Below are 56,699 nucleotides of genomic sequence, written 5' to 3' on the forward strand. Positions count from 1 at the left end.
GTGGATCTCCAGGGCCTGCTCGGGGTCCTTCGACAGCTGCATCGCGACCTCGCGGGCGAGGGCGGGCTCGACACCGCGGGAGACGTAGAGCGCGGCCAGCTCCTCCATCTCGTCGATCGGGTGCTTGCGCAACTGACGGCGCTCGACGTCCAGTTCCGCCTGCACGAGCTCGCGCTGCGAGGCGACGGAGGTGTACTCGCCGGCGGCCATCGAGAAGGCGCCGGCCGCGAGGCCCGCGAGTCCGGTGACGACGACGGTCTGGGTGGAGACCGAGCCGCCCGCGACACCGGTCATCAGGGCGAGGTTGGAGACGAGTCCGTCCATCGCGCCGAAGACCGCCGGACGCAGCCAACCGCCGTTGACGTCACGGTGGGTGTGGTTGTCGCGGTGGGCCTCGTGCAGTGGCGCCTGAGCTTCGATGATGGACATGGCTCTCCCCTCGTTCCGGCGGGCCGGGTTGCACCCGCCGCCCCCAACACCCTCGAAAATACGCGCGATGTAAGGGGTCCGCCAGCAAGGCAGGCCGTACTTACTAAGGCCCCCCTCACCTGAGCGCGCGGATCCTGGCGGGGTGTCAGCCGGGTGACAGAGACGTTTCTTCGGCGAGTTCCCGCCGCGCGGTGGCACAGATCCAGGCATCGGGGGCGCCATCGGTGCGCCCCACCCGAGGAAGGGGCCGCGACATGGTGACCACCACGGCACGCGACACGCGTGAACGGGCGAGAGGGGCGCTCCTCGGCCTCGCCGTCGGCGACGCGCTCGGCGCGCCCGCCGAGAACATGCGGCCCTCCGAGATCCGCCGCCGCTGGGGCCGCATCGAGGGCTTCGTGACGGACAGCCCGGCGGGCACGGACGACACCGAGTACGCCGTCTTCTCCGCCCTCCTCCTCGCCCGGCACGGCTCGGCCCTCACGGTGGGGGACGTGGAGCGGGCCTGGCACCACTGGATCGCCGACCTCGACGAAGGGCCGTTCCGCGGCGCCGGGTTCTCCGAGCGCGGCACCCTGGAGAACCTCCGCCGCGGTCTCGCCGCCCCCATCTCCGCCCAGCACCGCCACGCCTGGAGCGACGGCCTGGCCATGCGGGCCGCCCCGTTCGGCGTCTTCGCCGCGGGCCGACCGGCCGAGGCCGCCCGGCTGGTGGCGATCGACGGCAGCGTCAGCCACGACGGCGAGGGCATCTACGGCGGCCAGGCGGTCGCGGCCGGCGTCGCCGCGGCGATGGGCGGCGCGGGCGTCACCTCGGTCATCGCGGCCGCCCTCTCCGTCGTCCCGATGGACTCCTGGACCGCGCGCTCCCTGCGCCGCGCGGTCGTCGCCGCCCAGCGCGTCCAACCCGACCCGCTGACCCGCGAACGCCAGGTCCGCTCCGCCGTGGTCATCGGCGGCTACCCCTGGACGGACCTCGCCCCCGAAGCCGTCGGCCTCGCCTTCGGCGCCTTCGCCGCCGCCCGCGGCGACTTCCGGACGGCCGTCCTCACCGCCGTCAACATGGGCCGCGACGCCGACACCACCGCCGCCGTGGCCGGTGCCCTCGCCGGCGCGATGTCCGGCGTCTCCGCCATCCCGGAGGAGTGGGCCACCGCCATCTCCCCCGTGACGGGCAGCTGCCTCCCCTCGATGCGCGGCTACCACGTCCTCGACATCGCCGACCTGCTCACCCCGGAGGAGAACGCCACATGACCGCCAACCCCACACCCACGGCGGCCGGCGCCTCCACGCCCGCCCACCCCACACCCACCGCCGCCGGCGCCTCCATGCCCGCCGCCCCCGACGCGCCGGTGGTGGACGCCCGCCCCACCGTGCGGGACGGCCGGCCACGGCGCCCGGCGCCGGAGACCGGCCGCGTCCTCCTCGACGCGCCGCAGGACCCGCCACCGCTTCCGGTGCCCGGCGGGCCCGAGCCCGTCCGCGGCACCGGGTCCTGGGGCGGCGAGGCCCCGGAGTCGGACACGGCGGACGCACCCCGCAGGGCCGGGCGGGACGCGGTCGAGGGGCTGCTCCTCGGCCTCGCGGCGGGCGACGCCGCGGGGTGGCCGGCGGCCCGGCACCGCGCTGCCCGGATGCCGGAGTGGACCCGCCGCCTGACGCGGGAGCTGGACACGTTCGCGGAGCAGAACGCGACCACGACGCTGCCCGTCCCCATCGCGCTCAACCAGCCGCCCGAGCCGCTGCGCCTCGGGCCCTCCGACGACGCGGAGTGGGCGGTGTTCACGGCGGAGGCGGTGCTCGCGGCGTCCGGTCCGGTGTTCGCCGGGCTTCCCCCGGAGCGGCGGCTGCGCGCGGCCGTCGACCTCGCCTGGAACGCCCTCGCGGGCCAGGTGGCCGCCGCGGCCGACCGTGCGCCCGAGGTCGAGTCGGCGGTGCTGCCCCTGCGCGCCCGGATCTCCGTACGGGCCGGTCTGGGCAATCTGGCCACCGGTCTGCGCCCGCCCGCCACGGGGCACGACAACCCGCACTTCTTCGACGACGCCGCCTGTGTGCGGGCCGCCGTCCTCGCGGTGGTCCACCCGGGCGACCCGCGCGCCGCCGCCGAACTCGCCGAGTTCGACGCGCGGTACACGCAGGACGGCGACGGGGTGCACGGCGCACGCGCCATGGCGGCGGCGGTCGCCGCGGCGCTCGGCGGGGCCACGGTGGACGAGGCGGTGGGGGCGGCGCTCGCCGAACTCCCGCCGGCCACGGAGATCGGCCGCAACGCGCGGTACGCGGTGGAGCTGGCGCGGACGGCCGGTTCGGCGTTCGAGCTGGTCCCGCTCCTGGAGCACCGGATCGTGGACCACGTGTACAGCTACGGCATCGCCGCCGCCGAGACCGTCCCCGTCGCGCTGGCCCTCGCGACGGCCGCGCGGGGCGAGATGGCGGCCGCGGTGCCGGCCGCCGCCTGCCTCTCCCGGGTCGCCGACTCGGCGCCGGCGCTGGCGGGCGCACTCACCGGCGCGCTCGGCGGCGGGCGTTCGGTGCCGGAGAGCTGGCGGGACGCCTGCCGGACGCTGGCGGGGTGCGCGCTGCCCCGGCTCGCGGGGACGGATCTGGTGGAACTCGCCGGGCTGCTGGGAGCCACGGAACCGGCCACCCCAGGTGGACAATTCAGACATGACTCCCACACTGGACGTCCCCACGGCGCCGCTGCCCCCGCTGGACGCACCCACGCTGGATGACCGGATCACCGGAAGCCTCCTCGGGGCCGCCGTCGGCGACGCGCTCGGCGGCCCCGTCGAGGGCTACACCCCCGAACAGATCCTGGAGCGCCACGGCGGCCGGGTCACCGGTGTCGTCGGCCCCTGGAACGGCGGCGACTGGCGCACCGCCCGCCCCATCGCGCCGTACCACAAGGGCGACGGGCACGTCACCGACGACACCTTGATGACCCACGCCCTGATCCGGGTGTACGAGAAGGTCCGCGGCCACCTCGACGCGTACGCCGTCGCGGACCACCTCGTGCCCGAACTCATGGGCTCCCCCGTCTGGATCCCGGAGCTGGAGGCCGAGGCGCTCCCCCTCCAGCGCGTCTTCCTCGCCGAGAAGTGGATCGTGGCCCGGCTCCACTACGGCCACGTGGACCCCCGCGAGGCGGGCGCCGGCAACATCGTCAACTGCGGTGCGGCGATGTACATGGCGCCGGTCGGCCTGGTCAACGCCGCGCATCCGGCGGCCGCCTACGCCGAGGCGGTCGACCTCGCGGGCGCCCACCAGTCCTCGTACGGCAGGGAGGCCGCGGGCGTCTTCGCGGCGGCGGTCGCGGCGGCCTGCGCGCCGGGGGCGACACCGGAGTCGGTGGTCGGCGCGGCCCTGGCCCTGGCGAAGGACGGGACACGGGCGGCGATCGAGGCGGTGACCGAAGTCGCGGCCCGGCACACCGACTTCGAGTCCGCGCTCGCCCCCCTGCGGCGGGCGGTCGCCCCCTTCGACTCGGTCGGCCCCGACTACCGCTCCCCGTCCCTCGGCGCCCGCAGGCCCTCCCGGCTGCACGCGATCGAGGAGCTGCCGATCGCCCTGGGCATGCTGCTCGTCGGCGGCGGCGACTTCCGCCGCACGGTCCTCGGCGCCGTCAACTACGGCCGGGACTGCGACTCGATCGCGACCATGGCCGGGGCGATCGTGGGCGCCCTGCACGGCGAGGCCGCCGTCCCCGCCGACTGGGCGGAGCAGGTGGCGGAGGCCAGCCGCCTCGACCTGCGCGCCCCGGCCGCGGCCCTGGCCGCGGTCGCCCGGGAGGTCTTCGCCCACGACACCGCGCTGCGCCGGACGCACGAGTCGGCCTTCGCGACCCTGACGGGCACGGACCGGTGACCCTCCGCCTCACCTGGGTCCAGCCGGAGGACCTCGTGGGCCACGAACTCCGCCAGGCCGCGGAGGACGGCCGCGACGCCCGTGCCCTCGCGGCCCGGTGGTCGGCGGCGGGCGGCCCGCCCGCCCCGGCGGCGGCGGGTGCCTCCGGGACCCCCCGCCCGGAGCTGCGCCCGCTGGCGGAGGAGCTCCTGGACGCCCTGGCCGCCCTCCCCTCTCCGCTGACGGAGCGGGAACCGGACGCCCTCGCCGACATCCGGGCCCTGACCGCGACCGGCCGCACCGCGGCGCCGGAGGTCCGACCGGCGGGACGGGACACCGGGCTCTTCGACCGGCTGCACGCCGCCTGGCTGGGCCGGGCCGCCGGGTGCCTGCTCGGCAAGCCCGTCGAGAAGCTGCCCCTGCCGGCGATCCGGGCGCTCGCCCGCGCCTCCGGCAACTGGCCGCTCTCCGGCTGGTTCACCGCGCGCGGCGTCCCCCGGCAGCTGCTGGACGCGCACCCCTGGAACCGCCGCTCGGCCGCCACCTCCCTCGCCGAGAACATCGACGGGATGCCCGAGGACGACGACCTCAACTACCCCCTCCTCAACCTGCTGCTGCTCCGGCGGTACGGCCGCGGCTTCACCACCGCCGACGTGGCCCGCCTCTGGCTGGACGAGCTCCCGGCCGGACGGACGTTCACGGCCGAGCGCGTCGCCTACCGCAACCTCCTCGACGGCGTCGAACCGCCGCTGACCGCCCTGCGCCGCAACCCGTTCCGGGAGTGGATCGGCGCCCAGATCAGGGCCGACGTGCACGGCTGGACCCACCCGGGCGACCCGGACGGCGCGGCCGCGCAGGCGTACCGGGACGCGGCCCTCACCCACACGGCCAACGGGGTCTACGGCGCCATGTTCGTCGCCGCCGTGGTGGCCGCGGCGGCGGCCGGCACCGCCGACGTCCACCGGGCGCTCGCCGCCGGCCTGGCCGTGATCCCCCCGCGCTCGCGCCTGGCCGAGGCCGTCCGGCTGGGGGTGACGGCCGCCCGGGCCACCCCCGACTTCGACGCCGTCGTCGACCGGCTGCACGCCGAACTCGGCGGGTACCACTGGGTGCATGCCGTCCCCAACACCGCCCTGCTCGCCGCCGCCCTCACCCACGCCGACGGCGACTTCTCCCGCTCGGTGTGCGCGGCGGTGTCGGGCGGCTGGGACACCGACTCCAACGGGGCCACCGCCGGCTCGGTCGCCGGGCTGCTCGCCGGGCACCCCGACCGGCTGCCCGAACACTGGACCGCACCGCTCAAGAACCGCCTGGCGACGTCGGTCCCGTCCTTCGACGGCATCGGCTTCGACACCCTGGCCGAACTGACACACACGGAGGCAGTACGCCCATGACCAGCATCGTCGTGCTCGGCAGCACGAACATGGACCTCGTGGCCTACGTGCCGAGGGCCCCCGCCCTCGGCGAGACGGTCACCGGCCGCTCGTTCCGCACCATCCCCGGCGGCAAGGGCGCCAACCAGGCCGTCGCCGCCGCCCGCGCCGGCGGCGAGGTGGCGATGATCGGCGCGGTCGGCGCGGACGACTTCGGCGGCCGGCTCCGGGCCACCCTGGAGCACTGCGCGGTCGACACCGACCTGCTGCGCACCTCCGAGGGCTCCTCCGGCACCGCCCACATCGTCGTCGACGACGAGGGCGGCAACGCCATCGTCGTCGTCCCCGGCGCCAACGGCACCGTCACCTCCCTCACCCACGGCGACGAGGCCCTCATCGGCACCGCCGACACCCTGCTCCTCCAGCTTGAACTCCCCCTCTCCGTCGTCGTCGAGGGCGCCGCGACCGCCCGCCGGCTCGGCGTCCGCACGATCCTCACCCCCGCCCCCGCCCGGCCCCTGCCGCCCGAACTCCTCGCCGCCACCGACCTGCTGGTGCCCAACGAGCACGAGGCCGCCGCCCTGACCGGCCTCACCGACCCCCACGAGGCGGCCCGGGCCCTCCTCCGCGACGTCCCCGAGGTGGTCATCACCCTCGGCGCCGCGGGCAGCCTGTACGCGGCGCGGGGCGCCGACCCGGTCGCCGTGCCCGCCCCCCGCGTCCGGGCCGTGGACACCACCGGGGCCGGCGACACCCTGGTGGGCGCCCTCGCGGTCGCCCTCGGCGACGGCCGGCCCGCCCCGGAGGCCCTCGCCTGGGCGCACACCGCCGCCGCGCTCTCCGTCCAGCGGGAGGGCGCGTCGACCTCGATGCCGTACCGCGTCGAGATCGAGGCGGCCTTCCACTCCCCCCACACCCTGGAGGCCGACGCCGTATGACCGCCCACGCCCCGGCTCCCGCGCCCGTCACCCCCGCTCCGCCGCTCGACGGGCTGCGCGTCCTGGATCTCGCCACCCTGTTCGCCGGCCCGCTCGCGGCCATGATGCTGGGCGACTTCGGCGCCGACGTCGTCAAGGTCGAGCACCCCCGCAAGCCCGACCCGTCCAGGGGCCACGGGCCCGCCAAGGACGGCGTCGGCCTCTGGTGGAAGGTCCTCGGCCGCAACAAGCGGACGATCACCCTCGACCTGTCCTCGCCGGGCGGCCGCGACACCCTGCTCGCGCTCGCCGCCGAGGCCGACGTGATCGTGGAGAACTTCCGCCCCGGCACCCTCGAACGCTGGGGTCTGGGCTGGGAGGAGCTCTCCGCCGTCAACCCGCGGCTGGTCCTCGCCCGCGTCACCGGCTTCGGCCAGTTCGGCCCGTACGCCCACCGTCCCGGCTTCGGCACCCTCGCCGAGGCGATGAGCGGGTTCGCCGCCATCACCGGCGAACCCGACGGTCCGCCCACGCTGCCCCCCTTCGGCCTGGCCGACTCGATCGCCGCGCTCGCCACCGCGTACGCGGTGATGACCGCGCTGACCGCCAGGACCACGACCGGCCGCGGCCAGGTCGTCGACATGGCGATCATCGAGCCGATGCTCTCCGTCATCGGACCCCACGCCCTCTGGTACGACCAGCTCGGCTACGTCCAGCCCCGGACCGGCAACCGCTCCCGCAACAACGCCCCGCGCAACACCTACCGGACGGCGGACGGCTCGTGGGTCGCCGTCTCCACCTCCGCCCAGTCGATCGCCGAGCGGGTGCTGCGGCTGGTCGGCCGCCCGGAGCTGATCGACGAGCCGTGGTTCGCCGACGGAGCGGGCCGGGCCGCGCACGCGGACGAACTGGACGAGGCCGTCGGCACCTGGATCGCCCGCCACACCCGCGACGACGCGATGGCCGCCTTCGAGAAGGCGGAGGCGGCGATCGCCCCGGTGTACGACGTCCGGGACGTCGTCGCCGATCCGCAGTACCAGGCCCTGGGCACCGTCACCGAGGTGCAGGACCCCGAACTCGGCCCGATCAGGATGCAGAACGTCCTCTTCCGGCTCTCCGAGACCCCCGGCGCCATCCGCTGGCCCGGCCGCCCGCACGGCGCCGACACCACCGCCGTCCTCACCGAACTCGGCCTCACCCCCGCCGAGATCGACGGCCTCCGCGAGCGGGGCGCGGTATGAGCACCCTGACCGGGGCGCCGGGCTCCGTCGGTCTCGGCCCGGCCCGCACCCCCCTCACCTGGCTGTACGCGCCCGGCGACCGGCCCGCGGTCGTCGCCAAGGCCCTGTCCTCCGGCGCCGACGTCGTCATCGTCGACCTGGAGGACGCGGTCGCCCCGCACCGCAAGGCGTACGCCCTCGACGCCACGGCCGATCTGCTCACCGACGTCCACCCCGTCCCGGTGCACGTCCGCGTCCACTCCCCGCACGACATCCCCGTGCTCGCCCTCCTTCCCGGCCTCCGCGGGCTGCGGGTGCCGAAGGTGACGTGCGCCTCCGACATCCACCGGATCTCCGCGATCGCCCCGGGTCTCCCCCTCTACCCGCTCCTGGAGAACGCCCTCGCGGTGGAGCACGCCTTCGCCATCGCCACCGCCGACCCCGCCGTGCGCGGCCTCGCGCTCGGCGAGGCGGACCTCCGCGCCGACCTGGGCGTTCGGGACGACAGGGCACTCGACTGGCCGCGCAGCCGCGTGGTGGTCGCGGCCCGCGCGGCCGCCCTGCCGCCCCCGGCCCAGTCGGTCCACCCCGACATCGGCGACCTGGAGGCCCTGGCCGCGGGCTGCGCCCGGGGCCGGGCGCTGGGGTTCCTCGGCCGGGCGGCGATCCACCCCCGCCAGCTCCCGGTCATCGAGCGGGCCTATCTGCCCACGTCCGAGGAGGTCGACGCGGCGCGGGAGGTCGTGGAGGCGGCCGCGGGCGAGCCCGGCGCCCTGGCCCTGCCCGACGGCCGTTTCGTCGACGCCGCCGTGGTGGCGGTCGCCCACCGGGTCCTCTCCCTCGCCTCCCGTTCGGCCTGAGCCGGACGCGCGGGAGGGGCGGGCATACGAAGGGGCCGCCGGCACCTCTCGGTCCCGGCGGCCCCTCGACGGCGGACGGATCAGCTCTTGGCGGCCGATCCCGCGCCGTTGTCGGCGTCGTGTTCCTTCTTCCCGGCGTCCTCCGGGGTGGCGTCCTCGGCCGCGTCGGCCGGCGGCTCGTCCCCGTCGGCTGCGTCCTCCTCGGACGCGTCGTCCGGCGCGGCCTCGCCGTCCTCGTCCGACTTCTCCGCCGTCTTCTGCGACTTCGGCTCGACGATCTCCTCGCGACCGGGCCGCACCCGCGACGAGACCACGATGTAGACCACCGCGAGCAGGAAGACGACGATCGCCGTCCAGACGTTCAGCCGCAGGCCGAGCACGTGGTGGGCCTCGTCGACCCGCATGTACTCGATCCAGGCGCGGCCGGTGCAGTAGGCGGCGACGTACAGCGCGAAGGCCCGCCCGTGGCCGAGCTTGAAGCGGCGGTCGGCCCAGATGACGAGGAAGCCGACGCCGACGCACCAGAGCGACTCGTAGAGGAAGGTCGGGTGGTACAGCCCGGCCTCGCGGTTGGCGCTCTCGGTGATCTTCAGGGCCCAGGGCAGGTCGGTCGGGCGGCCGTAGAGCTCCTGGTTGAACCAGTTGCCCCAGCGGCCGATGGCCTGGGCGAAGGCGATGCCGGGCGCGATGGCGTCCGCGTACGCCGGGAGCGGGATGCCCCGGCGGCGGCAGCCGATCCAGGCACCGACCGCGCCGAGCGCGATGGCGCCCCAGATGCCGAGGCCGCCCTCCCAGATCTTGAAGGCGTCGACCCAGTTCTCACCCTCGCTGAAGTACAGCTGGTAGTCGGTGATCACGTGGTACAGGCGTCCGCCGACGAGGCCGAAGGGCACCGCCCAGACGGCGATGTCGGCCACGGTGCCGGCGGTGCCGCCCCGGGCGATCCAGCGCTTGTTGCCGTACCAGACGGCGACGAAGACACCGATGATGATGCAGAAGGCATAGCCGCGCAGCGGGATCGGTCCGAGGTTGATCACGCCGGTCGACGGGCTGGGAATGTAGGCAAGGTCCATGGCAGGACCGACGCTACCCTGCCGGGCGGGCGCGACGGCAGCCCGCCCGGCAACGTATGGGTAACTAACCCGCCCGGGAGCGGCTCAGCCGGCCGAGGGCGAGGCCGTGCCGGCCTTCTTGCCCTTGTTGGCCTCGGCCACCCACTTCTTCAGGTTCTCCGGGGAGATCTGCTCGTTCCCCTTGGTCGGGAAGATCGACTCGCCGTTGAGGAGGACCGTGGGCGTGCCGCGGAAGCCGCCGTTCTGGAATGCCTCGTTCGACTTCACGACCCAGCTGTCGTGCGTGCCGTCCTGGACGCAGCTGCGGAACGTCGGCGTGTCGAGCCCGGGCACCTTGGCCGCCAGCTCGATCAGCTTGTCGTTCTTCCCGAAGGCGTCGTCCGTCTCCGGGGGCTGGTTGGTGTAGAGCGTGTCGTGGTGCGCGGTGAACTTCCCCGCGTCCTGGGCGCACGCGGCCGCGTTCGCCGCGCGCAGCGAGCCGCTGCCGCCCATGTTCCCGTCGATGAGGGTGGCGAGGTGGTACTCGGCCTTGAGCGCGCCGGACGCCTCCAGCTCGTGGATGCTGTCCCGCATGACGTTCTCGAACTGGGCGCACGCCGGGCAGCGGAAGTCCTCCCAGATCGCCAGCGTCGACGGGGCGTCCGTCCGGCCCGTCGGGATCGCGGGCTTGTCGCCCTCGATCGACCCGGTCGGCGCGACCACCGGGCCGGCCTTGTCGGACCCGCCGTCCTTGTCGCCGCTCGCGGCGATCACCCCGACGACCGCGGCGAGGCCGAGGACCCCGACCACCGCCGCAGACACGATCAGGACGCGCCGCTGCTTCTCGCGGGCCTTGTCGCGCTCGCGCTGCTGCTGGAGGCGCTCCCGCGCGCTCCGGTTACCGTCACCGCTGTTCTTCTCGCTCACGCCTCAGGAACGAACCGGGGAGGCACGTGCGTGCCTCCCCGGTCGCAGATCCACCCCAATGGGTTACGGGACGCGGCGGACACCCTGCGCGAGTTCGCCCGCCAGTTCCCTTACGGCGGCGAGTCCGGCGGCCTCGTCGCCGTCGGCGTCGAGGATGCGCTTCACGAAGGCGGAGCCGACGATGACGCCGTCGGCGAAGCTGGCGACCTCCTTGGCCTGGGCGGCGTCGGAGACGCCGAGGCCGACGCAGACCGGCAGCTCGGAGGTGGCCCGGGTGCGGCGGACCAGGTCGGCGGCCTGCTCGCCGACGGAGGCGCGGGTGCCGGTGACGCCCATGAGCGAGGCCGCGTAGACGAAGCCGGAGCCGACCGACGTGATGGTCGCCAGCCGCTCGTCCTTGCTGCTGGGGGCGACGACGAAGACGGTGGCGAGACCGCGCTTGTCGGCGTGCTCCCGCCAGACCGCCGACTCCTGGACCGGCAGGTCGGGCAGGATGCAGCCCGCGCCGCCGGCCGCGGCGAGCTCCTCGGTGAAGCGCTCGATGCCGTAGCGGTCGATCGGGTTCCAGTAGGTCATGACCAGGACCGGCTTACCGGTGGCCTCGTGGGCCTCGCGGACCGTCCGCATGACGTCGGCGATCTTGACGCCGCCACGCAGGGCGATGTCGTCGGCGGTCTGGATGACCGGCCCGTCGAGCACCGGGTCGCTGTGCGGGAGACCGACCTCGACCACGTCGGCGCCGCCGTCGAAGACGGCCTTGATCGCCGCGATGCCGCCGTCGACCGTCGGGAACCCGGCCGGCAGATAGGCGATCAGCGCGGCGCGGTCCTCGGCCTTCGCCTTGGCGAGGGTGTCACCGAGCAGCTGGATGTTTCCGGTCGTCACTTCGAGCCCTCCCCGTCGTACAGCCCGAAGTAGCGGGCGGCCGTGTCCATGTCCTTGTCCCCGCGTCCCGAGAGGTTGACGAGCAGCAGGGCGTCCTTGCCCAGCTCCTTGCCGACCTCCAGGGCCCCCGCGAGGGCGTGCGCCGACTCGATGGCCGGGATGATGCCCTCGGTACGGGAGAGCAGCCGCAGCGCCTGCATGGCGGCGTCGTCGGTGACGGCCCGGTACTCGCCGCGCCCGCTGTCCTTGAGGTAGGCGTGCTCGGGGCCGATGCCCGGGTAGTCGAGGCCGGCCGAGATCGAGTACGGCTCGGTGATCTGGCCCTCCTCGTCCTGGAGGACGTAGCTGCGTGAGCCGTGCAGGATGCCGGGCTCGCCCGCGGTCAGGGTGGCCGCGTGCTCGCCGGTCTCGACGCCGTGGCCGGCGGGCTCGCAGCCGATCAGGCGGACGCCCGCGTCGGGGACGAAGGCGTGGAAGAGGCCGATGGCGTTGGAGCCGCCGCCGACGCAGGCGATCGCCGCGTCGGGCAGCCGTCCGGCGCGCTCCAGGAGCTGGCGGCGGGCCTCGACGCCGATGACCCGGTGGAAGTCGCGGACCATCGCCGGGAAGGGGTGCGGGCCGGCCACGGTGCCGAACAGGTAGTGCGTCCGGTCGACGTTCGCGACCCAGTCGCGGAACGCCTCGTTGATGGCGTCCTTGAGGGTGCGGCTGCCGGACTTCACGGCGACGACCTCGGCGCCGAGCATCCGCATCCGGGCCACGTTCAGGGCCTGGCGCTGGGTGTCGACCTCGCCCATGTAGATGGTGCACTCGAGGCCGAAGAGGGCGCAGGCGGTGGCCGTGGCCACGCCGTGCTGGCCGGCGCCGGTCTCGGCGATGACCCGCGTCTTGCCCATGCGCCTGGTCAGCAGGGCCTGACCCAGCACGTTGTTGATCTTGTGCGAGCCGGTGTGGTTCAGGTCCTCGCGCTTGAGGAAGATCCGGGCGCCGCCCGCGTGCTCGGCGAACCGCGGCACCTCGGTCAGGGCGCTCGGACGGCCCGTGTAGTTGACCATCAGGTCGTTGAGCTCGCGCGCGAACTCGGGGTCGGCCTTGGCCTTGTCGTACTCGACGGCGACCTCGTCCACGGCGGCGACGAGCGCCTCCGGGATGAACTTGCCGCCGAAATCGCCGAAGTAGCCCTCGACGTCGGGGACCTGGCCCTCCAGGTCCGGAATGAAGAACTCGCTGGACATGCGGATGCTCCTCGCGGGGCGGGTGCCCCGGGTGACGTGTGGTTGATGGTCACGTTATGCGCGCGCCACGCCGACTCACCGCGACACGGACGCCCGTGGCCCCACCCGTTGTGGGCAATCGTCCGCCAGGGGCGGAACGGGTGGGCACAACGGACGGCGCCCCTTGCCGGGCCCAGGCTTCCGGGCCGGGACCCGAACCCTGTGCGCGGCACTGCGTCGGTGCGGGTCGGGGCACGGGGGCGGAGGCGCCGCCGAGGGCGCCGTCCCGCGTGCCCACCCGTCCCGCCCCAGCGGGACGATTGCCCCCACGGGGCCCTGCGCGCGACAGGGGTCAGGCGTCGTGTGTGAAGGTGCGCGGCGCGCGCGGGCGCCATCGCATGCCGTTGACCTGCCCCGGCTCGGAGCCGATGACGTACCGGACCCGGCGGCCGTGGACACGGCGGGCGGGCGCGCGGCAGCCGCGCGGACGGCAGCCGCGGGCGAGGGGTGCGTGCTTGGAGACGGGGGCGGCGGCGGTACGGAGCCGGCCGCGGCGCCCCGAGGCGTCCGCGGGCACGGCCGAGCCGCCCGGGGCGGTGCCCAGGGCGGTCGGCGTGGCGCGGACGGGGGTCACGGTGGGGTCAGCTCCGGCCGTGCCGCAGGGCGGGGTGGGCGCCCGCGGCGACCAGGTCGGCGACGGCGGCCTTGGGGTCGCGGCCGGTGACCAGGGACTCGCCGACCAGGACCGCGTCGGCGCCGGCGTTGGCGTACGCGATGAGGTCGTGCGGGCCGCGGACACCGGACTCGGCGACCTTGACGATGTGCGCCGGGATCTCCGGGGCGACGCGCTCGAAGGTGGAGCGGTCGACCTTGAGGGTCTTGAGGTTGCGCGCGTTGACGCCGATGATCCGGGCGCCCGCCTCGACGGCGCGCTCGGCCTCCTCCTCGTCGTGGACCTCCACCAGCGGGGTCAGCCCGATGGACTCGGCCCGCTCGATGAGGGAGACCAGCGCCTCCTGCTCCAGGGCCGCGACGATGAGGAGCGCGAGATCCGCTCCGTACGCCCGTGCCTCCCAGAGCTGGTACGCGGTGACGATGAAGTCCTTGCGCAGCACGGGGATGTCGACCCGGGCCCGGACGGCCTCCAGGTCGGCGAGCGAGCCGCCGAAGCGGCGCTGCTCGGTGAGGACGGAGATGACGGCGGCGCCGCCCGCCTCGTAGTCGGCGGCGAGAGCGGCCGGATCGGCGATCGCGGCGAGTGCGCCCTTGGACGGGCTGGAGCGCTTGACCTCGCAGATCACCTTGACGCCGTCGCCGCGCAGTGCGGCGACGCCGTCCTTGGCCTGCGGGGCCTTGGCGGCGCGCTCCTTGAGCTCGTCGAGGGTGACCCGCGCCTGTCGCTCTGCGAGGTCGGCGCGCACGCCTTCGATGATCTCGTCGAGCACACTCACGCGAGGGGCCCCCTTCCGGGACGGTGATGGTGGTGATGAAACAGGTTCAGCCACTTCGATCCTATCCGCAGGACGGCCCCGGACCCGCATCGGCCGGAGCGGCGTCCCATCTGCTGGGACTCCCGTCGGGGTCCCCGGGGGCCCTCACCGGGCCCTCAGGGGGCCAGTGCGGAGCCGAAGGGAAGGTTCCGGACCAGGGTGAAGAGGGCGAGGACGGCCCCGATCCCCCACCACCAGGCCGGGGAGACCGCGAGGCGCATGGGCGTCCCGCGGGCGGCGCGAACCAGCCAGAGGACGATGACGACGGCGAAGACGCCGTAGCCGACGACGGCCAGTGCGTTGGCGCCCAGGGCGGCCGGCAGGTCGCCGGTGACGAAGGCGTGGGCGCTGCGCAGACCGCCGCAGCCCGGGCAGTACAGGCCGGTGAAGCGCAGCAGCGGGCAGACGGGGTAGTGCCCGGGTTCGTTGGGGTCGACGGCGCCCACGTAGGCGAACGCGGCGCAGACCCCGGCGAGCGTCGCGACGGGCGCGAGCAGCCGTCGCGGCAGGGACCGGGGCGGCGGCGGGAGGTGTCCCGGCCGCGGACCCCGGCCCGGCGTGTCGTGGGCGGCCGGGAGCGTCCCCGGCGGCCCGTGCCCCGGCGGGGCGGGTTCACCCGGACGGGTGGGGGGATCGTCGGTCGCGGCTCCGGCCGTCGGGTGCGTGTCCACCCGGTGATTCTCGCCCGTGACGCGCGAGGGCGCAGCCCGGCGTCGCCGGACCGCGCCCTCGGGTGCGTCGTGTCGCGTCAGGAACGGGCCAGCGCGGTCCGGGTCGCGGCGTCGCGGGCGGCGACGACGGCGGCCGACTCCTTCGGCATGCCGAGGCCCGCGGCCTTCATCGCGCCGCCGACGATGCCGCCGAGGACGACGACACCCATGCCGGCCCAGAAGCCGGGCCCGTTGGAGGCCACCATGAAGACGCCGGCGATGCAGAAGCCGATGAAGGAGATGATGACACCGGTCCAGGCGGCCGGGGTGTGTCCGTGGGCGCTGCCCGCCATGAGTTGCTCCTCGTTGCAGTTGCTCGATGGTGAGGTCTCGCGTGCGCGGACACTCTGCGCTCATTGTCCCGCACGCGGGCGCGCGAGGATGAATCGGGGGTACCCGGACGATCACGCGTCGCGGGCGGCCCCTCGGCTCAGCCGCCGTGCGTGGGGTCCTCGCCGCGGTCCAGGGCCTTCCAGAGGTCCTCGGGCCGGTCGGGGTCGGTGGTGGCGGCCTTGCGGCCGGCGCGCGGGGTCCCGGACCGCTCGTAGCGGCCGCCCATCGCGGGCCAGTTCTTGCCGAAGCGGAGGGCGAAGAGGCCGGCGAGCAGGATGAGGACGGCGCCGGCGGCGGTCACGTACGGCCAGGCGGTGTGGGTGAGGCCGGCCACGGCGGCGGCCGTGTCGCCGCTGATGCGGGCGGCCTCGGCGTCGAGGGCGGCGCTGTCGGAGGCGCCGAGGACCGCGGCCAGCGCGGCGCCGGCGCCGCTGAGCGCGAGGAGCGCGGCGACGAGGGTGCGGCCGGTGCGGCGGACGGCGAAGACCGCGAAGAGCGCGGCGAGTCCGACGATCGCGAGGGCGGTCGGCACTCCGGTGACGGCGCCGCCGTCGGCCTCCACGGGGACGCTTCCCCCGCCGACCGACGCGGTGCCCTCGGCCCAGATCTGGCCGGCGGAGAGCAGGACGACGGTGGCGCCGAGGGCGCCGAGGAGGAGGGCCGCGGCCAGGCTGCGGCGGCCGCCGGTGGGGACGGCCGCGCGGGCGGCCCGGGGCTGGGGTACGGGTACGGCACTCACGTACCCCACTATCCCCTACGTGCTCACGTGACGTTCATCCGGTTGGCGGTGTGGACGGCGCGCAGGACGGCCGCGGCCTTGTTCCGGCACTCGTTGTCCTCGCCGACGGGGTCGGAGTCGGCGACGACACCCGCTCCGGCCTGCACGTACGCGGTGCCGTCGCGGAGCAGGGCGGTGCGGATGGCGATGGCGGTGTCGGCGTCGCCGGCGAAATCGAGATAACCGACACATCCGCCGTACAGGCCGCGCCGGGAGGGTTCGAGCTCCTCGATGATCTGCATCGCACGGGGCTTGGGGGCGCCGGAGAGCGTGCCCGCGGGGAAGCAGGCGGTGAGGACGTCGAAGGCGGTCCGGTCGTCGGCGACGCGGCCGGTGACGGTGGAGACGATGTGCATGACGTGCGAGTACCGCTCGATCGACATGAAGTCGACGACCTCCACCGAGCCGGGCGCGCAGACCCGGCCGAGGTCGTTGCGGCCGAGGTCGACGAGCATGAGGTGCTCGGCGCGCTCCTTGGGGTCGGCGAGCAGCTCCTCGGCGAGGTCGTTGTCCTCCTGCGGGGTGGCGCCGCGGTGCCGGGTGCCGGCGATGGGGTGCACCATCGCCCGGCCGTCCTCGACCTTGACGAGGGCCTCGGGGCTGGATCCGACGACGTCGAAGCCGTTCTCGAAGCGGAAGAGGTACATGTACGGCGACGGGTTGGTGGCCCGCAGGACCCGGTAGACGTCGAGCGCGGAGGCGGCGCAGGCGGTCTCGAAGCGCTGCGAGGGCACGACCTGGAACGCCTCGCCGGCGCGGATGCGCTCCTTGATGTCCTCGACGGCGTCCTGGTAGGCCGGGCCGCCCCAGAGGGCGGAGAACTCGGGCAGCTCGGAGGCCGGGAGGGCGGTGGGGGCGGTGGCGACGGGGCGGGCCAGGTCGGCCTGCATCGCGTCGAGGCGGGCGACGGCGTCCGCGTACGCCTCGTCGACGCCGGTCTCCAGGTCGTTGTGGTTGATCGCGTTGGCGATCAGCAGGACCGAGCCGTCCCAGTGGTCCAGGACCGCGAGGTCGCTGGTGAGGAGCATGGTGAGCTCGGGGAGCTCCAGGTCGTCCCGGCCGTGCTCGCCGATCCGCTCCAGGCGGCGCACGATGTCGTAGCCGAGGTAGCCGACCATGCCGCCGGTGAAGGGGGGCATCCCGGACGCGAGGTCGCGGGGGGTGTGGAGGGTCTCGACGGTGGCGCGCAGGGCCTGGAGGGGGTCGCCGTCCGTGGGGACGCCGACGGGCGGGGTGCCGAGCCAGTGGGCCTCGCCGTCCCGCACCGTGAGGGTGGCGTCGCTGCGGACCCCGATGAAGGAGTAGCGCGACCAGGAGCGGCCGTTCTCCGCGGATTCGAGGAGGAAGGTGCCGGGGCGTTCGTCGGCGAGCTTGCGGTAGAGCCCGACCGGAGTGTCGCCGTCCGCGAGGAGCCTGCGGCTGACGGGGATGACGCGGCGGTCGGCCGCCAGCTTGCGGAACGTCTCGAGATCCATGGCGCCAGACCTTACTGGGATACGGGGAGCACGTCGGTGTCGAAGCAGGTGCGGGTGCCGGTGTGGCAGGCCGCTCCGACCTGGTCGACCTTGACGAGGACGGTGTCGGCGTCGCAGTCGAGGGCGACGGCCTTGACGTGCTGGACGTGGCCGGAGGTGTCGCCCTTGACCCAGTACTCCCGGCGGCTGCGGGACCAGTAGGTGGCGCGGCCGGTGGTGAGGGTGCGGTGCAGGGCCTCGTCGTCCATCCAGCCGAGCATCAGCACCTCGCCGGTGTCGTACTGCTGGGCGATGGCGGGGACGAGCCCGTCGGGGCTGCGCTTGAGCCGGGCGGAGACGGCCGGGTCGAGATTGCTGCTCATGGCGCCATTGTGCCGTGGTCCGGGGCGGTGTCCGGCGGGGCGTCCACTGGGCGGACCGCGTGCGGCGGTCGTACGCTGGCGAGCATGTCGACCCATGCGAAACGTGAACGGCTTCTGCTCGCCGATCTGTTGGAGGCGGCGGGCCCGGACGCGCCGACGCTCTGCGAGGGCTGGCGCACCCGGGACCTGGCCGCCCACGTGGTGGTGCGCGAGCGGCGGCCGGACGCCGCGGCCGGTTCGCTCGTCCCCCTGCTGCGGGAGCGGCAGGACCGGGTGCAGGCGGAGTTCGCCGACAAGCCGTACGAGGAGCTGATCCGACTCGTGCGGACGGGCCCGCCGCGGTTCTCGCCGTTCACGATCAAGCAGGTGGACGAGGGGGCGAACGTCGTCGAGTTCTACGTGCACGCGGAGGACGTGCGCCGGGCGCAGCCCGACTGGTCGGCGCGGGAGCTCGACCCGGTGTTCGCCGACGCCCTGTGGTCGCGCCTGGAGCGGATGGCCCGGCTGCTGGGCCGGAAGGCCCCGGTCGGCCTGGTGCTGCGCCGTCCGGACGGCCAGACGGCGGTGGCTCACCGCGGCACCCCGGTGGTGACGGCCTCCGGGGAGCCGGGCGAGCTGGTGATGTACCTGTACGGGCGCCAGGACGCGGCGAAGGTGGCCCTGGAGGGGGACCCGGACGCGATCGAGCGGCTGCGGGAGACCAGGCAGCTGGGGATCTGAGCGTCAGCGGGGCAGCTCGGCGCGCCGGACCGCGGTGGCCGCGAGGCCGTACAGGCCCGCGAGGCCGCAGACGGCCGCGCTGACGGCGTACACCGGCCCGAGGCCCCACAGCTCGATCGCGGCGCCCGTGATCGGGAACCCGAGCGGTGCGATGCCGAAGGAGAGCAGGGCGGCGACGGCGCTGACGCGGCCGAGGTAGGCGGGGTCGCACGCGGTCTGGATCAGGGCGTTGCACAGGGCCCCGGAGAGTCCGGCGAGCAGGCCGGTCGCGAGGGCCGCGGCGACCGCGAGGGGCAGGTGCGGGGCGGCGGCGAGCAGGCCGACGGCGACGGCGCCCGCCGTCATCGTCCAGCCGCTGACGGCGCCCGCGCGCGGGACGCGGCCCCGGACGGTCAGGAACAGGGAGGCGGCTCCCGCTCCCGTGCCGAAGCCGGCGAGGATCCAGCCGATGCCGGTGGCGCCCCAGCCCCGCTGGTCGGCGAGGACCGCCAGGCCGACGTTGAAGGGGCCGACGAAACCGAGGTCGCTGAGCAGGACGACGATCATCAGCGGGCCCAGGACGCGGTGCCCGCGCAGGTAGCGCAGTCCGTCGGCGAGGTCGCGCAGGGCGGTGCCGTCGCGGCCCTCGTCCGAGGCGGGCAGCGGCCGGAGGCGGAGCCCGTACAGCAGGGGTATCGAGAGCGCGAAGAGCAGTCCGGCGGCGCCGAACGCCGCGGCCGGACCGCCCAGGGCGACGGCGAGGCCGCCGAGCGGGGCGCCGAGGACGGCGCCGAGGCGGTGCGAGAGGCCGCGCATCCCCTGGACGCGGGCGAGCTGGTCCCGGGCGGCGATGCGCGGCGGCAGGGCTCCGACGGCGGGCAGGAAGAGGGCGTCGACGACACCGAAGACGAGGGCGACGGCGGCGAGCGCCCCCAGTCCCGGCGAGGCCAGGAACAGGGTCGCGGCCAGGCCGAGGACGACCAGGGCGCGGACGGTGTCGGAGGCGATGACGACCCGGCGCGGGCCGAGGCGGTCGGCGATGACTCCGCCGCCGAGCATCAGCAGCGCCCGGGGGACGGCGGAGACGGCCAGGACGAGTCCTGCCTGGGCGGGGGTACCGCCGCTGACCGCGGCCCAGGAGAGGGACACGTAGTAGACGCTGTCGCCGAGCGTGGAGGCGGTGTAGGCGCCGAGCCAGCGCAGCACCCGGGGGTCGCGGTGGGCGGGCCGCGGCGAGGCGAGGAGGGCGGCGGTCATGCGCGGTAGGGGAAGCCGCGGAGGTGGACGGCGACGTTCTCGCGGCCCTCGGTGTCGCCCGCGGCCTCGGCCGCGCGGGCCCGCTGGTCGTACTTCCGCAGGACGGCGTCCAGTTCGGCGCCGAGCGCGGCGAGCTCCTCGGCGGTGAGGCGGGGCAGCCACTCGGAGCTGACGGAGGCGGAGCGCCAGGCGTCGGACCAGGTGTGCCGCTCGTCGAGGAAGCGGGCGGCCATCTCGTTGCGCTGCGCGTCGACCGTGCGGCCGAAGGCGGCGCTCGCGGCGGCGAGCTCGGGTGCGTCGCGGACGTCCTCGTCGTGGATGCCGAAGCCGTAGGAGCCGGGCTGCCACCACCGCTCGCGTCCGTCGGCCGACTGGGTCTCGGCCTCCTCGACGAGGCCGTGGTCGGCCAGCTTGCGCAGGTGGTAGCTGACGAGCGAGACGGCCTCGTCGACCTGGTCGGCGAGCTGGGACGCGGTGGCCGTGCGGGCCGTGAACAGGGCCCGGTAGAGGCGCATGCGCAGGGGGTGCGCGATGGCCTTCAGGGTGCCGAGGTCGTCGATGCGGCGCTGCTCCGGGGAGGTCATGTCCACGACCATAGATACGAAGGGAAAGTTGCGCAATGGAATCTGCGCAAATAATCCTGTGCATCTCACGAAGAAGAAGGGCCCCCGAGGGGGCCCTTCTCGCAAGCGGAGCCTCCGGTCAGCGGACCGGGTGACCCGCCTCCCTCAGTGCTTCCTTGACCTGCGGGATCCGCAGGTCGCCGAAGTGGAAGACGGAGGCCGCGAGCACCGCGTCCGCTCCCGACGCCACCGCCGGCGCGAAGTCGGCGAGCTTGCCGGCACCGCCGGAGGCGATCACCGGCACCGTGACGTGCTTGCGCACGGCGGCGATCATCTCGGTGTCGTAGCCGTCCTTCGTGCCGTCCGCGTCCATCGAGTTGAGGAGGATCTCCCCCGCGCCCAGCTCGGCGGCGCGGTGCGCCCACTCGACGGCGTCGATGCCGGTGCCCCGGCGGCCGCCGTGCGTGGTGACCTCGAAGGAGCCGGACGCGGTGCGGCGCGCGTCCACGGACAGGACGAGCACCTGCCGGCCGAAGCGCTCCGCGATCTCCCGGATGAGCTCGGGGCGCGCGATGGCGGCGGTGTTGACGCCCACCTTGTCGGCCCCGGCCCGCAGCAGCTTGTCGACGTCCTCGGCCGCCCGGACGCCGCCGCCGACGGTGAGCGGGATGAAGACCTGCTCGGCGGTGCGGCGCACCACGTCGTAGGTGGTCTCCCGGTTGCCGGAGGAGGCGGTGATGTCGAGGAAGGTCAGCTCGTCGGCGCCCTCGGCGTCGTACAGCTTGGCCATCTCGACGGGGTCTCCGGCGTCCCGGAGGTTCTGGAAGTTGACGCCCTTGACGACCCGGCCGTTGTCCACGTCCAGGCAGGGGATCACGCGTACGGCGAGGCTCATGCGGCACCCGCTCCCGGGCCCTCGGGGCGGAACGCCTCGACCTCGACCTCGACGACAAGACGCGGGTCGACGAAGCCGGAGACGATGATCATCGACGCGGCGGGGCGGACGTCGTCGAACAGCTCCTTGTGGGCGCGGCCGACCTCCTCCACGTCCCGGGCGTGCGTGAGGTACATCCGGGTCCTGACGACGTGCTCGGCGCCCAGGCCCAGCTGCTTCAGGGCCGCGAGGGCCACGCCGAAGGAGTTGACGGCCTGGTCGTACGGACCGCCGTCGGCGATCTGGCCGTCGACCACCGAGGTGCAGCCGGAGACCAGGACCAGCCCGTTCGGCAGCTCCACCGCGCGCGAGTAGCCGAACTGCTCCTCCCAGGGAGCGCCGGTGACGACCTTGCGTACGGAATCGGTCATACGGCAGCCACCGCCGCGATGGCCTCTTCCAGGGTGAACGCCTTGGCGTACAGCGCCTTGCCGACGATCGCGCCCTCGACGCCGAGCGGGACGAGACCGGACAGGGCCCGCAGGTCGTCCAGGGACGAGACGCCGCCGGAGGCGACGACGGGCTTGTCGGTGGCCGCGCAGACGTTCCTCAGGAGCTCCAGGTTCGGGCCCTGGAGGGTGCCGTCCTTGGCGATGTCGGTGACGACGTAGCGGGCGCAGCCCTCGGAGTCGAGGCGGGCCAGCGTCTCGTACAGGTCGCCGCCGTCGCGGGTCCAGCCGCGGCCGCGCAGGGTGGTGCCGCGCACGTCGAGGCCGACGGCGATCCTGTCGCCGAACTCGGCGATGACCTTGGCGACCCACTCGGGGGTCTCCAGGGCCGCGGTGCCGAGGTTGACGCGGGTGCAGCCGGTGGCGAGGGCGGCGGCGAGCGAGGCGTCGTCGCGGATGCCGCCGGAGAGCTCGACCTTGATGTCCATGGCCTCGGTCACCTGGCGGACCAGGTCGCGGTTGTCGCCCGTGCCGAAGGCGGCGTCCAGGTCGACCAGGTGCAGCCACTCGGCGCCGGACCGCTGCCAGGCGAGGGCCGCCTCCAGCGGGGAGCCGTAGGAGGTCTCGGTGCCGGACTCGCCGTGCACGAGGCGGACGGCCTGGCCGTCGCGGACGTCGACGGCCGGGAGGAGTTCGAGCACGCTGTCAGACGACACAGTCACAGGGTTCCGATCCAGTTGGTGAGGAGCTGGGCTCCGGCGTCGCCGGACTTCTCGGGGTGGAACTGGGTCGCCCAGAGGGCGCCGTTCTCGACCGCCGCGACGAACGGCTCGCCGTGCGTCGCCCAGGTGACCTTGGGGGCGCGGATGTTCTTGTTGCCCACCTCCAGCGTCCACTCGCGCACCGCGTAGGAGTGCACGAAGTAGTACCGGGTGTCGGCGTCGAGCCCCGCGAACAGCTCGGTTCCGGCGGGCGCGTCGACCGTGTTCCAGCCCATGTGGGGGACGACGGGGGCGTTCAGCGGCTCGACCGTGCCGGGCCACTCGTCGAGGCCCTCGGTCTCCACGCCGTGCTCGATGCCCTGGGCGAAGAGGATCTGCATGCCCACGCAGATGCCCATGACCGGGCGGCCGCCGGCGAGCCGGCGGCCGACGATCCAGTCGCCGCGCGCCTCCTTGAGCCCCTGCATGCAGGCGGAGAAGGCGCCGACGCCGGGGACGAGCAGTCCGTCGGCGTTCATGGCGGTCTCGTAGTCGCGGGTGATCTCGACGTCGGCGCCGACCCGGGCGAGGGCGCGCTCGGCGGAGCGCACGTTGCCGAAGCCGTAGTCGAAGACGACGACCTTCTTCGTCGGGGTCGCGCTCATGCCCACACGTCCAGGCGGAGCACACCGGCACCGAGGCACATGGCGGCGGCGAGGGCGACGAGCACGATGACGCCCTTGGGCATCTGCTGCTTGACGAAGGAGTAGATGCCGCCGAGCAGGAAGAGGCCGACGACGATCAGGATGGTGGAGAGGCCGTTCACGACTAGAGCGCGCCCTTCGTGGAGGGGAGGATTCCGGCGGCGCGCGGGTCGCGCTCGGCGGCGTAGCGGAGCGCGCGGGCGAGGGCCTTGAACTGGCACTCCACGATGTGGTGGGCGTTGCGCCCGTACGGCACGTGGATGTGCAGGGCGATCTGCGCCTGGGCGACGAAGGACTCGAAGATGTGCCGGGTCATCGTCGTGTCGTACGAGCCGATCATCGGCGCCATGTTCTCGGGCTCGGTGTGCACGAGGTACGGGCGGCCCGAGAGGTCGACGGTCACCTGGGCGAGCGACTCGTCCAGCGGGACGGTGCAGTTGCCGAAGCGGTAGATGCCGACCTTGTCGCCGAGGGCCTGCTTGAAGGCGGCACCGAGGGCGAGCGCGGTGTCCTCGATGGTGTGGTGCGAGTCGATGTGCAGGTCGCCGTCGGTCTTCACGGTCAGGTCGAACAGACCGTGCCGGCCGAGCTGGTCGAGCATGTGGTCGTAGAACCCGACCCCGGTCGACACGTCGACCTTGCCGGTGCCGTCGAGGTCGATCTCGACGACGACGGAGGTCTCCTTGGTGGTGCGCTCAACGCGGCCTACGCGGCTCATCGTTCCTGCTCCTTCATCAGTTCACGGACCGCGTCGAGGAACGCGTCGTTCTCTTCGGGGGTGCCGGCGGTGACCCGCAGCCAGCCCGGTACGCCGTTGTCCCGGACCAGGACGCCCCGGTCGAGGATCCGCTGCCAGGCCGCGTGGGTGTCGGCGAACCTGCCGAACTGCACGAAGTTGGCGTCGGACTCGGTGACCTCGCAGCCGATCGCCCGCAGCTCTGCGACGAGCCGGTCGCGCTCGGCCTTGAGCTGCTCGACGTAGCCGAGGAGGGTGTCGGTGTGCTCCAGGGCGGCGAGGGCGGTGGCCTGGGTGACGGCCGAGAGGTGGTACGGGAGGCGGACCAGCTGGACGGCGTCGACCACGGCCGGGTGGGCGGCGAGGTAGCCGAGGCGGAGTCCGGCCGCGCCGAACGCCTTGGACATCGTCCGGGAGACCACCAGGTGGGGGCGGCCCTCCAGGAGCGGCAGCAGCGACTCCCGGTGGCTGAACTCCACGTACGCCTCGTCCACGACGACGATCGAGGGGCGGGCCGCCTGGGCCGCCTCGTACAGCGCGACGACGGTGGCGGCCTCGACCGCTGTTCCGGTGGGGTTGTTGGGCGAGGTGACGAAGACGACGTCGGGCCGGTGCTCGGCGATCGCCTTCTCGGCCGCCGCCAGGTCGATGGTGAAGTCGTCGCGGCGGGGGCCGGAGATCCAGCCGGTGCCGGTGCCCCGGGCGATCAGGGCGTGCATCGAGTACGAGGGCTCGAAGCCGATCGCGGTGCGGCCCGGGCCGCCGAAGGTCTGCAGCAGCTGCTGGAGGACCTCGTTGGAGCCGTTGGCCGCCCACACGTTCTCCACGGCGACCGGGTGTCCGGCGGTGCGGGTGAGGTAGCGGGCGAGCTCGGTGCGCAGCTCGACCGCGTCGCGGTCGGGGTAGCGGTTGAGGCCGCGGGCGGCCTCGGCGACCCGCTCCGCGATCCGGGCCACCAGGGCCTCGGGCAGCGGGTAGGGGTTCTCGTTGGTGTTCAGCTGGACGGGGACGTCGAGCTGGGGCGCGCCGTAGGGCGACTTGCCGCGCAGCTCGTCCCGGACGGGGAGGTCGTCGATTCCTGTCACTGGGACTCCGGCACCTTCCATCCGAACCTGGCCTTGATCGCGGCGCCGTGGGCCGGGAGGTCCTCGGCCTCGGCGAGGGTCACCACGTGGTGGGCGACGTCGGCGAGCGCGTCGCGCGTGTAGTCCACGATGTGCACCCCGCGCAGGAAGGACTGCACGGAGAGGCCCGAGGAGTGGCAGGCGCAGCCGCCGGTGGGCAGGACGTGGTTGGAGCCGGCGCAGTAGTCGCCGAGCGAGACGGGCGCCCAGGGGCCGATGAAGATCGCGCCGGCGTTGCGGACGCGGTCGGCGACGGCGGCCGCGTCGGCGGTCTGGATCTCCAGGTGCTCGGCGCCGTACGCGTCGACGACCTTGAGGCCGTCGGCGAGGTCGCGGACGAGGACGATCGCGGACTGGCGGCCGGCCAGCGCCGGGACGATCCGGTCGTCGACGTGCTTGGAGGCGGCGACCTGGGTCTTCAGCTCGGCCTCGGTGGCGGCGGCGAGTTCGTCCGAGTCGGTGACGAGCACGGAGGCGGCCATCGGGTCGTGCTCGGCCTGGCTGACGAGGTCGGCGGCGACGTGCACGGGGTCGGCGGTGGAGTCCGCGAGGATCGCGATCTCCGTGGGGCCGGCCTCGGCGTCGATGCCGATACGGCCCTTGAGGAGGCGCTTGGCGGCGGCCACGTAGATGTTGCCGGGACCGGTGACCAGGTTGACGGGGGCGCAGCCGGGTTCGTCGGCGGTGCCTTCGGTGCCGTACGCGAACATGGCGACGGCCTGGGCGCCGCCGGCGGCGTACACCTCGTCGACGCCGAGCAGCGCGCAGGCGGCGAGGATCGTCGGGTGCGGGAGTCCGCCGAACTCCTTCTGCGGGGGCGAGGAGACGGCGACGCCCTCGACGCCGGCCTCCTGGGCCGGGACGACGTTCATCACGACGGAGGACGGGTAGACCGAGCGGCCGCCCGGCACGTACAGACCGACGCGCTCGACCGGGATCCACTTCTCGGTGACCGTGCCGCCGGGGACGACCTGGGTGGTGTGCGTGGTGCGGCGCTGCTCGCGGTGGACGAGGCGGGCGCGGCGGATGGACTCCTCGAGGGCGGCGCGGACGGCCGGGTCGAGCTCGTCGAGCGCGCGGGCGATCGCCGCGGCGGGGACGCGCAGGCTCGGGACGCGGACGCCGTCGAATTTCTCGCCGTAGTCGATCACCGCTGCGGCGCCATGATGCCGGACGTCCTCGCAGATGGGCCGCACCTTCTCCAGGGCGGCTTCCACGTCGAACTCGGCACGGGGCAGCAGGTCGCGCAGGGCGGAACCCTCGGGGAGGGCCTCACCGCGCAGATCGATTCGAGAGATCACGGGTCAATTCTCTCAGACGGCCCACAGCGTCGGACGCCCGTCCCACTGGCTGATACACGCCACAGTGGCGTCTTGTCGCCACACCTGACCGTTAGCGTTCAGCCCGTCACTCAGCGGGAAGAACGGCTGTACGAATCCACGAACCGCCGCTGGCGGAGTCGTGGGAGCGGACCGGGGAAAGCGAGGGGGCGGCAGTGACCGAGCCGCACGAGGACGGGATGCCGGACGGTCTCACGGGCCCGGAGCGGGCCGTGTGGCGGGCGTTCCGGATCGGCAGGACCTGTGATCTGACGGAGGGGAGCGCGGAGCGGGACGACCCGTTCAGGGAGCGGGAGTGGGAGTGGGGGGAGGAGCGCAGCGTCCGCGCCGACGTGGTGGCGCTCCTGCTGCTCGCCGGGCCGCCGGCCCGGTCGGGGAGGGTGGCCGCGCTGAAGCTCCGGGGGGTGCGGATCACCGGCGTGCTGAACCTGGCGGGCGGGACGATAGCGCCCTACGTGGAGCTGCACGGCTGCCGTTTCGACGGCGAGGTGGTGCTGCCCGAGGCGCGCTTCGGGACGCTGCGGATGGTGGGGTGCTCGCTGCCGCGGCTGGAGGCGGCCCGGCTGCACACGGAGGGGGACCTGCACCTGCCGCGCTGCCGGGTGCGGCACGGCATCCGGCTGACGGACGCCCAGATCGGCACGGACCTGCTGGTCAACCAGATCCAGGTGTGGCCGGACCGGCGGGGCCGGGCGATCACCGCGGACGGCATGGTGGTGGCGCAGGACCTCCAGGCCGAGCTGATCGAGACGCACGGGGAGCTGAGCCTGCGCGGGGCGAAGATCGGGGTCTCGCTCAGCCTGCGGGGCAGCGTGCTGCGCGGGGCGCAGGGCCGCCGCGCGCTGAACGCGCCGCAGCTGACGGTGGAGCGCTCGCTCTATCTGAACGCGGCCTGGGTGTACGACGACGCGACGGCCTACTCCACCGCGACACCGCCCTACGGGGTGACGCCCGTGCAGGGCGCCCGCCGCAAGCCCGTCGAGTGCCACGGCGGGGTGCGGCTCGACGACGGCCGGTTCGGCGACGCGGTGGACCTTCACCACGCGCGGTTCGTGCTGAGCGGTGCGCGGCGCGAGGAGGTGTCGCTGCGCCGGATAGTCACCCCGGAGCTGCGGTTCAACGGCGAGCGGCCGGAGGAGGGCCGGGTCGTGCTGAACGGCGCCAAGGTCGTCACGCTGATCGACCTCTCCACCAGCTGGCCGGGCCCCGGCGGGCTGGCCATGGGCGGCTTCGCCTACGAGAACCTCGTCCCCTACGGCCCCTTCCCGCTGGCCCGGCGTCTGGAGTGGGTCGCCGCGGCGACCCCGGAGTACGCCCCCGAGCCGTACGAGCGGCTGGCGACGGTCCTGCGCAACAGCGGCGAGGACGCCGACGCCCGCGAGGTGCTGCTCGCCAAGCAGCGGCGAAGACGGGAGACGCTCCCCGTCGCGGGGAAGCTGTGGGGATACCTCCAGGACTGGACGGTGGCGTACGGATACCGGCCGGGCCGGGCGGCGCTCTGGATGGCCGTGCTGTGGGCGGCGGGGACGGTGGCCTTCTCCCACTACCGCCCGACGGCGCTGAAGGGCGACGAGGCACCCGAGTGGAACGGTCCGCTCTACGCGCTGGACCTGCTGCTCCCGGTGATCAATCTCGGCCAGGACGGCTACTGGCGGCTGGAGGGCCTGTGGCAGTGGGCGGCGGCGGTGCTCATCCTGCTCGGCTGGATCCTGGCGACGACGGTGGCCGCGGGCGCCACCAGGCTGCTGCGGCGCGGCTGACCGTGGGGGCCCGGTGAGGTGAGGGTGAAAGGGCTGGGCAGGCGGGCGCGGGGAAAGGTGCCGCGGTGGGAAAATAAGTCCCACGATGTCCTTGCTCCGCGCCCTGGTCGGCGCCGTCCGCTCGGCTCGGCACGCCCCGCGGCTGGCCTCGGGGTTCGTGCCGGACGACGACGTGCTCCTCGACGCCCCGGACGAGCGGCTCGCCCCCGCTCTGGTGGCCGCCGCCCTCGCCGATCCGGAACCCGCGGCGAAGCTCCTCGCCACCACCCGGGACGGCGGGGAGTGGGAGGACCGCGACCGGTACGTCACCCGGCTCGCCACCTTCGCCCACAGCCGCGGCGACTGGCTGACCCACTGGCTCTCCGTCGCGCCCCGGGACCCCGACGCCCTGCTCGTCACCACGCAGCTGGCCGTCCGCCGGGCGTGGGAGTCGCCGGCCCGGGCCGAGCGGCTGCGCGAACTCGGCCCGCTGATCCGGGCGGTCGCCGAGGAGGCGCCGCAGGACCCGGTGCCGTGGCGGCTGGCCCTGGACCACGCGCGGGGGGCGCACGCCGGTCCGGCGGTCTTCGAGTCGCTCTGGGAGCAAGCCGTACGCCGCTCCCCGCACCACTACGGCTGCCACGTCGCCGCGCTCAAGTACCTGTCCGCGCAGTGGTACGGCTCCCATCGCGCGGCCTTCGACTTCGCCGGGCAGGCCGCGGACGACGCCGCACCGGACTCCCTCGTCCGCGCGCTGCCGGTCCGGGCGGCCTACGACCGGCTGCGGGCGGAGCCGGCCGAGGACCGGGCCGTGCCCCTGGCGCGGGTCGACCGGGCCGTGGACCGGGCGCTCACCCTGTCGGCGCGCTTCCCGGCGAGCGATCCGTGGCCGGCCGAGGTCCGCAACCTGCTGGCGTACGTGCTGGTCGAGCGGGGACGGTGGGAGGAGGCGCGGGCGGAGTTCGGCCGGATCGGCCCGTACGCGACCTCGTTCCCGTGGCGGGGTGCGCGGGGGGCCGGGACGGAGGATCCGCTGCGCGGTTTCCTCACCGCGCGCGACCGCGTCAGGTTCGAGCTGGCCCGCCGGACGCCCCTGTGGGGCACCGGAGTCGGACGGGCCGGACGGGGCGGGCCCGGCGGCCATTAGGCTTGGCGGCTGTGACCACCGCTCGCCTGCCTCTCTTCCCGCTCAACGCGGTGCTGTTCCCTGGCCTCGTGCTGCCGCTGAACGTCTTCGAGGAGCGTTATCGCGCCATGATGCGCGAACTGCTCACGATCGACGACTCGGAGCCGCGCCGCTTCGCCGTCGTCGCCATCCGCGACGGCCGTGAGGTGGCGCCGACCGCCCCGGGCATGCCGGACCAGACGGCGCTGCCGGAGAAGGGCCCGGCCGCGGGGTTCGGCTCCGACCCGATCCAGTCCTTCCACCGGGTCGGCTGCGTCGCCGACGCGGCCTCGATCCGCGAGCGCGGCGACGGCAGCTTCGAGGTGATGGCCACCGGCACGACCCGGGTGAAGCTGCTGTCGGTCGACGCGAGCGGGCCGTTCCTGACCGCCGAGGTCGAGGAGATCCCCGAGGAGCGGGGCGAGGAGGCCGGCACGCTCTCCGAGGGGGTGCTGCGGGCCTTCCGGAGCTACCAGAAGCGGCTGGCGGGCGCGCGCGAGCGTTCGCTGACGACGAGTGAGCTCCCGGACGACCCGTCGGTGGTGTCGTACCTGGTCGCGGCGGCGGCCGTGCTGGACACCCCGTCGAAGCAGCGGCTGCTCCAGGCACCGGACACCGCGACGCGGCTGCGCGAGGAGCTGACGCTGCTGCGCGCGGAGACGGCGGTGCTGCGGCATCTGCCGTCGCTGCCGGCGGTGGACCTGACGCAGGGCCCGACGTACCCGAACTGAGCCGTCCCCCGTCGGACGGACCGAGCCGAGGAAGAGCGCGTGGCGAAGAAGCAGAAGAAGAACGGCGGGGGCACCCCGGCGACGGTGGCGCTGACGGCGGCCGGCACCGCGTTCACGCTGCACGCCTACGAGCACGACCCGGCCTCCCCGTCGTACGGCGAGGAGGCGGCGGAGGCGCTCGGGGTCTCGCCCGACCGGGTCTTCAAGACGCTGGTGGCGGACGTCGACGGCGAGCTGACGGTGGCGGTGGTCCCGGTCGCCGGCCAGCTGGACCTGAAGGCGCTGGCCTCGGCGGTCGGCGGCAAGCGGGCGGCGATGGCGGACCCGGCGGCCGCCGAGCGCACCACGGGCTACGTCCGGGGCGGCATCTCGCCGCTGGGCCAGCGCAAGCGCCTGCGGACCGTCCTCGACTCCTCGGCCTCGGACCACGCGACCGTCTGCATCTCGGCGGGCCGCCGCGGCCTGGAGGTGGAACTCTCCCCCGCCGACCTGGCGGCCCTCACCTCGGCGGTGGTCGCCCCGATCGGCCGCGCCTGACGCGCGGGGCGCGCGAGGCCGCCGGGGCGTGGGGCGTCAGCTCCGGCCGGGCCCCGGGGTGTACGGCTTCGGCTGGTCCCACGGCTCGGGTTCCGGGTCGCGGGGCCCGAAGACGGCCGTGAGGGCGAGGTGCAGGATCATCGCCGCGAGCGGCCAGGCCAGCATGGCGGCCGCGCCCAGGTTCAGTTCCAGCGGCGCCTCGAAGACGACGTTGGGGCCGACCGCCTTGGCGTGGGCGACGACGTCGTCCGTGGGGCCGAACCGGGTGCCGATCCACCAGGCGAGGAGCGAGCCGAGGACACCGCCGGCGGCGAGGCCGAGGACCAGCGGCACCCCGCCCTTGCGGCGCAGCAGGAAGACCGCGAGGGCGGCGACCGCGCCGAAGGCCAGGGCGAGCAGGACGAAGGTGCCGTCGGCGCCGATCGCCGACTCCCCCTCGGAGTCGCGGAGGTAGACCCCCTTGCCGTCCGAGATGAGCAGGACGCGCGGGGCCAGCGTCAGCCAGAGGACTCCGAGCAGCGCGCCCGCGACCGCCGAGACGAGGGTCACCACGGCGCCCTGCGCGACCTCGGCCGCCGTGATCGGGTCGCCGGCCGGTCCCGCGGGCGGCGGGGGCGGCGGGGGCCAGTCGGGGTCGTGCGGCGGCTGGTGGGGCGGAGTCAGAGGTGCGGTCACTCCGCCATCGTGCCAGGTGCGGCTGTGGCCCGCCTCAGCGGACGGCGGCCCGCCGGTACGCCCAGGTGGCGACCGCGAGGGAGAGGACGCCCACGGCGCCGCACACGCCGAGGTCCAGCGCGACGACCACCCAGTCGGGGTCCGGTGCGAAGGTGCGGGCCAGCGCCTCCACGCCGTACGTCGACGGCAGCAGGTCCCGCGCCCAGCCGATCGGTCCGGGCAGCCGCTCCGCCGGGAGGACGCCCAGGAGCAGCGCCGCGGACATGCCGAGCTGGCCGAGGAGGGTGGCGAGCTCGGGCCGGGGCGCGAGGAGTCCCAGGGCCGCGCCGAGGCCGGCGAGCGCCGCCCCGGAGAGCGGCACGACGGCGGCGAGGATCCACAGGTTCCCGAGCGGGAGCCCGAAGAGCACGGAGCCGGTGACGGCGGTGACGACCGTGCCGGGCACGGTGAAGGAGGCGTACGCACCGGCCGCGCCGAGGACGACCGCGGCGGGCGGCACCGGGAGGGTGGCGTAGTGGTCGAGGCCGCCGCCGGCCCGCAGCTGTCCGAAGTACTGGGCCAGCAGGTTGAGCGCGACGAAGGCGACGACGAGGACGGTGGAGCCGGCCACGACGGCGCGCGCCTCGGAGCCGCCGTCGACGACCCCGCGCATCAGGATCATGATCCCGATGGACTGGAAGGTGGCGACGAAGAGCAGCGGGATGCGGGCGACCCGGGCCCGGGAGAGCTGGGCGCGGTAGACGGCGCCCAGGGCGGGCAGCAGCCGGGCGCGGGGGGCGAGGGGCGCGGCGGCGTCCTCGTCGCCGTGCGGCCGGGCGGTCGGCGCGACGGTCGGCAGGGCCTCTGCGGGCACGGTGCTCACTGCGTACGGCTCCTGAGGGTCACGTGCGGAACGCGGGGACCACGGGGGTCGGGGGACGGTCGGAGGGGGGTCGCTCCCCCGGCGGCGCCACGGTCGCGGGGCCCGGTCATGCCTTCACCAGTCCCTCGGTCGCGCCGCCCAGCGCGAGGTACACGTCCTCCAGGCTGGGCGTGGCCAGGGTGAAGTCGTCCAGCGCGGCGAAGGCGGCCCCGCCGGTGACGGTGGCGACGGCCGCGCGGGCGGCGTCGGGGGCGAGCCGGAGGTTCCAGCGCCGTCCGGTCTCCTGGGCGAGCTCGCGCAGGGCGGCGACCTCGGGCAGGTGGAGGGGGGCGGTCTCGCGCCACACCAGTTCGACGCGGACCTCCCCGGCGACGCGCTCCTTGAGCCCGGCGGGCGTGTCGCACGCGATGACCCGGCCGTGGTCGAGGACGGCGACCCGGTCGAGGACGGTCTCGGCCTCGATGACGTTGTGGGTGACGAGCAGCACGGTCGTGCCGTCCTCGGCGCGGCGCCGGTCGACGGCGGCCCAGACGGCCCGCCGGGCGACGGGGTCCATGCCGGTGGTGGGTTCGTCGAGGACGAGGACGGGCCGCCGGCCGACGAGGGCGGCGGCGACGCAGGCGAGCCGCCGCTGACCGCCGGAGAGCTTCTTCAGGGGCCGGGAGGCGATCCCGGTGAGGCCGAGCTCGGCCAGGACGGCGTCGCGCTCGGCGCGCGCGTCGCGGACGGAGAGGCCGCGCAGCCGTCCGGTGGTCTCGGCGGCGAGGGCGACGGTCAGCTCGTCGAGCGCGGTGGACTCCTGCCCGAGGTGGGCGAGGAGCCGGGACGCCCGCTCGGGGTGCCGGACGAGGTCGTGGCCGAGGAGCCGGACGGTGCCGGAGTCGGGGCGCATCAGCCCGGTGAGCTGGCGCACGAGGGTGGACTTGCCGGCGCCGTTGGGGCCGAGCAGGCCGAAGATCTCGCCGCCGCGCACGTCCAGGCTGACCCCGTCGGTGGCCCGCACCTCGGGTGTCGCGGGCGCACCCCGCCTGCCGCGCGTGGCGGGGTACGTCTTGACCAGATCCCGCACCACGCACACCGTACTCACGGGGGAAGAGCCTACGGGGTCGCCGGGCCCGCTCCGGGCGCGGGGGCGTGTTCGGCGGCGGCCCGTACGTCGATCTCGCGCCAGAATCCGGCCCTGATGGCGTACCGGTCGTGCTCGTCGATCTGGTCGTCCTTGTGGGCCAGCAGACCGAAACGGGCCGCGTAGCGGAGGAGTTCGCCGTCGATCCGGTGCGGGATGCGCGGGTAGAGGGCGGACAGCTTCTGCACGTGACTCTGCTCGGGAAGCCGCTCCATCCACCGCCGGGCGAACACCTGTCCGACCTCGAAGGGATCGCCGCCGACCGTGGTGATGTCCTCCTCGCGGTCCGCCCAGCGCTGCTCGGCGCTGGTGAGGGTGGCGAGGGTGGGCAGGGAGGCGGTCTCGGCCGGCTCGCCGAGGGAGGGCGCGGGCCGCTCGACCCAGCCCCGGTCGGAGGACCAGCGCAGGGCGCTCGCGCCCTGCGGGACCGCGGAGGGGGCGGCCGGCGTCGCCGGGGAGCCGGGGCCGCGCAGCCCCGCCAGGTCCTTGGGCGTGGGGACGCCCCTGCCGGGTGCCGGGGAGGCGAGACCGGCGCCGTCGAGGTGCATGCCGTCCCCCGGACGGCGCTCGTCCCCCAGGCGGCCGTCGTCCCGGAGGTGCCGGTCGTCCCGGAGGTGCCCGTCGTCCCTCAGATGGCCGTTGCCGTGGACGTGCTCGCCGTCGCGGGTGTGGCCGTTGCCGTGGGCGAGGCCACCGGCGCCGTGCCCGTGGCCGCCGTTCGCCGTGGTGGCCGATCCGTCGCCGGAGGCCGGTACGCCGCCGCGCGCGGCCGCGGCGGCCTCCGCCGCCCGTTCGGCGGAGGCGGCCAGGGCGGCTTCGGGCAGCGGCGCGGAGAGGATGGCCGCGATCTCGGGGCGCGGGGCGGGCGGGGGCGCGCAGAGGCCGCTGAGGTCCTTGGCACGGACCGCCCGGGTGATCCAGGCGCGGTCGAGGACCCGCCGCTCGTCGGCCTCGGCGACGAGGTCCTCCGACTGGTTGTAGTCGCCGTCCGCGGCCTGGACGGCCCAGAGGTGGACGGCGACGCCGTGCTCCTTGGCCGACATCAGGCCGGGCAGCAGGTCGCCGTCGCCGGTGACGAGGACGATGTCGGAGCAGGCCCGGTTCCTGGCGAGTTCCGTCAGCTCGGTGTGCATGGCCGCGTCGACGCCCTTCTGCGCCCACCGCCCGTCGCTCCTGGTCAGGGCGCCGAGCCGGACGGTGACCCGGGGCATCACGCGCAGTCTGCGGTGCTCGGGCTGGGGCACCCGGTCGGGCGCGCCGTCGAACCAGTAGATCCGCAGCAGCGGCAGGGCGGTCTCGGCCTCGGCGCGTTCGCGCAGCTGCCGGATGAGCGCGGCGTGGTCGACGGTGATCCGGGAGCGGGCCGGTTCCCCGGCGAGAAGACTGGCGGCGGCGCCCAGGAGGTAGCCGGCGTCCACCAGGACGACGCAGCGGTCCACGTGTTCCACCCTCTTTCAGAGAGCCTCGGGGGTCGGGCTCGGTGTGGGACGGGATCGGAAGGGTGCTCCGGGTTTCCTTCGAGTCTGCCCGACGGCCGGGTGCTTGACGGCCGGAACTGGATCATCGGCGTGGCGAACATCACCTCCTCTCGTCCCTTACTCGCCGTAATGATCCAACATGCGGCGGTTCATACCGTATGTGAGTCTGACAGCGGCCCTGGCCCCTAGGTCCCTTTGAGGAGGCATCCCCATGGCCAAGAACCGCAACCAGAACCGCAGTCAGAAGCAGCAGTCGCCGGCCGAGCGCGGCGCCCAGCAGGCGCAGCAGTCGGCCATGGAATCCCAGGCAGAACAGCGCGCCGGTCAGGTCACCCCGGGTGACATGGCGCGCAAGGGCCGCCAGAAGCGCTTCGGGCACAACTGACGCGCTCGACGGCAAAGGGGCGCGCCCGTGACGACGGGCGCGCCCCTTGCGCGTGCGGAGCCGGCCGCCTCCCGTGGCCCGGCGTCGCGGGTCCGCGGCGGAGGGCCGGGCGGCGGGTCAGCCCGCCAGGCAGGACGGGCCGAGCAGCACCTTCAGGTCGCCGAAGAGCGCCGGGTCGGCCTGGACCCGGTGCCGGTCGAGCCGGAGCACGGTCGTGGTCCGGGGCCCCTGGAGCTTGATCCGCACCTCGGTGTTGCCCTTGTGGTGCTTCAGGATCTCGCCGAGGCGGGTGACCATCGGCGGGGTCACCTTCACCGTCGGGATGGTGAGGATCACCGGCGCGTTGGTCCCGGCGTTCGACAGGTCGGGGACCATCAGCTCCATGGCGACGAGGCGGGGGACGTCCTCGCGCTTGTCGAGCCGTCCCTTGACGAAGACGACCGTGTCCTCGACGAGCTGGGTGGAGACCAGCTGGTAGGTGGCGGGGAAGAACATGCACTCGATGGAGCCGGCGAGGTCCTCGACGGTGGCGATGGCCCAGGCGTTGCCCTGCTTGGTCATCTTGCGCTGGAGGCCGGAGATGATGCCGCCGATGGTGACGACCGCGCCGTCGCCGTGCTCGCCGCCGGTGAGCTGGGAGATCGCCGCGTCCGTCTTGTCGGACAGTACGTGCTCGATGCCGAAGAGCGGGTGGTCGGAGACGTAGAGGCCGAGCATCTCGCGCTCCTGGGCGAGCAGGTACGACTTCTCCCACTCCAGGTCGGAGAACTCGACGTCGAGGCCGAAGCCGGGCTCGTCGCCGGAGTCGTCGCCCATGCCGCCGAAGAGGTCGAACTGTCCCTCGGCCTCCTTGCGCTTGACCGCCACCACGTTGTCGATCATGGGTTCGTGGTGGGCGACCAGGCCCTTGCGGGTGTGGCCCATCTCGTCGAAGGCGCCGGCCTTGATCAGCGACTCGACGGTCCGCTTGTTGCAGACGACGGCCTCGACCTTGTCGAGGAAGTCCGGGAAGGAGGAGTACTTCCCCTTGGCCTTGCGCGACTTGATGATCGACTCGACGACGTTGGAGCCGACGTTGCGGACGGCGGTGAGGCCGAAGAGGATCACGTCGTCGCCCTGGGCGGCGAAGTTCGACTCGGACTCGTTCACGTTGGGCGGCAGGACCTTGATGCCCATGCGGCGGCACTCGTTGAGGTAGACCGCGGACTTGTCCTTGTCGTCCTTGACCGAGGTGAGCAGTCCGGCCATGTACTCGGCCGGGTGGTTGGCCTTGAGGTACGCGGTCCAGTAGGAGACCAGGCCGTACGCGGCGGAGTGGGCCTTGTTGAAGGCGTAGCCGGCGAAGGGGACCAGGACGTCCCAGAGGGCCTTGATGGCCTCGTCGCTGAAGCCCTTCTTCTTGGCTCCGGCCTCGAAGATGACGAAGTTCTTCGCCAGCTCGTCGGGCTTCTTCTTGCCCATCACGCGGCGGAGGATGTCGGCCTCGCCGAGGGAGTAGCCGGCGATGATCTGGGCGGCCTTCTGCACCTGCTCCTGGTACACGATGAGGCCGTAGGTGACCGCGAGCACCTCTTCGAGCGGCTTCTCCAGCTCGGGGTGGATCGGGGTGATCTCCTGCTGCGCGTTCTTGCGCAGGGCGTAGTTCGTGTGCGAGTTCATGCCCATCGGGCCCGGCCGGTAGAGGGCCGAGACGGCGGAGATGTCCTCGAAGTTGTCGGGCTTCATCAGCCGCAGCAGGGACCGCATGGGGCCGCCGTCGAACTGGAAGACGCCGAGGGTGTCACCGCGCTGGAGCAGTTCGAAGGTCTTGGGGTCGTCCAGCGGCAGGGCGAGGAGATCGATGTCGATCCCCTTGTTGGACTTCACCATCTTGACGGCGTCGTCCATGATCGTCAGGTTGCGCAGGCCGAGGAAGTCCATCTTCAGCAGGCCGAGCGACTCGCACTGCGGGTAGTCCCACTGCGTGATGGTCACGCCGTCGGTGTGCCGCACCCAGATCGGGGCGTGGTCGACGATCGGCTCGCTGGACATGATGACGCCGGCGGCGTGCACGCCCATCTGGCGGACCAGGCCCTCGACGCCCCGGGCGGTGTCGATGACCTTCTTGACGTCCGGCTCGTTCTCGTACATCGCCCGGATCTCGCCGGCCTCGCCGTACCGCGGGTGCGAGGGGTCGGTGATGCCGTTGAGGTCGATGCCCTTGCCGAGGACGTCGGCGGGCATGGCCTTGGTGAGGCGGTCGCCCATGGCGTACGGGTAGCCGAGGACGCGCGCGGAGTCCTTGATGGCGTTCTTGGCCTTGATCTTGCCGTAGGTGCCGATCATGGCGACCTTGTCCGAGCCGTACTTCTCGGTCACGTACCGGATGACCTCGACGCGCCTGCGCTCGTCGAAGTCGATGTCGACGTCGGGCATGGAGATGCGCTCGGGGTTGAGGAAGCGCTCGAAGATCAGACCGTGCGGGATCGGGTCGAGGTCGGTGATGCCCATGGCGTACGCGACGATCGAGCCGGCCGCGGAGCCTCGGCCGGGGCCGACGGCGATGCCCTGCTTCTTCGCCCACATGATGAAGTCGGCGACGACGAGGAAGTAGCCGGGGAAGCCCATCGAGATGATGGTGTCCATCTCGTACTCGACCTGCTTCATGCGGTCGTCCGGGATGCCTCCCGGGAAGCGGCGGTGCATGCCGCGCATGGTCTCCTCGCGGAACCAGCTGACCTCGGTGTAGCCCTCCGGGATGTCGAACCTCGGCATGAGGTTCTTCTCGACGAACATGCCCTCGGTGCTGACCTGCTCCGCGACCAGGAGGGTGTTGCGGCAGCCCTCCTGCCAGGCGTCCGAGGAGTCCACGGCGTACATCTCGTCCGTGGACTTCAGGTAGTAGCCGGTGCCGTCGAACCGGAAGCGGTCGGGGTCGGAGAGGTTCTTGCCCGTCTGGATGCAGAGCAGGGCGTCGTGGGCGCCGGCCTCGTGCGCGTAGGTGTAGTGCGAGTCGTTGGTGACCAGCGGCGGGATGCCGAGCTTCTTGCCGATCTCCAGGAGGCCGTCGCGGACCCGGCGCTCGATCTCGATGCCGTGGTCCATCAGCTCCAGGAAGTACCGCTCCTTGCCGAAGATGTCCTGGTACTCGGAGGCCGACTTCAGGGCCTCGTCGAACTGGCCGAGGCGCAGACGGGTCTGCAGCTCGCCGGAGGGGCAGCCGGTGGAGGCGATGAGCCCCTCGGACCACTGGGAGATGGTCTCCTTGTCCATCCGGGGCCACTTCTGCAGCCACCCCTCGGCGTAGGCGTCGGAGGAGAGCTTGAAGAGGTTGTGCAGTCCGGTGGCGTTCGCCGCCCAGATCGTCTTGTGGGTGTAGCCGCCGGAGCCGGAGACGTCGTCGCGCTTCTGGTGCGGCTGGCCCCACTGGATCTTCCGCTTGTTGCGCCGGGACTCCGGGGCCACGTACGCCTCGATGCCGATGATCGGCGTGACCCCGGCCTTCTTCGCGGTGTGGAAGAAGTCGTACGCCCCGTGCAGGTTGCCGTGGTCGGACATGGCGATGTGGGTCATGCCCATCTCGTTGCACGCGTCGAACATGTCCTTGAGCCGCGCGGCACCGTCCAGCAGCGAGTACTGGGTGTGGACGTGGAGGTGCGTGAAGGGCGGCTTGGTCACGGCGGGGGGCCTCCGGGAAACGACGGACTTCAGGCTGCGCGGCAGTCTGGGGGGACAGCGTGGAAGTCTACGTCGGCCGAGTGACAGACGGCGGGCACTCGCGGCTAGGGTCGCGCGTTGAGAGGCAGGGAACACCTGTCCCAATTGTCATGAACGTTCTCGCAGCACGCCCGGTACCAGGAGGCACCTCGATGTCGGTCCCCCAGCCCACCGCAACGGAGCGCGGTGAGCACATCCTCGCCGTCTTCGACACCGCCTTCGGCGAGCTCCTGGCCGCCGACCCGGCGGCCTTCCGCGTCAAGTTCCGGAAGATGGCCGGCTCCGCCTTCGCCTTCTACCGGGGCACGGCCTGCCTCTTCTACGCGGACCAGGAGCACGAGGCGCACGGCGGCGGCCCCTACCTGGACGAGCGCACCGGCCGGGTGTGGATCCACGGCGACCTGCACGCCGAGAACTTCGGCACCTACATGGACGCCAACGGCCGGCTGATCTTCAACGTCAACGACTTCGACGAGGCGTACGTCGGCCCCTTCACCTGGGACCTCAAGCGGCTCGCCGCCTCCCTCGCGCTGATCGGCTACACAAAGGCGCTCAGCGACGGACAGATCACCGAGCTGGTCCGGATCTACGCCGCCGCCTACCGGGAGCGCATCCACGCCCTCGCGACGGGCGCCAAGGGCGACGAGGTCCCCTCCTTCACGCTGGAGACGGCCGAGGGGGCGCTGCTCGGCGCCCTGCGCGAGGCGCGGTCGCTGACCCGCTTCGGGCTGCTCGACTCGATGACCGAGATCCGGGAGTACGAGCGCCGCTTCTCGTCGGGCGGCGGCACGATCGAGCTGGACGCAGCCACCCGGTACAAGGTCCTGGCCGCGTTCGACGGCTACCTGGAGACGCTGCCGGAGTCGAGCCTGGCCCGTCCCGACTCCTACCGGGTCAAGGACGTGGTGGGACGGCGCGGCATCGGCATCGGCTCGGCCGGCCTGCCCTCGTACAACATCCTCCTGGAGGGCAACAGCGACGCCCTGGAGAACGACGTGGTGATCTACCTCAAGCAGGCGCAGACCCCGGCGGTCTCGCGGCACGTCACGGACCCGGCGGTGCGCGACTACTTCCGGCACGAGGGGCACCGCACGGTGATCTCGCAGCGGGCGCTGCAGGCGCACGCGGACCCGTGGCTGGGCTGGACGGAGCTGGACGGCGCCGGGCAGCTGGTCGCCGAGGTCTCGCCGTACGCGGTGGACCTCGACTGGTCGGACATCGACGACCCGGAGGAGATCGCGGCGACCGTCGCGGACCTGGGCCGGGCGACGGCGACCATGCACGCGGCGGCGGACGACTCCAGCGGCCACTCCCTGGTCCCCTTCTCCACGGAGCGGGCGATCGACGCGGCCATCGCGGCGGACGAGGAGGGCTTCGCCGAGCTCCTGGTGGACTTCGCGCACACCTACGGCGCCCGGGCGCGGGCCGACCACCAGATCTTCGTGGACCTCTACCGCAACGGCCGGATCCCGGGCCTGTAGAGGGGCGTGCCGGGAGGGTCCCGCGGGGTGCTCCACAGACTTCCTTTAGGGACCTCTTACGGGCACCCGTGACAGACTCCACGACGATGGACATGGCAGGGACGCAGCTGAGGGCGCTGCGGGCGGCGTTCTTCACGACCCTGGTCGTGACGCTGTCCGTGGCGTCCCACGTGCTGCTCTCGGGCGTGCCGCTGCCGCTGGGGACGGTCGTCCCGGTCGCGGTCGGCGTCTTCGCCGTGGCGTACGCGCTGGCCGGCCGCGAGCGGGGCCTCGGCCCGATCGCCGGGCTCCTCGTCCCGCTGGAACTGGCCGCCGACACGCTCTTCACCAGCGGCCAGGCGGTCTGCTACGGCCCCGCCGGCGGCCCGGTCGCCGGCTCGCTGCGCGCGGTGGGCGTGGAGGTGTTCTGCGGCGGCGCCGTGGGGACCCCGCTGCCCGGTGTGGTGAGCCCCGAGGGCGGGGGCGCCGCCGCCCTGCTCGACTCCCCCGACCCGGCGCTGCCGTGGCTGCTGCTCCTGGCCCATGTGGGCGTCGGGCTGTCGGCGGCGTGCTGGCTGCGCGGCGGGGAGCGTGCGCTGGCCCGGCTGGCCGGCGCGGTGGAGGCGTTCGCGTTCCGTCCGCTGCTGCTGGTGGCGGCGTTCTTCCGGACGGCCGGACCGGCGCCGCGGCGCGCGGGGCGGCCCGCGGGGCGGCCCCGGCCCTCCCGCACCCGGCTTCTCGTGCACTCCGTGGGACGGCGGGGACCGCCTGACCCGGGCTTCGCCCTCGTCTGAGCGCGTCCCGCGGTTCCCCCTGCCTTCCCTCTCTCACGGAGATCACGATCATGAGTGCACGCAACAGCCAGTCCCACAAGGCCGCCGCCCGCGAGCGGCTGCGCGTCGAGCGCGAACGCCAGGCGAAGAAGGAGCGGGCCCGCCGGCAGCTCGTCGTCGGCGTCTCGGCCGTCGCGGTCCTGGCCGCCGCCGGCGGCATCGGCTACGCGGTGGTGCAGTCCAACCAGCCGTCCCGGTGGGAGACGGCGGCGGACGCGAAGACCGTGTCGGCCCCGAAGAACACCACCGGCGCGAACGGCACGACGGTCGTGATCGGCAAGTCGTCCGCGAAGAAGACCCTGGAGCTGTACGAGGACTCGCGCTGCCCGGTCTGCGCGACCTTCGAGCAGTCCGTGGGCTCCACGGTCGAGAAGGACGTCGAGGCCGGCAAGTACAAGATCCGGTACGTGGGCGCGACCTTCATCGACGACGGCATCCCGGGCGAGGGCTCGAAGAACGCCCTGTCGGCGCTGGGCGCGGCGCTGGACGTGAGCCCCGAGGCGTTCCTGAAGTACAAGTCGGCCCTCTACTCGACGCAGTTCCACCCCGAGGAGCGCGACGACAAGTTCGCCGAGGACTCCTACCTCCTGGAGGTGGCGGACTCGGTGCCGGCGCTGAAGGGCAACGCCGCCTTCCGCAAGCACGTGGAGGACGGCACCTTCGACGCCTGGGCGATGAAGATGTCCGCGGCCTTCGACGCGAGCGGGGTGACGGGCACCCCGACCCTGAAGATGGACGGCAAGCCGGTGACGGCGGCGGGCAGCGACAGCCCGCCGATGACGCCGGCCGAGTTCGAGACGGCGATCGCCGCGGCCCTCGGGGCCTGACCCCGCCCCCTTCCCCCGCTCCCCGCCCCCCGCGCCGCCTCGGCCGGGGGGCGGGGGCGTCCGGGGGGCGACGAGTCGGCGAACTTCCGGATTTCGCCTGCCCAACAGCCGTACTCGTCAGTAATCTGACTGGCCGTGACCAGTCGTTTCATATCCCCTGCCCCCACCCGCCGCACGGTCGTCAAGGCCGCCGCCGCCACCGCTGCCGTGGCACCCGCCCTGCTCGGCGCGGCGGCCCCGGCCCTCGCCGACACCGGGGCACCCGCCTTCCTCCACGGTGTCGCCTCGGGCGACCCGCTGCCCGACGGCGTCCTGCTCTGGACGCGCGTCACCCCCGCCCCCGAGGCCGTGCCCGGATCGGGCCTCGGCCCGGACGTCCGGGTCGGCTGGGAGCTCGCCGAGGACCGCTCCTTCGCCCGGGTCGTCGCCTCCGGCACGACCACGGCGAGCGCCGCCTCCGACCACACCGTCAAGGCCGACGTCCGGGGCCTGCGCCCGGCCACCGCCTACTGGTTCCGCTTCACCGCGGGCGCCGCCGTCTCGCCGGCCGCGCGCACCCGGACGGCCCCGGCCGCCGACGCCGCCGCACCCGGCGTCCGCTTCGGCGTGGTCTCCTGCGCCAACTGGGAGTCCGGCCACTTCTCCGCCTACCGCCACCTCGCCGGCCGCGCCGACCTGGACGCGGTCCTCCACCTCGGCGACTACGTCTACGAGTACGCCAGCGGCGCCTACCCGGAGGCGAAGTACGTCGTCCGGCAGCACGAGCCGCGCCACGAGATCGTCTCCCTCGCCGACTACCGCACCCGGCACGGGAACTACAAGACGGACCCCGACCTCCAGGCGCTGCACGCGGCCCACCCGGTGATCGCCATCTGGGACGACCACGAGTTCGCCAACGACGCCTGGTCCGGGGGCGCCGAGAACCACACCCCCGGCGCCGAGGGCGAGTGGGCGGCCCGGGTGGCCGCCGCCAAGCAGGCGTACTTCGAGTGGATGCCGGTCCGCGCCTCCACGGAGGGCACCGTCTTCCGTCGGCTGCGCTTCGGCAGGCTGGCCGATCTGCACCTGCTCGACCTCCGCTCGTTCCGCTCGGCGCCCGCGAAGACGGCCAGCGGCGCGGTCGACGACCCGGAGCGCAGCATCACCGGCCGCGCCCAGCTGGACTGGCTCAAGGCCGGCCTCGCCGGCTCGGACGCGACCTGGCAGCTGGTCGGCACCTCGGTGATGATCTCGCCGGTCGCCTTCGGCTCCCTGCCGGCGTACCTCCTGGAGCCGCTGGCCGGACTGATGGGGCTGCCGAAGGAGGGGCTCGCGGTCAACGTCGACCAGTGGGACGGCTACACCGACGACCGCAGGGAGCTGCTGGGCCACCTGACCTCGCGGGCGATCCGCAACACCGTCTTCCTGACCGGCGACATCCACATGGCGTGGGCCAACGACGTGCCGGTGAAGGCGGCGACGTACCCCCTGTCGGCCTCGGCGGCGACCGAGTTCGTGGTCACCTCGGTGACCTCGGACAACCTGGACGACCTGCTGCACGTGGCGCCGGGGACGCTCTCGGTGGTGGCGGCGGGCGCGGTCAAGGCGGCCAACCGGCACGTGAAGTGGGTGGACATGGACCACCACGGCTACGGGGTGCTCGACGTGACGTCCGAGCGCTCGCAGATGGACTACTACACGGTCTCCGACAAGGCCGACCCGGACGCGACGACGGCCTGGGCGCGCTCCTACCGGACGCTGAGCGGAACGCAGCGTGTCGAACGGGTGTACCAGCCGGTGCGCTGACCGACATCCATGGGCGATTTTCAGCCATGATCCTTCGTGTTAACGGGAGATCACATGGCTACGGCGGGTGGTGATTTCCGGCGATCGAATCCGGACACACCACCCGCCTCTGTCCCGCGGCTCGTTACGTCGGTGTCTCAAACTCCGGAAGCCGCACAAGATTTTCTTCCCGATGCCCCGAATTGCCGCACGAATGATTGGGCTTGATCACCGCTCCTCGGCGTCTGACATGGACGCGTAATCTCCCCGCCGTGGCGGAGGAAGTTCCTCCCCACCACCCCCCGCGAGGAGTCACCGTGCGTGCTCTTGTCCGTATATCGCCGCGTATGTCACGTCGTATGCTCGGCACCGCCGTCATGGCCGGAACCCTGGCCCTGGCCCCGCTGTCCGCCCCCGTCGCCACCGGCGCCGCCACCACCCTGGCCGGGGCCTCCGCCGAGAAGTGCGCGGACGGCACCACCGCGCTCTCCGGCGCCCGCAAGGCGCGCGGCGCCGACACCCACGCCGCCGAGCCGAACGACGTCACGGCCGCCAAGGCCAAGGCGATGGACGACGACCTGAAGAAGAAGCTCGCCGCCGCCCGCTCCGAAGGCCGCCTCAGCGCGGCCGCCGGCGCGGCCGCCGTGGTGAACATCCCCGTCTACTTCCACGTCATCCACTCCGGCACCACCGGCAAGCTCTCCGCCTCCGCCATCACCAGCCAGATGAACGTCCTGAACGCGGCCTACGCGGGCCAGGGCACCGGCAACGTGAACACCAACTTCCAGTTCACCCTGGCCGGTACCGACTACACGGACAACGCCACCTGGTACAACCTGTCCTCCGGCTCCACCGCCGAGAAGCAGATGAAGCAGACCCTCCGCAAGGGCGGCGCCGGCGCGCTGAACTTCTACACCGCCAAGCTCGGCGGCGGCCTGCTCGGCTGGGCGACCTTCCCGTCCTCGTACAACTCCAGCCCGTCCATGGACGGCGTCGTCGTCCTCGACGCCTCGCTCCCGGGCGGCTCGGCCGCCAACTACAACCAGGGCGACACGGCCACCCACGAGGTCGGCCACTGGATGGGCCTTTACCACACCTTCCAGGGCGGCTGCAACGGCAACGGCGACTACGTCTCCGACACCCCGGCCGAGAGCAGCCCGGCCTACGAGTGCCCGACCGGCCGCGACTCCTGCACCTCCAAGACGGGTGTCGACCCGATCCACAACTTCATGGACTACACGTACGACTCCTGCATGTACCAGTTCACCGCCGGCCAGGTGGCCCGGATGAGCAGCTCCTGGACCGCGTACCGCGCCTGACGCACCGTCCGGACACGGGTGTGGCCCCCGGGGAGCCTTCTCCCCGGGGGCCACACCCCTTCGCCGTCCGTACGCCCTACAGGCTCTCCAGGAAGGCCAGCGCCACCGACCAGGTCCGCTCGGCCGCCTCCTCGTCCCAGTCCGGCAGGTCCGGGTCCGTGTACATGTGCCCCGCGCCGCGGTAGCGGTAGACCTCCACGTCCGCACCGGCCCTGCGCATCTGCAGGTACCACGACGACAGCCAGTCGTCCGTCTCGAACGGGTCGGGCTCGGCCACGTGCAGCTGCACGGGCAGCTCGTCCACCGACACGTTCGGAGCGAGGTCCGAGGTGCCGTGGAGCAGCAGCAGGCCGCGTGCCTTCTCGTCGCCGAGGGCCAGGGTCTGCGCGACCGAGGCGCCGAACGAGAAGCCCGCGTAGACCAGGCCGCGCTCCGAGTACGGGGCGGCGGCCAGGATCGCGCGCTTCAGCAGCTCGTCCTTGCCGAGCTCGTCCCGCTTCGCCATGCCCTCCTCCACCGACTCGGTGGTCCAGCCGTCGAAGAGGTCCGGCACCCACACCCGGTGCCCGGCGGCCCGCAGCCGTTCGGCCGCGGCCTCGACGGCCGGGCGCGGCCCGTGGACCGAGTGGAAAAGCATGATGTCCATGCGTGCCATCCTGCCACCCGCCGGCCGGCACAACCCGGCGCGGGTCCCGGCAGGTCAGCGCAGGCTGCGCACGTCCAGGTGCCGCAGCACCCGGTCGACCACCTCGGGATCGGCGCCCGGCTCGCTGCGCGCCGCGAGGATCTCGTGCCGGGCCGCCGACATCAGCTCCCGCTGGATCCGCTGCACCGCCCTGAACCGTTCCGACCGGGCCGCGTAGGCCGCCCGCCGCTCCTCGTCGACCATGTCCGGGCTGATCCTGGCCCCGATGTCGTACGCGCCGCGCAGCAGCCGCTCCTGGACCTCCTCGGGGAGCTCCTCGACCTCCTCGATCTCCTTCAGCCGGCGTTTCGCGGCCTTCGCGGCCCGGATGGCGAGGTCGCGCTCCAGGGCCCGCTCCGCGTCCGCGTCCGCCCGCACCCCCAGCCGCTTGACCAGCGCCGGCAGCGTCAGCCCCTGGACGACGAGCGTGCCGAGGATCACGCAGAAGGCGATGAAGACGATCTCGTCGCGGGCCGGGAAGGGCGCGCCGTCGTCGGTGGTGAGCGGGATGGCGAGGGCGAGCGCCACCGACGCCACGCCGCGCATCCCCGCCCACCACATGACGACGGTCTCCCGCCAGCTCACCGGGATCTCCTCGTCGACGTCCCGCCGGTGGTGGAGCCGCTTCGCCAGCCAGGTGGCGGGCAGCAGCCACAGCAGCCGGACGCCGACGACCACGCCGACCACGGCGGCGCCCCAGTCGAGCATCTGCCAGCCGCGGCCCTCGGCCACCCCGAAGACATGGGTGAGCTCCAGGCCGATGAGACCGAAGGCGATGCCGGTGACGAGGGTGTCGACGATCTGCCAGAAGGTCTGGCCGGCGAGCCGGCCCATCACGTCGTCGGCGTCGGAAGCGTGCTCGGCCAGGAAGAGCGCGGTGATCAGGACGGCCAGCACGCCGGAGCCGTGCAGCTCCTCGGCGAGGACGTAGCTCACGAAGGGGACGAGGAGCGTGAGCCCGGTCTGCAGCGTCACGTCGCCGAGGACGCCGATCAGCTTGTTGCAGAGCCAGCCGAGACCCACGCCGACGGCCACGGCGACCACGGCGGACAGCACGAACTCGGCGAGGGCCTCGGGCCAGGAGAAGGAGCCGCTGACGGCGGCGGCGATCGCCACGTGGTACAGCACGATCGCGGTGACGTCGTTGAAGAGCCCCTCGCCCTCCAGGATCGACACCAGGCGGCGGGGCAGTCCGAGCGAGCCGGCCACGGCGGTCGCCGCGACCGGGTCGGGCGGGGCGACGAGGGCGCCCAGCGCGATCGCGGCGGCCAGCGGCAGGCCGGGCACCAGGGCGTGCGCGACCGCGCCGACGGCCGCCGTGGTGACGAAGACCAGGGCGACGGCGAGCAGGAAGATGGGCCGCAGGTTCGCCGTGAACTGCCGCCAGGAGGTCCGCTGCACGGAGGCGTACAGCAGCGGCGGGAGCACCAGCGGGAGGATGAACTCCGGCGGGATGTCGACGCTCGGCACGAAGGGCAGGAAGGCCAGCACGATCCCGACGAGCGTCATCAGGACGGGCGCGGGCAGACCGAGCCGGTCGCCCAGCGGGACCGTCAGCAGGGCGCCGAGCAGCAGCAAGAACAACAGGGCCAATTGATCCACGGGCCCACCCTGCCACGTACGTCCGTTTTGACGGCGCTTGCCCCTCTCTGCGGGCCGGTGCCGGGCCACGGCGTCCGGCACCCCTGAGGGGATCGCGGCCTACAGGACCCGGCGCATGGCCCGGTGCGGCATGCCCGCGTCCGGGAACTCGGGGCCGTACGCCTCGTAGCCGAGGCGCTCGTAGAAGCCCAGCGCGTGGGTCTGCGCGTGCAGGTCGACGGCGGTCAGGCCGCGGAGCCTGGCGGCGTCCTCGACGGCGCGCACGAGCGCCGCGCCGACCCCGAGGCCGCGGGCCGCCTTGGCGACCGCGAGCCGGCCGAGCGAGCCCACCGAGGCGTCCCCACCGGTCTTCCCGGCCGCGTCCGCCCCGAACAGCAGGCGCCCGGTGCCCAGCGGAGCCCCGTCCTCGCGCACCGCGAGGACGTGCACCGCGGTCGCGTCGTGGCTGTCGTACTCCAGCTCCCCGGGGACGCCCTGCTCCTCGACGAAGACCTCGCGGCGGACCGCGAAGCACGCCTCCCGGTCGACCGGCTCCGTCGCCTCGCGGACCGCGTACGCCGCGGTCACTGGCTCTCCGCCGCGATCCGGTCCAGCGCCCGCTGGAGGTCCTCGGGGTAGGTGCTGGCGAACTCGACCCACGAGCCGTCACCGGGGTGCTCGAAGCCGAGCCGGACGGCGTGCAGCCACTGCCGGGTCAGGCCCAGGCGCTTGGCGAGCGTCGGGTCGGCGCCGTAGGTCAGGTCGCCGACGCAGGGGTGGCGGTGGGCGGACATGTGCACCCGGATCTGGTGGGTGCGGCCCGTCTCCAGCTTGATGTCGAGCAGCGACGCCGAGCGGTACGCCTCGATGAGGTCGTAGTGCGTGACGGACGCCTTGCCGTCGGCGGTGACGGCCCACTTGTAGTCGTGGTTCGGGTGCCGGCCGATCGGGGCGTCGATGGTGCCGCTCATCGGGTCGGGGTGGCCCTGGACCAGCGCGTTGTAGCGCTTGTCGACCGTGCGCTCCTTGAACTGGCGCTTGAGCGAGGTGTACGCGTACTCGGACTTGGCGACCACCATCAGACCGGAGGTGCCGACGTCCAGGCGGTGCACGATGCCCTGGCGCTCGGCGGCGCCGGAGGTGGAGATGCGGTACCCGGCGGCGGCGAGGCCGCCGATGACCGTGGTGCCCGTCCAGCCGGGACTCGGGTGCGCGGCGACGCCGACCGGCTTCATGATCACGACGATGTCGTCGTCGTCGTGGACGATCTCCATGCCCTCGACGGGCTCCGCGACGATCTGCACGGGCGCGGCCGCGCCGGGCAGCTCGACCTCGAGCCACGCGCCGCCGCTGACCCGCTCGGACTTGCCGACGACGGAGCCGTCGACCTGGACCTTCCCGGCGGCGGCCAGCTCGGCCGCCTTCGTGCGGGAGAACCCGAACATTCGGGCGATGGCGGCGTCGACGCGCTCGCCCTCCAGGCCATCGGGAACGGGCAGGGTGCGGATCTCGGGACTCGTACTCACCCGTCGAGTATGCCTTGTGCGGACGGCACTCCGTCGTCCGCACGGGTCGGGCTCAGTCCTTGTGGACGGTGCCGTCGGGGTCGAGGCCCCGGAACGACAGCAGGACGATCAGGATTCCGCCGCACACGATCGCCGAGTCCGCGAGGTTGAAGACGGCGAAGTGCGCGGGGGCGATGAAGTCGACCACCGCGCCCTCGAAGACGCCCGGCGAGCGGAAGATCCGGTCCGTGAGGTTGCCGAGCGCCCCGCCGAGCAGCAGGCCGAGCGCGATCGCCCACGGCAGGCTGTAGAGCTTGCGCGCCAGCCGGATGATCACGACGATCACCGCGACCGCGATGCAGGTGAAGATGATCGTGAACGCCTCGCCCATGCCGAACGCGGCACCCGGGTTCCGGATGGCGTCGAGCCGCAGCAGGTCCCCGATCAGGTCGATCGGCTCGTGGCCCTCCAGCTTGGCGACCACCAGCATCTTGCTGCCGAGGTCCAGGAGGTAGGCCAGCACGGCCACCACGAACAGCGCGACGATCCGCCGCCTGCCCCTGGGCCGCTCGGGCGCGGTCGTCCCGTCGGAGGCGGCCGCGCCGGGGGCCGCCGCCTCGTCGGAGGCCGCCGCGTCGTCGGCTCCTGCTGAATCCGGCGTACCGATGATGCGCTCCGCCTCTGCCACGTGAGTGAGTCCCTCGACCTCGATGCCTGACCGTGCACCGAGGGTACGGCACAGGCGTACGAGACCGGCAGCCGAGATCGTCAGCCGCGCCGCTCCTGTCGCTGCTTGTCCTCGACGCAGAGCGTGGCCCGCGGGAACGCCTGCATCCGCGCCTTGCCGATGGGCTTGCCGCACACCTCGCAGAGGCCGTACGTGCCCGCGTCGAGCCGCTCCAGGGCGTGCTCGGTCTGCTCCAGCATCTCCCGGGCGTTGGCCGCCAGGGCGAGCTCGTGCTCCCTCGTGATGTTCTTGGTGCCGGTATCGGCCTGGTCGTCCCCGGCGCCGTCGCCCGAGTCCCGCATCAGCCCGGTGAGCTCCTCCTGGGAGTGGACGAGCTCGCTGCGCAGCCGCAGCACCTCCGCCTGGAGGGAGCTGCGGGCCTCGTCGACCTCCTCGGGCGTCCAGGGGTCCTCGCCCGGACGCACCGCGAGCTCGCCGGTACGGGCCGTGGGCACCGCGGCCTCGCTGCCGGCGGTCGTGACGCCACCCGCGGTCTTCTTCGCTGCCACCGTCCTGGCTCCTGTCTGCTTCTTGGCGGCGGGCGCCTTCCTGGCGGCCGCCTTCCTCGCCCCGGCCTTCCTGGCCGGCGTCTTCCCGGCCGGGGCCTCGTCGGCGGGGGCCGCCGCGTCCGACCCGTCGACGGCCGCCTGCCTCCCCGTGGCCGTCTTCCTGGTGGCCGCCTTCCCGGTGGCGGTCTTCCCGGCAGCCGTCTCCGTCGCGACCGCCGACTTCTTGCCGGTCACGTCCTTGGCGGCCTCGGCCGCGCCGCCGGAACCGGCGGCCGTGGTCTTCTTCGCGGCGGTCTTCTTCGCCACCATGTCGCGGCCCCTTCACATTTTGTGATCTTGCTCGCGAATCGTGCTGGGACGATAAATCGGCCCAAGGCCCGCGGCAACGGGGCTCGCCGCCGTTCCCACCCGCCCCCGCTCCCCGCGGGGCGGGCCTGCCTCCGTTGTGCCCAGCTCCCCGGCGGGTTATCCGTACCGCCCCTCCCCCACATGGCCGCACCCGAACTCCGGCCCGCCCCGTGTGGCCATTCGGGTCACGCGAAAACGGGTCCGCCGCGCCGCCCCGGGCCCCGTACACTGGCCACAGCGAAAGGCTTGGATGGGGACGAGTAGCGTCGTACGCAGCCATGAGCGACCCGGGGACGGTGAGAGCCCGGGGGCCGGCCCGATGTGAAGCATCACCCCGGAGCCGTCGGAAGAAAGCCGCAGCACAAGGCGGTGACTAGACCCGGCGTCGCGACCCCAATGAGGGGGCTCAGGGCCTGCGCGCCCGGGGCCAAGGAGGGTGGTACCGCGGGAGCAGCGCTCTCGTCCCTCCGACGGAACGACGACTTTCCGCCGGAGGAACTCGATGACACCGCCGCAGTACCGCCAGGTGCCCGCCCAGGTCGACCTGCCCGCGCTCGAGCACGACGTGCTCGGCTTCTGGGAGGACAACAAGGTCTTCGCCAAGACCCTGGAGCAGTCCGCAGGACGCCCCGAGTGGGTCTTCTACGAGGGCCCGCCCACCGCCAACGGCATGCCCGGCGCCCACCACATCGAGGCCCGCGTCTTCAAGGACGTCTTCCCCCGCTTCCGCACCATGCGCGGCTACCACGTGGCCCGCAAGGCCGGCTGGGACTGCCACGGCCTGCCGGTCGAGCTCGCCGTCGAGAAGGAGCTCGGCTTCTCCGGCAAGAAGGACATCGAGGCGTACGGCATCGCCGAGTTCAACGACAAGTGCCGCGAGTCCGTGACCCGGCACACCGACGCCTTCGCCGAGCTCACGACCCGGATGGGCTACTGGGTCGACCTCGACGACGCCTACCGGACGATGGACCCCTCGTACATCGAGTCGGTGTGGTGGTCCCTCAAGCAGATCTTCGACAAGGACCTGCTCGTCCAGGACCACCGCGTCGCCCCCTGGTGCCCCCGCTGCGGCACCGGCCTCTCCGACCACGAGCTGGCCCAGGGCTACGAGACGGTCGTCGACCCCTCCGTCTACGTCCGCTTCCCGCTGACCTCCGGCCCGCTGGCCGGCAAGGCGGCGCTCCTCGTCTGGACGACGACCCCGTGGACCCTGGTGTCCAACACGGCCGTCGCCGCCCACCCCGAGGTCACCTACGTGGTCGCCACCGACGGCGACGAGCGGGTCGTCGTCGCCCAGCCGCTGGTCGAGAAGGCCCTCGGCGAGGGCTGGGTCACCACCGGCGAGTCCTTCACCGGTGCCGAGATGGAGCGCTGGACCTACCAGCGTCCCTTCGAGCTGGTGGCCTTCCCGGACGAGGCGCACTACGTCGTCAACGCCGAGTACGTCACCACCGAGGACGGCACGGGTCTGGTCCACCAGTCCCCCGCGTTCGGCGAGGACGACCTCAAGGTCTGCAAGGCGTACGGCCTGCCGGTCGTGAACCCGGTCCGCCCCGACGGCACCTTCGAGGAGGACGTCCCGCTGGTCGGCGGCGTCTTCTTCAAGAAGGCCGACGAGGCCCTCACCGCCGACCTGGACGCGCGCGGCCTGCTCTTCAAGCACATCGCCTACGAGCACAGCTACCCGCACTGCTGGCGCTGCCACACGGCCCTGCTCTACTACGCGCAGCCGTCCTGGTACATCCGCACCACGGCGGTCAAGGACCGCATGCTCCAGGAGAACGAGCGGACCAACTGGTTCCCGGACTCCGTCAAGCACGGCCGCTTCGGCGACTGGCTCACCAACAACGTCGACTGGGCGCTCTCCCGCAACCGCTACTGGGGCACCCCGCTGCCCATCTGGCGCTGCGAGGACGACCACCTCACCTGCGTCGGCTCCCGCGCCGAGCTGACCGAGCTGACCGGCACCGACCAGTCCGAGCTCGACCCGCACCGCCCCTACATCGACGCGGTGACCTTCCCCTGTCCGGCCGAGGGCTGCGCGCTGGAGGCCACCCGCGTGCCGGAGGTCATCGACGCCTGGTACGACTCGGGCTCGATGCCGTTCGCGCAGTACGGCTACCCGTACGAGAACAAGGAGCTGTTCGAGAGCCGCTACCCGGCGCAGTTCATCTCCGAGGCGATCGACCAGACCCGCGGCTGGTTCTACACGCTGATGGCGGTCGGCACCCTCGTCTTCGACAAGTCCTCCTACGAGAACGTGGTCTGCCTCGGCCACATCCTCGCCGAGGACGGCCGCAAGATGTCCAAGCACCTGGGCAACATCCTCCAGCCGATCCCGCTGATGGACCAGCACGGCGCCGACGCGGTCCGCTGGTTCATGGCGGCCGGCGGCTCGCCCTGGGCGGCCCGCCGGGTCGGCCACGGCACCATCCAGGAGGTCGTCCGCAAGACCCTCCTGACGTACTGGAACACGGTCGCCTTCCAGGCGCTCTACGCCCGTACCTCCGGCTGGGCCCCGAGCGCCGCGGACCCGGCCCCGGCCGACCGCTCCGTCCTCGACCGCTGGCTCCTCTCCGAGCTCCACACCCTGGTGACCGAGGCCACCGAGGCGATGGAGTCGTACGACACGCAGCGGACCGGCAAGCTCCTCTCCGCCTTCGTCGACGACCTCTCCAACTGGTACGTGCGCCGCTCCCGCCGCCGCTTCTGGCAGGGCGACGCGGCCGCGCTCCGCACACTCCACGACGTCATCGAGACGGTCACCCGCCTCATGGCCCCGCTGACCCCGTTCATCACCGAGCGGGTCTGGCAGGACCTCGTGGTCCCCGTCACCGCCGACGCGCCCGAGTCCGTCCACCTCGCCACCTGGCCCGAGGCGGACGCCGGCCAGATCGACGGCGCCCTGTCCGAGCAGATGCTGCTCGTCCGCCGCCTCGTCGAGCTCGGCCGCGCGACGCGCGCCGAGTCGGGCGTCAAGACCCGCCAGCCGCTCTCCCGCGCGCTCGTGGCGGCCACCGGCTTCGCCGCGCTCTCCCCGGAGCTCCGGGCGCAGATCACGGAGGAGCTGAACGTCTCCTCCCTCGCCTCCCTCTCCGACGTCGGCGGCTCCCTCGTCGACACCACCGCCAAGGCCAACTTCCGGGCCCTCGGCAAGCGCTTCGGCAAGGGCGTCCAGGACGTCGCCAAGGCCGTCGCCGCGGCGGACGCGGCGGCCCTCTCCCTCGCGCTGCGCTCCGGCGAGGCGAGCCTCGACGTCAACGGCGAGACCGTGGCCCTCTCCCCCGAGGAGGTCATCATCACGGAGACCCCGCGCGAGGGCTGGTCCGTCGCCTCCGACTCCGGCGCCACCGTCGCCCTCGACCTGGAGATCACCCCCGAGCTCCGCAAGGCGGGCCTCGCCCGCGACGCGATCCGCCTCATCCAGGAGGCCCGCAAGAACAGCGGCCTCGACGTCGCGGACCGCATCGCGCTGCGCTGGACCTCCGACTCCGCCGAGACCGTCGAGGCGCTCACCGCGCACGCGGCGCTCATCGCGGACGAGGTGCTCGCGACGGATCTCGCGCAGGGTGCGGCGGACGGCTCCTACGGCCCCGCCTTCACCGACGACTCCCTCTCCCTCACCTTCCACCTCCACAAGTCCTGACCCCCCACGAAGGGCCCGGCCACCCCGGCCGGGCCCTTCGCGCTACCCAGCGCCCCCCGTCGCGGGCATTCATGCCCCCCGAGCCGGGCCGGTGTGCCCCCCCGTTGTGGGAGATCGTTCCGCTAGGGCGGCCCCCACCCTCACGACCGGGCCGAGGTGCCCCCCTCGTTGTGGGCAATCGTTCCGCTGGGGCGGCCCCCACCCTCCCGACCGGGCCGAGGTGCCCCCTCCGTTGTGGGCAATCGTTCCGCTGGGGCGGAACGGGTGGGCATAACGGAACGGCGCCCCCTGCCGGGCCTAGGCTTCCGCGCCCCGGGCCCGCACCCCGTGTGCCTGGCACTGCTGGTGCGGGTCCAGGCACAAGGGGCAGGGGCGCGGCCGAGCGCGCCGTCCCGTGTGCCCACCCGTCCCGCCCAGCGGGACGATTGCCCACACGGCGGGGGGGGTGGCCCCGCAGACGTGCGGACGTGGGCCCTCGCGGCGGCCGGCCGGAAGGGGCCGGGTACGGCGAAGGGCCGGACCCGGGGTACCGGGTCCGGCCCTTGCAGCCTGCCGACGGCTACGCGCTCACCGCGCGACCACCCGCCGTCAGTTGTCGTCCTCGTCGATCAGGAAGCCACGCATCGGCGCCGGCGCCTGCTGCATCGGCTGCGGTGCCTGCGGACGGACCGGAGCCATCGGCTGGGTCATGGCCGGAGACATCTGCTGCTGGCCGCCGTAGGAGGGCGCACCGCCCATGGACGGCGCGCCGCCCATGCCGCCGTTGCCGCCGTAGGACGGGGCACCGGCGCCCGCCGAGGCCATCGAGGGGGCCGGCGGCAGGGAGGCCGCCGCGGGGGTCCGCGGCGGGGCGAGCGAGTCGTCGGCCTGGGTCTCCAGCTGACGCAGCTGCGACTCCAGGTAGGACTTCAGGCGCGTGCGGTACTCGCGCTCGAAGCCGCGCAGGTCCTCGACCTTGCGCTCCAGCGTGGCGCGGGCGGACTCCAGGGAGCCCATGGCGACGCGGTGCTTCTCCTGGGCGTCCCGCTCCAGGGCGTCGGCCTTGGCGCGGGCGTCCCGCTCCAGGCCCTCGGCGCGGGAGCGCGCCTCGCCGACGATCTTGTTGGCCTCGGAGCGGGCCTCGGCGATCGCCTGGTCGGCGGTCTGCTGGGCCAGCGAGAGGACACGGGCGGCGCTGTCGCCACCGGGGCCCTGCTGCGGCTGCTGCTGCATCTGCGGCGGCATCTGCTGCTGCGGGTGGCCCATGGGACCGCCCTGCATCGGACCGGGGCCCATCGGACCGCCCTGCATGGGGCCGCCCTGCATCGGGCCGGGACCCATCGGACCGCCCTGCATGGGGCCGCCCTGCATCGGGCCGCCCTGCATGGGGCCGGCGGGCAGCGCGGGAGCGCCGGACGGCAGCTGGGGCGGGCCCATCTGCGGCGGCTGCTGCTGGACCGGCGGTCCGGATATGGCCGCGGGCACGGGGGCGCCGGGACCGACGGGCCGGTCCTGCGGCTCCGGGGGCTTGCGCATGCCCTGCTGCTGCTGGTTCTGCGCGGCGGCGCGCGTCGCGGCGGCCAGCTTCGCGCGGAGGTCCTCGTTCTCGCGGAGCAGGCGGGTCAGCTCGGCCTCGACCTCGTCGAGGAAGGCATCGACCTCGTCCTCGTCATAGCCTTCTCGAAGGCGGACGGTCGTGAACTGCTTGTTCCGCACGTCCTCGGGGGTCAGCGGCATCTCTTCTTCACCTCTACGTAGTCGTCGGCAGTCGGCAAGACCGTATCGTCCACACTCACCTCGCGAAGCTGCTCACGATGGAGATCAGGATGTAGACGATGATCATCAGAACGAAGAAGGACAGGTCGAGTGCCACGCCCCCGAGACGCAGCGGCGGGATGAGTCGCCGCAGAAGCTTGAGCGGTGGATCGGTGACAGTGTAGGTGGCCTCGAGAACGACCACCATCGCCTTACCGGGTTGCCATGAACGGGCGAACTGGAAGACGTAGTCCATGACCAGCCGGACGATCAGGAGGACGAGGAAGCACATCAGCACGATGTAGACCACCTGTAGTGCGACGCCCATCCCGCGTTTCCCTCTCCCCTGGCTTACGTGCTCTCGCTTGGCCGGCCGCTAGGCGACCGGTCCGTCCGGTTCTGTTGTTCTCAGCTCTGGTTGAAGAATCCGCCCTCTGCGATCCGGGCCTTGTCCTCCGCCGTGACATCGACGTTAGCAGGCGACAACAGGAACACCTTCTGCGTCACTCGCTCAATGCTGCCATGGAGCCCGAAGACGAGTCCGGCGGCAAAGTCGACAAGTCGCTTCGCGTCCGTGTCGTCCATCTCCGTGAGGTTCATGATCACGGGGGTGCCCTCACGGAAGTGTTCCCCGATGGTACGGGCCTCGTTGTACGTCCGGGGGTGCAGCGTGGTGATGCGGTAGGGCTCCCGCTCGGACACGACCTTGGGCATGATCACCGGTGCGTTCTTCTCCAGGCTCGGACGTTCGGGTGTGATGGATGCCACGGGGGCAATTCGGGCCGGACGTCCGCTTTCGGCGAGTACAGGGACAGAATGGGCGAGCGGCTCCCGGGGTGCCGGGGGCGCCACCACTCGCACCGGTTCCTCCCGCTCCATCTGGCGCGGGGGGGTGTGACGCCGGTCGCGCTCGGGCTCCGGCTCCAGCTCGGGTTCGAAGTCGTCGTCGGGGTCGAAGCCCCGGCCGTCGTACCCATCGTCCTCCACGAGGCCGAGGTAGACCGCCATCTTGCGCATCGCGCCGGCCATTCTCTGAGTCCTCCGCTCTGTGGT

55 protein-coding genes (1 of these 55 only partly in view) are annotated in these 56,699 nt (G+C 73.4%); 19 read left to right on the forward strand and 36 right to left on the reverse strand.

Annotated elements, in window-relative coordinates; all coding sequences use genetic code 11:
• A protein-coding gene (locus AB0424_RS04695) for a VIT1/CCC1 transporter family protein (protein ID WP_366302253.1) crosses the window boundary here: on the reverse strand, positions 1-429 show its 5' portion. The gene continues 300 nt to the left of window position 1, outside the view; the window shows 429 of its 729 coding nt (coding positions 1-429); it begins with the start codon at positions 427-429; its stop codon lies off the left edge, out of view.
• A gap of 254 nt (positions 430-683) precedes the next feature.
• Between AB0424_RS04695 and AB0424_RS04700 the strand changes: the two genes are divergently transcribed.
• From AB0424_RS04700 to AB0424_RS04730, 7 genes are read left to right on the forward strand one after another with little or no spacing between them, the layout of a single operon-like run.
• A complete protein-coding gene (locus AB0424_RS04700) occupies positions 684-1,682 on the forward strand; it encodes an ADP-ribosylglycohydrolase family protein (RefSeq protein WP_366302255.1) in 999 nt (332 codons plus the stop codon).
• On the forward strand, positions 1,679-3,160 hold the full coding sequence (locus AB0424_RS04705; protein ID WP_366302257.1) for an ADP-ribosylglycohydrolase family protein: 1,482 nt from the start codon (positions 1,679-1,681) through the stop codon (positions 3,158-3,160). The genes AB0424_RS04700 and AB0424_RS04705 overlap by 4 nt, the downstream gene beginning before the upstream one ends.
• A complete protein-coding gene (locus AB0424_RS04710) occupies positions 3,096-4,292 on the forward strand; it encodes an ADP-ribosylglycohydrolase family protein (RefSeq protein ID WP_366302259.1) in 1,197 nt (398 codons plus the stop codon). Before AB0424_RS04705 ends, AB0424_RS04710 begins: the two co-directional genes overlap by 65 nt.
• The gene (locus AB0424_RS04715) at positions 4,289-5,665 is read left to right on the forward strand and encodes an ADP-ribosylglycohydrolase family protein (RefSeq protein ID WP_366302260.1); all 1,377 of its coding nucleotides are present in this window, start codon (positions 4,289-4,291) and stop codon (positions 5,663-5,665) included. Before AB0424_RS04710 ends, AB0424_RS04715 begins: the two co-directional genes overlap by 4 nt.
• Complete coding sequence (gene rbsK, locus AB0424_RS04720; RefSeq protein ID WP_366302262.1) at positions 5,662-6,582, forward strand: ribokinase; 921 nt, start codon at positions 5,662-5,664, stop codon at positions 6,580-6,582. The genes AB0424_RS04715 and rbsK overlap by 4 nt, the downstream gene beginning before the upstream one ends.
• Positions 6,579-7,802: a CoA transferase gene (locus AB0424_RS04725; protein WP_366302263.1), complete on the forward strand. Its 1,224-nt coding sequence runs from the start codon at positions 6,579-6,581 to the stop codon at positions 7,800-7,802. The genes rbsK and AB0424_RS04725 overlap by 4 nt, the downstream gene beginning before the upstream one ends.
• Entirely contained in the window at positions 7,799-8,641 is an 843-nt protein-coding gene (locus tag AB0424_RS04730; RefSeq protein WP_366302265.1) for an aldolase/citrate lyase family protein, read from the forward strand. Before AB0424_RS04725 ends, AB0424_RS04730 begins: the two co-directional genes overlap by 4 nt.
• A gap of 80 nt (positions 8,642-8,721) precedes the next feature.
• Here AB0424_RS04730 and lgt read toward each other — a convergent pair whose 3' ends face one another.
• The 11 genes from lgt to hisI form a co-directional block, all read right to left on the reverse strand.
• Positions 8,722-9,714, reverse strand: coding sequence for a prolipoprotein diacylglyceryl transferase (gene lgt, locus AB0424_RS04735; protein ID WP_366302267.1), 993 nt, complete (start codon positions 9,712-9,714; stop codon positions 8,722-8,724).
• Between the two features lie 84 nt (positions 9,715-9,798).
• Positions 9,799-10,620 (reverse strand): thioredoxin domain-containing protein, encoded by an 822-nt coding sequence (locus tag AB0424_RS04740; RefSeq protein WP_366302269.1) that lies wholly within the window; start codon positions 10,618-10,620, stop codon positions 9,799-9,801.
• A gap of 63 nt (positions 10,621-10,683) precedes the next feature.
• Complete coding sequence (gene trpA, locus AB0424_RS04745) at positions 10,684-11,505, reverse strand: tryptophan synthase subunit alpha (protein ID WP_366302271.1); 822 nt, start codon at positions 11,503-11,505, stop codon at positions 10,684-10,686.
• On the reverse strand, positions 11,502-12,740 hold the full coding sequence (gene trpB, locus AB0424_RS04750; RefSeq protein ID WP_366302273.1) for a tryptophan synthase subunit beta: 1,239 nt from the start codon (positions 12,738-12,740) through the stop codon (positions 11,502-11,504). Before trpB ends, trpA begins: the two co-directional genes overlap by 4 nt.
• Before the next feature lie 331 nt (positions 12,741-13,071).
• Positions 13,072-13,296: a hypothetical protein gene (locus AB0424_RS04755; RefSeq protein WP_366302668.1), complete on the reverse strand. Its 225-nt coding sequence runs from the start codon at positions 13,294-13,296 to the stop codon at positions 13,072-13,074.
• Between the two features lie 64 nt (positions 13,297-13,360).
• Entirely contained in the window at positions 13,361-14,170 is an 810-nt protein-coding gene (trpC, locus tag AB0424_RS04760; protein WP_366302275.1) for an indole-3-glycerol phosphate synthase TrpC, read from the reverse strand.
• 155 nt (positions 14,171-14,325) lie between these two features.
• A complete protein-coding gene (locus tag AB0424_RS04765; protein ID WP_366302277.1) occupies positions 14,326-14,880 on the reverse strand; it encodes a DUF2752 domain-containing protein in 555 nt (184 codons plus the stop codon).
• Positions 14,881-14,957: 77 nt separating this feature from the next.
• Complete coding sequence (locus AB0424_RS04770) at positions 14,958-15,212, reverse strand: HGxxPAAW family protein (RefSeq protein ID WP_366302279.1); 255 nt, start codon at positions 15,210-15,212, stop codon at positions 14,958-14,960.
• Between the two features lie 137 nt (positions 15,213-15,349).
• Entirely contained in the window at positions 15,350-16,000 is a 651-nt protein-coding gene (locus AB0424_RS04775) for a TIGR02234 family membrane protein (RefSeq protein WP_366302281.1), read from the reverse strand.
• 14 nt (positions 16,001-16,014) lie between these two features.
• A complete protein-coding gene (locus AB0424_RS04780) occupies positions 16,015-17,505 on the reverse strand; it encodes an anthranilate synthase component I (protein ID WP_366302283.1) in 1,491 nt (496 codons plus the stop codon).
• Positions 17,506-17,516: 11 nt separating this feature from the next.
• Positions 17,517-17,867: a phosphoribosyl-AMP cyclohydrolase gene (gene hisI, locus AB0424_RS04785; RefSeq protein WP_366302285.1), complete on the reverse strand. Its 351-nt coding sequence runs from the start codon at positions 17,865-17,867 to the stop codon at positions 17,517-17,519.
• Positions 17,868-17,951: 84 nt separating this feature from the next.
• Here hisI and AB0424_RS04790 point away from each other — a divergent pair, with 84 nt between their 5' ends.
• Positions 17,952-18,587: a TIGR03085 family metal-binding protein gene (locus tag AB0424_RS04790; RefSeq protein WP_366302287.1), complete on the forward strand. Its 636-nt coding sequence runs from the start codon at positions 17,952-17,954 to the stop codon at positions 18,585-18,587.
• A 3-nt stretch (positions 18,588-18,590) separates the two neighbouring features.
• Here AB0424_RS04790 and AB0424_RS04795 read toward each other — a convergent pair whose 3' ends face one another.
• The 10 genes from AB0424_RS04795 to hisD all read right to left on the reverse strand — a co-directional run bounded on the left by AB0424_RS04795 (position 18,591) and on the right by hisD (position 26,275).
• The gene (locus tag AB0424_RS04795) at positions 18,591-19,823 is read right to left on the reverse strand and encodes an MFS transporter (RefSeq protein WP_366302288.1); all 1,233 of its coding nucleotides are present in this window, start codon (positions 19,821-19,823) and stop codon (positions 18,591-18,593) included.
• The gene (locus AB0424_RS04800) at positions 19,820-20,407 is read right to left on the reverse strand and encodes a helix-turn-helix domain-containing protein (protein ID WP_366302290.1); all 588 of its coding nucleotides are present in this window, start codon (positions 20,405-20,407) and stop codon (positions 19,820-19,822) included. The genes AB0424_RS04795 and AB0424_RS04800 overlap by 4 nt, the downstream gene beginning before the upstream one ends.
• 118 nt (positions 20,408-20,525) lie before the next feature.
• On the reverse strand, positions 20,526-21,281 hold the full coding sequence (hisF, locus tag AB0424_RS04805) for an imidazole glycerol phosphate synthase subunit HisF (RefSeq protein WP_366302291.1): 756 nt from the start codon (positions 21,279-21,281) through the stop codon (positions 20,526-20,528).
• The gene (locus AB0424_RS04810) at positions 21,278-21,691 is read right to left on the reverse strand and encodes a RidA family protein (RefSeq protein WP_366302293.1); all 414 of its coding nucleotides are present in this window, start codon (positions 21,689-21,691) and stop codon (positions 21,278-21,280) included. Before AB0424_RS04810 ends, hisF begins: the two co-directional genes overlap by 4 nt.
• Positions 21,688-22,425: a bifunctional 1-(5-phosphoribosyl)-5-((5-phosphoribosylamino)methylideneamino)imidazole-4-carboxamide isomerase/phosphoribosylanthranilate isomerase PriA gene (priA, locus tag AB0424_RS04815; protein WP_366302294.1), complete on the reverse strand. Its 738-nt coding sequence runs from the start codon at positions 22,423-22,425 to the stop codon at positions 21,688-21,690. The genes AB0424_RS04810 and priA overlap by 4 nt, the downstream gene beginning before the upstream one ends.
• A 2-nt stretch (positions 22,426-22,427) precedes the next feature.
• Positions 22,428-23,075, reverse strand: coding sequence for an imidazole glycerol phosphate synthase subunit HisH (hisH, locus tag AB0424_RS04820; protein ID WP_366302295.1), 648 nt, complete (start codon positions 23,073-23,075; stop codon positions 22,428-22,430).
• Entirely contained in the window at positions 23,072-23,236 is a 165-nt protein-coding gene (locus AB0424_RS04825) for a hypothetical protein (RefSeq protein WP_017238763.1), read from the reverse strand. The genes hisH and AB0424_RS04825 overlap by 4 nt, the downstream gene beginning before the upstream one ends.
• 2 nt (positions 23,237-23,238) lie before the next feature.
• A complete protein-coding gene (gene hisB / locus AB0424_RS04830; protein WP_017238764.1) occupies positions 23,239-23,832 on the reverse strand; it encodes an imidazoleglycerol-phosphate dehydratase HisB in 594 nt (197 codons plus the stop codon).
• Positions 23,829-24,935 carry a histidinol-phosphate transaminase gene (locus tag AB0424_RS04835; protein WP_366302297.1) on the reverse strand — a complete coding sequence of 369 codons (1,107 nt, stop codon included), beginning with the start codon at positions 24,933-24,935 and terminating at the stop codon, positions 23,829-23,831. The genes hisB and AB0424_RS04835 overlap by 4 nt, the downstream gene beginning before the upstream one ends.
• Positions 24,932-26,275, reverse strand: coding sequence for a histidinol dehydrogenase (hisD, locus tag AB0424_RS04840; RefSeq protein WP_366302298.1), 1,344 nt, complete (start codon positions 26,273-26,275; stop codon positions 24,932-24,934). Before hisD ends, AB0424_RS04835 begins: the two co-directional genes overlap by 4 nt.
• Positions 26,276-26,469: 194 nt before the next feature.
• On the opposite strand from hisD, the gene AB0424_RS04845 reads away from it, so the two are divergent.
• The 4 genes from AB0424_RS04845 to ybaK all read left to right on the forward strand — a co-directional run bounded on the left by AB0424_RS04845 (position 26,470) and on the right by ybaK (position 30,486).
• Positions 26,470-28,074, forward strand: coding sequence for an oxidoreductase (locus AB0424_RS04845; protein WP_366302299.1), 1,605 nt, complete (start codon positions 26,470-26,472; stop codon positions 28,072-28,074).
• A gap of 85 nt (positions 28,075-28,159) precedes the next feature.
• Entirely contained in the window at positions 28,160-29,200 is a 1,041-nt protein-coding gene (locus tag AB0424_RS04850) for a hypothetical protein (RefSeq protein ID WP_366302301.1), read from the forward strand.
• An 11-nt stretch (positions 29,201-29,211) separates the two neighbouring features.
• A complete protein-coding gene (locus tag AB0424_RS04855) occupies positions 29,212-29,949 on the forward strand; it encodes an LON peptidase substrate-binding domain-containing protein (RefSeq protein ID WP_366302303.1) in 738 nt (245 codons plus the stop codon).
• 39 nt (positions 29,950-29,988) lie between these two features.
• Positions 29,989-30,486 carry a Cys-tRNA(Pro) deacylase gene (ybaK, locus tag AB0424_RS04860; RefSeq protein WP_366302304.1) on the forward strand — a complete coding sequence of 166 codons (498 nt, stop codon included), beginning with the start codon at positions 29,989-29,991 and terminating at the stop codon, positions 30,484-30,486.
• A gap of 36 nt (positions 30,487-30,522) precedes the next feature.
• Here the strand turns inward: ybaK and AB0424_RS04865 are convergent, their stop codons facing one another.
• From AB0424_RS04865 to AB0424_RS04880, 4 genes are all read right to left on the reverse strand, one after another.
• Positions 30,523-31,161: a DUF2567 domain-containing protein gene (locus tag AB0424_RS04865; RefSeq protein WP_366302306.1), complete on the reverse strand. Its 639-nt coding sequence runs from the start codon at positions 31,159-31,161 to the stop codon at positions 30,523-30,525.
• 34 nt (positions 31,162-31,195) lie between these two features.
• Positions 31,196-31,999: an ABC transporter permease gene (locus tag AB0424_RS04870; RefSeq protein ID WP_366302669.1), complete on the reverse strand. Its 804-nt coding sequence runs from the start codon at positions 31,997-31,999 to the stop codon at positions 31,196-31,198.
• A gap of 130 nt (positions 32,000-32,129) precedes the next feature.
• On the reverse strand, positions 32,130-33,101 hold the full coding sequence (locus AB0424_RS04875) for an ABC transporter ATP-binding protein (RefSeq protein WP_366302670.1): 972 nt from the start codon (positions 33,099-33,101) through the stop codon (positions 32,130-32,132).
• A 20-nt stretch (positions 33,102-33,121) separates the two neighbouring features.
• Positions 33,122-34,597 carry an NYN domain-containing protein gene (locus AB0424_RS04880; protein WP_366302307.1) on the reverse strand — a complete coding sequence of 492 codons (1,476 nt, stop codon included), beginning with the start codon at positions 34,595-34,597 and terminating at the stop codon, positions 33,122-33,124.
• Positions 34,598-34,838: 241 nt separating this feature from the next.
• Here AB0424_RS04880 and AB0424_RS04885 point away from each other — a divergent pair, with 241 nt between their 5' ends.
• Positions 34,839-35,012, forward strand: a complete 174-nt coding sequence (locus tag AB0424_RS04885; RefSeq protein ID WP_015032922.1) for a hypothetical protein — start codon at positions 34,839-34,841, stop codon at positions 35,010-35,012.
• 117 nt (positions 35,013-35,129) lie between these two features.
• Here the strand turns inward: AB0424_RS04885 and dnaE are convergent, their stop codons facing one another.
• Positions 35,130-38,669 (reverse strand): DNA polymerase III subunit alpha, encoded by a 3,540-nt coding sequence (dnaE, locus tag AB0424_RS04890; RefSeq protein WP_366302309.1) that lies wholly within the window; start codon positions 38,667-38,669, stop codon positions 35,130-35,132.
• A 191-nt stretch (positions 38,670-38,860) separates the two neighbouring features.
• Between dnaE and AB0424_RS04895 the strand changes: the two genes are divergently transcribed.
• The 5 genes from AB0424_RS04895 (at position 38,861) to AB0424_RS04915 (ending at position 44,911) form a co-directional block, all read left to right on the forward strand.
• Positions 38,861-40,189 (forward strand): DUF2252 domain-containing protein, encoded by a 1,329-nt coding sequence (locus AB0424_RS04895; RefSeq protein ID WP_366302310.1) that lies wholly within the window; start codon positions 38,861-38,863, stop codon positions 40,187-40,189.
• An 86-nt stretch (positions 40,190-40,275) separates the two neighbouring features.
• Complete coding sequence (locus tag AB0424_RS04900; protein WP_366302312.1) at positions 40,276-40,962, forward strand: hypothetical protein; 687 nt, start codon at positions 40,276-40,278, stop codon at positions 40,960-40,962.
• A gap of 50 nt (positions 40,963-41,012) precedes the next feature.
• Positions 41,013-41,828, forward strand: a complete 816-nt coding sequence (locus tag AB0424_RS04905; RefSeq protein WP_366302314.1) for a DsbA family protein — start codon at positions 41,013-41,015, stop codon at positions 41,826-41,828.
• 135 nt (positions 41,829-41,963) lie between these two features.
• On the forward strand, positions 41,964-43,613 hold the full coding sequence (locus AB0424_RS04910) for an alkaline phosphatase D family protein (protein ID WP_366302315.1): 1,650 nt from the start codon (positions 41,964-41,966) through the stop codon (positions 43,611-43,613).
• A 326-nt stretch (positions 43,614-43,939) separates the two neighbouring features.
• The gene (locus AB0424_RS04915; protein ID WP_366302316.1) at positions 43,940-44,911 is read left to right on the forward strand and encodes a zinc metalloprotease; all 972 of its coding nucleotides are present in this window, start codon (positions 43,940-43,942) and stop codon (positions 44,909-44,911) included.
• A gap of 76 nt (positions 44,912-44,987) precedes the next feature.
• Here the strand turns inward: AB0424_RS04915 and AB0424_RS04920 are convergent, their stop codons facing one another.
• The 6 genes from AB0424_RS04920 to AB0424_RS04945 all read right to left on the reverse strand — a co-directional run bounded on the left by AB0424_RS04920 (position 44,988) and on the right by AB0424_RS04945 (position 50,227).
• On the reverse strand, positions 44,988-45,557 hold the full coding sequence (locus AB0424_RS04920) for a dienelactone hydrolase family protein (protein ID WP_366302317.1): 570 nt from the start codon (positions 45,555-45,557) through the stop codon (positions 44,988-44,990).
• Between the two features lie 54 nt (positions 45,558-45,611).
• Positions 45,612-47,198 (reverse strand): Na+/H+ antiporter, encoded by a 1,587-nt coding sequence (locus tag AB0424_RS04925; RefSeq protein WP_366302319.1) that lies wholly within the window; start codon positions 47,196-47,198, stop codon positions 45,612-45,614.
• A gap of 99 nt (positions 47,199-47,297) precedes the next feature.
• Positions 47,298-47,765 (reverse strand): GNAT family N-acetyltransferase, encoded by a 468-nt coding sequence (locus tag AB0424_RS04930; RefSeq protein ID WP_366302321.1) that lies wholly within the window; start codon positions 47,763-47,765, stop codon positions 47,298-47,300.
• Complete coding sequence (locus AB0424_RS04935) at positions 47,762-48,703, reverse strand: RluA family pseudouridine synthase (RefSeq protein WP_366302322.1); 942 nt, start codon at positions 48,701-48,703, stop codon at positions 47,762-47,764. The genes AB0424_RS04930 and AB0424_RS04935 overlap by 4 nt, the downstream gene beginning before the upstream one ends.
• Positions 48,704-48,755: 52 nt before the next feature.
• Positions 48,756-49,370 (reverse strand): signal peptidase II, encoded by a 615-nt coding sequence (gene lspA, locus AB0424_RS04940; RefSeq protein WP_366302324.1) that lies wholly within the window; start codon positions 49,368-49,370, stop codon positions 48,756-48,758.
• 80 nt (positions 49,371-49,450) lie between these two features.
• Positions 49,451-50,227, reverse strand: coding sequence for a TraR/DksA C4-type zinc finger protein (locus tag AB0424_RS04945; protein ID WP_366302325.1), 777 nt, complete (start codon positions 50,225-50,227; stop codon positions 49,451-49,453).
• 541 nt (positions 50,228-50,768) lie between these two features.
• Here AB0424_RS04945 and ileS point away from each other — a divergent pair.
• Positions 50,769-53,912: an isoleucine--tRNA ligase gene (gene ileS, locus AB0424_RS04950; protein ID WP_366302327.1), complete on the forward strand. Its 3,144-nt coding sequence runs from the start codon at positions 50,769-50,771 to the stop codon at positions 53,910-53,912.
• A 588-nt stretch (positions 53,913-54,500) separates the two neighbouring features.
• On the opposite strand, the gene AB0424_RS04955 is transcribed toward ileS, so the two are convergent.
• The 3 genes from AB0424_RS04955 to sepF form a co-directional block, all read right to left on the reverse strand.
• Positions 54,501-55,628 (reverse strand): DivIVA domain-containing protein, encoded by a 1,128-nt coding sequence (locus tag AB0424_RS04955; RefSeq protein WP_366302329.1) that lies wholly within the window; start codon positions 55,626-55,628, stop codon positions 54,501-54,503.
• A 55-nt stretch (positions 55,629-55,683) separates the two neighbouring features.
• Positions 55,684-55,974, reverse strand: a complete 291-nt coding sequence (locus tag AB0424_RS04960) for a YggT family protein (protein ID WP_017238790.1) — start codon at positions 55,972-55,974, stop codon at positions 55,684-55,686.
• 80 nt (positions 55,975-56,054) lie between these two features.
• Positions 56,055-56,675, reverse strand: a complete 621-nt coding sequence (gene sepF / locus AB0424_RS04965) for a cell division protein SepF (RefSeq protein WP_366302330.1) — start codon at positions 56,673-56,675, stop codon at positions 56,055-56,057.
• Positions 56,676-56,699: the final 24 nt, after the last annotated feature.

Source organism: Streptomyces sp. NPDC051180 (assembly GCF_040689545.1).
In the GTDB taxonomy this organism is placed as follows: Bacteria; Actinomycetota; Actinomycetes; order Streptomycetales; family Streptomycetaceae; genus Streptomyces.

Bases quoted from the DNA above. Each gene is read 5' to 3' on its own strand.
- AB0424_RS04905 (WP_366302314.1), top strand. From the start codon at position 41,013: ATGAGTGCACGCAACAGCCAGTCCCACAAGGCCGCCGCCCGCGAGCGG.
- AB0424_RS04790 (WP_366302287.1), top strand. From the start codon at position 17,952: ATGTCGACCCATGCGAAACGTGAACGGCTTCTGCTCGCCGATCTGTTG.
- AB0424_RS04955 (WP_366302329.1), bottom strand. From the start codon at position 55,628: ATGCCGCTGACCCCCGAGGACGTGCGGAACAAGCAGTTCACGACCGTC.
- AB0424_RS04960 (WP_017238790.1), bottom strand. From the start codon at position 55,974: ATGGGCGTCGCACTACAGGTGGTCTACATCGTGCTGATGTGCTTCCTC.
- AB0424_RS04895 (WP_366302310.1), top strand. From the start codon at position 38,861: ATGTCGGTCCCCCAGCCCACCGCAACGGAGCGCGGTGAGCACATCCTC.
- ileS (WP_366302327.1), top strand. From the start codon at position 50,769: ATGACACCGCCGCAGTACCGCCAGGTGCCCGCCCAGGTCGACCTGCCC.
- hisB (WP_017238764.1), bottom strand. From the start codon at position 23,832: ATGAGCCGCGTAGGCCGCGTTGAGCGCACCACCAAGGAGACCTCCGTC.
- AB0424_RS04730 (WP_366302265.1), top strand. From the start codon at position 7,799: ATGAGCACCCTGACCGGGGCGCCGGGCTCCGTCGGTCTCGGCCCGGCC.
- AB0424_RS04900 (WP_366302312.1), top strand. From the start codon at position 40,276: ATGGACATGGCAGGGACGCAGCTGAGGGCGCTGCGGGCGGCGTTCTTC.
- AB0424_RS04885 (WP_015032922.1), top strand. From the start codon at position 34,839: ATGGCCAAGAACCGCAACCAGAACCGCAGTCAGAAGCAGCAGTCGCCG.
- hisI (WP_366302285.1), bottom strand. From the start codon at position 17,867: ATGAGCAGCAATCTCGACCCGGCCGTCTCCGCCCGGCTCAAGCGCAGC.
- AB0424_RS04780 (WP_366302283.1), bottom strand. From the start codon at position 17,505: ATGGATCTCGAGACGTTCCGCAAGCTGGCGGCCGACCGCCGCGTCATC.
- lgt (WP_366302267.1), bottom strand. From the start codon at position 9,714: ATGGACCTTGCCTACATTCCCAGCCCGTCGACCGGCGTGATCAACCTC.
- AB0424_RS04915 (WP_366302316.1), top strand. From the start codon at position 43,940: ATGTCACGTCGTATGCTCGGCACCGCCGTCATGGCCGGAACCCTGGCC.
- AB0424_RS04705 (WP_366302257.1), top strand. From the start codon at position 1,679: ATGACCGCCAACCCCACACCCACGGCGGCCGGCGCCTCCACGCCCGCC.
- AB0424_RS04710 (WP_366302259.1), top strand. From the start codon at position 3,096: ATGACTCCCACACTGGACGTCCCCACGGCGCCGCTGCCCCCGCTGGAC.
- hisF (WP_366302291.1), bottom strand. From the start codon at position 21,281: ATGAGCCTCGCCGTACGCGTGATCCCCTGCCTGGACGTGGACAACGGC.
- AB0424_RS04850 (WP_366302301.1), top strand. From the start codon at position 28,160: ATGTCCTTGCTCCGCGCCCTGGTCGGCGCCGTCCGCTCGGCTCGGCAC.
- trpB (WP_366302273.1), bottom strand. From the start codon at position 12,740: ATGTCCAGCGAGTTCTTCATTCCGGACCTGGAGGGCCAGGTCCCCGAC.
- AB0424_RS04945 (WP_366302325.1), bottom strand. From the start codon at position 50,227: ATGGTGGCGAAGAAGACCGCCGCGAAGAAGACCACGGCCGCCGGTTCC.
- AB0424_RS04770 (WP_366302279.1), bottom strand. From the start codon at position 15,212: ATGGCGGGCAGCGCCCACGGACACACCCCGGCCGCCTGGACCGGTGTC.
- AB0424_RS04920 (WP_366302317.1), bottom strand. From the start codon at position 45,557: ATGGACATCATGCTTTTCCACTCGGTCCACGGGCCGCGCCCGGCCGTC.
- AB0424_RS04795 (WP_366302288.1), bottom strand. From the start codon at position 19,823: ATGACCGCCGCCCTCCTCGCCTCGCCGCGGCCCGCCCACCGCGACCCC.
- sepF (WP_366302330.1), bottom strand. From the start codon at position 56,675: ATGGCCGGCGCGATGCGCAAGATGGCGGTCTACCTCGGCCTCGTGGAG.
- AB0424_RS04700 (WP_366302255.1), top strand. From the start codon at position 684: ATGGTGACCACCACGGCACGCGACACGCGTGAACGGGCGAGAGGGGCG.
- AB0424_RS04800 (WP_366302290.1), bottom strand. From the start codon at position 20,407: ATGACCTCCCCGGAGCAGCGCCGCATCGACGACCTCGGCACCCTGAAG.
- rbsK (WP_366302262.1), top strand. From the start codon at position 5,662: ATGACCAGCATCGTCGTGCTCGGCAGCACGAACATGGACCTCGTGGCC.
- hisH (WP_366302295.1), bottom strand. From the start codon at position 23,075: ATGAGCGCGACCCCGACGAAGAAGGTCGTCGTCTTCGACTACGGCTTC.
- AB0424_RS04810 (WP_366302293.1), bottom strand. From the start codon at position 21,691: ATGACCGATTCCGTACGCAAGGTCGTCACCGGCGCTCCCTGGGAGGAG.
- AB0424_RS04725 (WP_366302263.1), top strand. From the start codon at position 6,579: ATGACCGCCCACGCCCCGGCTCCCGCGCCCGTCACCCCCGCTCCGCCG.